The 57,671-nt window shown below is 56.9% G+C and carries 53 protein-coding genes and 1 pseudogene (1 of these 54 running past the window's edge); 24 read left to right on the plus strand and 30 right to left on the minus strand.

The window, feature by feature from the left end:
• From AB1287_RS17860 to AB1287_RS17870, 3 genes are all read right to left on the minus strand, one after another.
• Positions 1-200: transposase (locus AB1287_RS17860; protein WP_435618643.1), on the minus strand; the 200-nt coding region annotated here is incomplete at its 3' end.
• 60 nt (positions 201-260) lie between these two features.
• A complete protein-coding gene (locus AB1287_RS17865; RefSeq protein ID WP_435618644.1) occupies positions 261-1,136 on the minus strand; it encodes a hypothetical protein in 876 nt (291 codons plus the stop codon).
• On the minus strand, positions 1,133-1,783 hold the full coding sequence (locus AB1287_RS17870; protein ID WP_435618645.1) for a hypothetical protein: 651 nt from the start codon (positions 1,781-1,783) through the stop codon (positions 1,133-1,135). The genes AB1287_RS17865 and AB1287_RS17870 overlap by 4 nt, the downstream gene beginning before the upstream one ends.
• Positions 1,784-2,350: 567 nt before the next feature.
• On the opposite strand from AB1287_RS17870, the gene AB1287_RS17875 reads away from it, so the two are divergent.
• A complete protein-coding gene (locus AB1287_RS17875; RefSeq protein ID WP_435618646.1) occupies positions 2,351-2,890 on the plus strand; it encodes a DUF2058 domain-containing protein in 540 nt (179 codons plus the stop codon).
• A 93-nt stretch (positions 2,891-2,983) separates the two neighbouring features.
• On the opposite strand, the gene AB1287_RS17880 is transcribed toward AB1287_RS17875, so the two are convergent.
• Positions 2,984-3,667, minus strand: coding sequence for an RluA family pseudouridine synthase (locus tag AB1287_RS17880; RefSeq protein ID WP_435618647.1), 684 nt, complete (start codon positions 3,665-3,667; stop codon positions 2,984-2,986).
• 269 nt (positions 3,668-3,936) lie between these two features.
• On the opposite strand from AB1287_RS17880, the gene AB1287_RS17885 reads away from it, so the two are divergent.
• The 5 genes from AB1287_RS17885 (at position 3,937) to AB1287_RS17905 (ending at position 9,238) form a co-directional block, all read left to right on the plus strand.
• The gene (locus tag AB1287_RS17885) at positions 3,937-4,917 is read left to right on the plus strand and encodes a GlxA family transcriptional regulator (protein WP_435618648.1); all 981 of its coding nucleotides are present in this window, start codon (positions 3,937-3,939) and stop codon (positions 4,915-4,917) included.
• A 78-nt stretch (positions 4,918-4,995) separates the two neighbouring features.
• Positions 4,996-6,006, plus strand: coding sequence for a type I glyceraldehyde-3-phosphate dehydrogenase (gap, locus tag AB1287_RS17890; protein ID WP_435618649.1), 1,011 nt, complete (start codon positions 4,996-4,998; stop codon positions 6,004-6,006).
• 334 nt (positions 6,007-6,340) lie between these two features.
• Positions 6,341-6,838, plus strand: coding sequence for an SH3 domain-containing protein (locus AB1287_RS17895; protein WP_435618650.1), 498 nt, complete (start codon positions 6,341-6,343; stop codon positions 6,836-6,838).
• 44 nt (positions 6,839-6,882) lie between these two features.
• Complete coding sequence (locus AB1287_RS17900) at positions 6,883-7,833, plus strand: hypothetical protein (RefSeq protein ID WP_435618651.1); 951 nt, start codon at positions 6,883-6,885, stop codon at positions 7,831-7,833.
• Positions 7,834-7,864: 31 nt separating this feature from the next.
• Complete coding sequence (locus AB1287_RS17905) at positions 7,865-9,238, plus strand: serine/threonine protein kinase (protein ID WP_435618652.1); 1,374 nt, start codon at positions 7,865-7,867, stop codon at positions 9,236-9,238.
• 52 nt (positions 9,239-9,290) lie between these two features.
• Here the strand turns inward: AB1287_RS17905 and AB1287_RS17910 are convergent, their stop codons facing one another.
• The 6 genes from AB1287_RS17910 to AB1287_RS17935 form a co-directional block, all read right to left on the minus strand.
• Positions 9,291-10,664 (minus strand): cytosine permease, encoded by a 1,374-nt coding sequence (locus tag AB1287_RS17910; RefSeq protein ID WP_435618758.1) that lies wholly within the window; start codon positions 10,662-10,664, stop codon positions 9,291-9,293.
• A gap of 70 nt (positions 10,665-10,734) precedes the next feature.
• Entirely contained in the window at positions 10,735-12,231 is a 1,497-nt protein-coding gene (locus tag AB1287_RS17915) for an HAL/PAL/TAL family ammonia-lyase (RefSeq protein ID WP_312625867.1), read from the minus strand.
• Positions 12,228-13,022: an ABC transporter ATP-binding protein gene (locus AB1287_RS17920; RefSeq protein WP_312625869.1), complete on the minus strand. Its 795-nt coding sequence runs from the start codon at positions 13,020-13,022 to the stop codon at positions 12,228-12,230. Before AB1287_RS17920 ends, AB1287_RS17915 begins: the two co-directional genes overlap by 4 nt.
• A 1-nt stretch (position 13,023) precedes the next feature.
• Entirely contained in the window at positions 13,024-13,755 is a 732-nt protein-coding gene (locus tag AB1287_RS17925) for an ABC transporter permease (protein WP_435618653.1), read from the minus strand.
• 9 nt (positions 13,756-13,764) lie between these two features.
• Entirely contained in the window at positions 13,765-14,484 is a 720-nt protein-coding gene (locus AB1287_RS17930; protein WP_435618654.1) for an ABC transporter permease, read from the minus strand.
• 12 nt (positions 14,485-14,496) lie between these two features.
• The gene (locus AB1287_RS17935; RefSeq protein ID WP_312625873.1) at positions 14,497-15,342 is read right to left on the minus strand and encodes a transporter substrate-binding domain-containing protein; all 846 of its coding nucleotides are present in this window, start codon (positions 15,340-15,342) and stop codon (positions 14,497-14,499) included.
• Positions 15,343-15,551: 209 nt separating this feature from the next.
• On the opposite strand from AB1287_RS17935, the gene AB1287_RS17940 reads away from it, so the two are divergent.
• Positions 15,552-16,094 (plus strand): HutD family protein, encoded by a 543-nt coding sequence (locus AB1287_RS17940; protein WP_435618655.1) that lies wholly within the window; start codon positions 15,552-15,554, stop codon positions 16,092-16,094.
• Between the two features lie 162 nt (positions 16,095-16,256).
• Positions 16,257-17,942 carry a urocanate hydratase gene (gene hutU / locus AB1287_RS17945; protein ID WP_312625877.1) on the plus strand — a complete coding sequence of 562 codons (1,686 nt, stop codon included), beginning with the start codon at positions 16,257-16,259 and terminating at the stop codon, positions 17,940-17,942.
• A gap of 110 nt (positions 17,943-18,052) precedes the next feature.
• On the opposite strand, the gene dbpA is transcribed toward hutU, so the two are convergent.
• The 5 genes from dbpA to phnC form a co-directional block, all read right to left on the minus strand.
• Positions 18,053-19,426, minus strand: a complete 1,374-nt coding sequence (dbpA, locus tag AB1287_RS17950; protein WP_312625984.1) for an ATP-dependent RNA helicase DbpA — start codon at positions 19,424-19,426, stop codon at positions 18,053-18,055.
• A 115-nt stretch (positions 19,427-19,541) separates the two neighbouring features.
• Complete coding sequence (gene phnE / locus AB1287_RS17955; RefSeq protein WP_435618656.1) at positions 19,542-20,426, minus strand: phosphonate ABC transporter, permease protein PhnE; 885 nt, start codon at positions 20,424-20,426, stop codon at positions 19,542-19,544.
• The gene (gene phnE, locus AB1287_RS17960) at positions 20,423-21,289 is read right to left on the minus strand and encodes a phosphonate ABC transporter, permease protein PhnE (RefSeq protein ID WP_436799849.1); all 867 of its coding nucleotides are present in this window, start codon (positions 21,287-21,289) and stop codon (positions 20,423-20,425) included. The genes phnE (AB1287_RS17955) and phnE (AB1287_RS17960) overlap by 4 nt, the downstream gene beginning before the upstream one ends.
• A 59-nt stretch (positions 21,290-21,348) precedes the next feature.
• Entirely contained in the window at positions 21,349-22,275 is a 927-nt protein-coding gene (gene phnD, locus AB1287_RS17965) for a phosphonate ABC transporter substrate-binding protein (protein ID WP_436799850.1), read from the minus strand.
• A 48-nt stretch (positions 22,276-22,323) separates the two neighbouring features.
• Positions 22,324-23,166, minus strand: coding sequence for a phosphonate ABC transporter ATP-binding protein (phnC, locus tag AB1287_RS17970; protein ID WP_312625885.1), 843 nt, complete (start codon positions 23,164-23,166; stop codon positions 22,324-22,326).
• 320 nt (positions 23,167-23,486) lie between these two features.
• Here phnC and AB1287_RS17975 point away from each other — a divergent pair, with 320 nt between their 5' ends.
• Positions 23,487-25,169, plus strand: coding sequence for an alpha,alpha-trehalase (locus tag AB1287_RS17975; protein ID WP_435618659.1), 1,683 nt, complete (start codon positions 23,487-23,489; stop codon positions 25,167-25,169).
• Between the two features lie 271 nt (positions 25,170-25,440).
• Complete coding sequence (locus AB1287_RS17980) at positions 25,441-27,561, plus strand: TonB-dependent siderophore receptor (protein WP_435618660.1); 2,121 nt, start codon at positions 25,441-25,443, stop codon at positions 27,559-27,561.
• 93 nt (positions 27,562-27,654) lie between these two features.
• Here the strand turns inward: AB1287_RS17980 and AB1287_RS17985 are convergent, their stop codons facing one another.
• The gene (locus tag AB1287_RS17985; RefSeq protein WP_312625888.1) at positions 27,655-27,909 is read right to left on the minus strand and encodes a GlsB/YeaQ/YmgE family stress response membrane protein; all 255 of its coding nucleotides are present in this window, start codon (positions 27,907-27,909) and stop codon (positions 27,655-27,657) included.
• Positions 27,910-28,117: 208 nt separating this feature from the next.
• Here AB1287_RS17985 and ycgR point away from each other — a divergent pair, with 208 nt between their 5' ends.
• Positions 28,118-28,849 carry a flagellar brake protein YcgR gene (gene ycgR / locus AB1287_RS17990; protein WP_435618661.1) on the plus strand — a complete coding sequence of 244 codons (732 nt, stop codon included), beginning with the start codon at positions 28,118-28,120 and terminating at the stop codon, positions 28,847-28,849.
• A 1-nt stretch (position 28,850) separates the two neighbouring features.
• Here ycgR and emtA read toward each other — a convergent pair whose 3' ends face one another.
• Entirely contained in the window at positions 28,851-29,471 is a 621-nt protein-coding gene (emtA, locus tag AB1287_RS17995) for a membrane-bound lytic murein transglycosylase EmtA (protein ID WP_435618662.1), read from the minus strand.
• A 91-nt stretch (positions 29,472-29,562) separates the two neighbouring features.
• Here emtA and ldcA point away from each other — a divergent pair, with 91 nt between their 5' ends.
• Positions 29,563-30,474 (plus strand): muramoyltetrapeptide carboxypeptidase, encoded by a 912-nt coding sequence (gene ldcA, locus AB1287_RS18000; RefSeq protein WP_435618663.1) that lies wholly within the window; start codon positions 29,563-29,565, stop codon positions 30,472-30,474.
• A 96-nt stretch (positions 30,475-30,570) separates the two neighbouring features.
• Positions 30,571-32,304, plus strand: coding sequence for a potassium/proton antiporter (locus tag AB1287_RS18005; RefSeq protein WP_435618664.1), 1,734 nt, complete (start codon positions 30,571-30,573; stop codon positions 32,302-32,304).
• Here the strand turns inward: AB1287_RS18005 and AB1287_RS22480 are convergent.
• The 3 genes and pseudogenes from AB1287_RS22480 to AB1287_RS18015 all read right to left on the minus strand — a co-directional run.
• Positions 32,242-32,442, minus strand: a pseudogene (locus tag AB1287_RS22480) (hypothetical protein); the annotation flags it as partial. The gene AB1287_RS18005 and the pseudogene AB1287_RS22480 sit on opposite strands and share 63 nt — an antisense overlap.
• Positions 32,403-33,473, minus strand: coding sequence for a catabolic alanine racemase DadX (gene dadX / locus AB1287_RS18010; protein WP_435618665.1), 1,071 nt, complete (start codon positions 33,471-33,473; stop codon positions 32,403-32,405). The gene dadX and the pseudogene AB1287_RS22480, both read right to left, overlap by 40 nt.
• A gap of 9 nt (positions 33,474-33,482) precedes the next feature.
• On the minus strand, positions 33,483-34,781 hold the full coding sequence (locus AB1287_RS18015; protein ID WP_435618666.1) for a D-amino acid dehydrogenase: 1,299 nt from the start codon (positions 34,779-34,781) through the stop codon (positions 33,483-33,485).
• 319 nt (positions 34,782-35,100) lie between these two features.
• Between AB1287_RS18015 and AB1287_RS18020 the strand changes: the two genes are divergently transcribed.
• Positions 35,101-36,633, plus strand: coding sequence for a SpoVR family protein (locus AB1287_RS18020; RefSeq protein WP_435618667.1), 1,533 nt, complete (start codon positions 35,101-35,103; stop codon positions 36,631-36,633).
• A 112-nt stretch (positions 36,634-36,745) separates the two neighbouring features.
• On the opposite strand, the gene fadR is transcribed toward AB1287_RS18020, so the two are convergent.
• Positions 36,746-37,465 (minus strand): fatty acid metabolism transcriptional regulator FadR, encoded by a 720-nt coding sequence (gene fadR, locus AB1287_RS18025; RefSeq protein WP_312625898.1) that lies wholly within the window; start codon positions 37,463-37,465, stop codon positions 36,746-36,748.
• A 217-nt stretch (positions 37,466-37,682) separates the two neighbouring features.
• Between fadR and nhaB the strand changes: the two genes are divergently transcribed.
• On the plus strand, positions 37,683-39,239 hold the full coding sequence (gene nhaB / locus AB1287_RS18030) for a Na(+)/H(+) antiporter NhaB (protein ID WP_435618668.1): 1,557 nt from the start codon (positions 37,683-37,685) through the stop codon (positions 39,237-39,239).
• Between the two features lie 135 nt (positions 39,240-39,374).
• Positions 39,375-39,905 carry a disulfide bond formation protein DsbB gene (gene dsbB, locus AB1287_RS18035; RefSeq protein WP_435618669.1) on the plus strand — a complete coding sequence of 177 codons (531 nt, stop codon included), beginning with the start codon at positions 39,375-39,377 and terminating at the stop codon, positions 39,903-39,905.
• A gap of 130 nt (positions 39,906-40,035) precedes the next feature.
• Here dsbB and AB1287_RS18040 read toward each other — a convergent pair whose 3' ends face one another.
• Both AB1287_RS18040 and AB1287_RS18045 read right to left on the minus strand, forming a co-directional pair.
• Positions 40,036-40,905, minus strand: a complete 870-nt coding sequence (locus AB1287_RS18040) for a siderophore-interacting protein (protein WP_435618670.1) — start codon at positions 40,903-40,905, stop codon at positions 40,036-40,038.
• Between the two features lie 2 nt (positions 40,906-40,907).
• Entirely contained in the window at positions 40,908-42,113 is a 1,206-nt protein-coding gene (locus AB1287_RS18045; RefSeq protein ID WP_312625904.1) for an MFS transporter, read from the minus strand.
• A 137-nt stretch (positions 42,114-42,250) separates the two neighbouring features.
• On the opposite strand from AB1287_RS18045, the gene AB1287_RS18050 reads away from it, so the two are divergent.
• Genes AB1287_RS18050 through AB1287_RS18070 form a run of 5 tightly spaced genes read left to right on the plus strand, consistent with a single transcriptional unit; the run spans position 42,251 to position 50,217 of the window.
• On the plus strand, positions 42,251-43,993 hold the full coding sequence (locus AB1287_RS18050) for an IucA/IucC family siderophore biosynthesis protein (protein ID WP_435618671.1): 1,743 nt from the start codon (positions 42,251-42,253) through the stop codon (positions 43,991-43,993).
• On the plus strand, positions 43,993-44,940 hold the full coding sequence (locus tag AB1287_RS18055) for a GNAT family N-acetyltransferase (protein WP_435618672.1): 948 nt from the start codon (positions 43,993-43,995) through the stop codon (positions 44,938-44,940). Before AB1287_RS18050 ends, AB1287_RS18055 begins: the two co-directional genes overlap by 1 nt.
• On the plus strand, positions 44,937-46,682 hold the full coding sequence (gene iucC, locus AB1287_RS18060; RefSeq protein ID WP_435618673.1) for an aerobactin synthase IucC: 1,746 nt from the start codon (positions 44,937-44,939) through the stop codon (positions 46,680-46,682). The genes AB1287_RS18055 and iucC overlap by 4 nt, the downstream gene beginning before the upstream one ends.
• Positions 46,679-48,001, plus strand: coding sequence for a lysine N(6)-hydroxylase/L-ornithine N(5)-oxygenase family protein (locus AB1287_RS18065; protein ID WP_435618674.1), 1,323 nt, complete (start codon positions 46,679-46,681; stop codon positions 47,999-48,001). The genes iucC and AB1287_RS18065 overlap by 4 nt, the downstream gene beginning before the upstream one ends.
• A gap of 26 nt (positions 48,002-48,027) precedes the next feature.
• Positions 48,028-50,217, plus strand: coding sequence for a TonB-dependent siderophore receptor (locus AB1287_RS18070; protein WP_312625910.1), 2,190 nt, complete (start codon positions 48,028-48,030; stop codon positions 50,215-50,217).
• Positions 50,218-50,269: 52 nt separating this feature from the next.
• Here the strand turns inward: AB1287_RS18070 and AB1287_RS18075 are convergent, their stop codons facing one another.
• The 3 genes from AB1287_RS18075 to AB1287_RS18085 all read right to left on the minus strand — a co-directional run bounded on the left by AB1287_RS18075 (position 50,270) and on the right by AB1287_RS18085 (position 51,761).
• Positions 50,270-50,713: a YcgN family cysteine cluster protein gene (locus AB1287_RS18075; RefSeq protein ID WP_312625911.1), complete on the minus strand. Its 444-nt coding sequence runs from the start codon at positions 50,711-50,713 to the stop codon at positions 50,270-50,272.
• A 93-nt stretch (positions 50,714-50,806) separates the two neighbouring features.
• The gene (locus AB1287_RS18080) at positions 50,807-51,466 is read right to left on the minus strand and encodes a fumarylacetoacetate hydrolase family protein (RefSeq protein WP_312625913.1); all 660 of its coding nucleotides are present in this window, start codon (positions 51,464-51,466) and stop codon (positions 50,807-50,809) included.
• 19 nt (positions 51,467-51,485) lie between these two features.
• Positions 51,486-51,761 (minus strand): YcgL domain-containing protein, encoded by a 276-nt coding sequence (locus AB1287_RS18085; protein WP_312625914.1) that lies wholly within the window; start codon positions 51,759-51,761, stop codon positions 51,486-51,488.
• Between the two features lie 126 nt (positions 51,762-51,887).
• Here AB1287_RS18085 and minC point away from each other — a divergent pair, with 126 nt between their 5' ends.
• Genes minC through minE form a run of 3 tightly spaced genes read left to right on the plus strand, consistent with a single transcriptional unit; the run spans position 51,888 to position 53,694 of the window.
• Positions 51,888-52,586, plus strand: a complete 699-nt coding sequence (minC, locus tag AB1287_RS18090) for a septum site-determining protein MinC (protein ID WP_435618675.1) — start codon at positions 51,888-51,890, stop codon at positions 52,584-52,586.
• 22 nt (positions 52,587-52,608) lie between these two features.
• Positions 52,609-53,421, plus strand: coding sequence for a septum site-determining protein MinD (gene minD, locus AB1287_RS18095; protein WP_097163774.1), 813 nt, complete (start codon positions 52,609-52,611; stop codon positions 53,419-53,421).
• 3 nt (positions 53,422-53,424) lie between these two features.
• Positions 53,425-53,694, plus strand: a complete 270-nt coding sequence (minE, locus tag AB1287_RS18100) for a cell division topological specificity factor MinE (RefSeq protein WP_312625917.1) — start codon at positions 53,425-53,427, stop codon at positions 53,692-53,694.
• A gap of 227 nt (positions 53,695-53,921) precedes the next feature.
• Here minE and rnd read toward each other — a convergent pair whose 3' ends face one another.
• The 4 genes from rnd to tsaB form a co-directional block, all read right to left on the minus strand.
• Positions 53,922-55,049 carry a ribonuclease D gene (gene rnd, locus AB1287_RS18105; RefSeq protein ID WP_435618676.1) on the minus strand — a complete coding sequence of 376 codons (1,128 nt, stop codon included), beginning with the start codon at positions 55,047-55,049 and terminating at the stop codon, positions 53,922-53,924.
• Between the two features lie 73 nt (positions 55,050-55,122).
• Positions 55,123-56,808, minus strand: a complete 1,686-nt coding sequence (gene fadD / locus AB1287_RS18110) for a long-chain-fatty-acid--CoA ligase FadD (RefSeq protein WP_435618677.1) — start codon at positions 56,806-56,808, stop codon at positions 55,123-55,125.
• A gap of 215 nt (positions 56,809-57,023) precedes the next feature.
• Positions 57,024-57,614 (minus strand): Slp family lipoprotein, encoded by a 591-nt coding sequence (locus AB1287_RS18115; protein WP_435618678.1) that lies wholly within the window; start codon positions 57,612-57,614, stop codon positions 57,024-57,026.
• A 41-nt stretch (positions 57,615-57,655) separates the two neighbouring features.
• Positions 57,656-57,671 carry the end of a tRNA (adenosine(37)-N6)-threonylcarbamoyltransferase complex dimerization subunit type 1 TsaB gene (gene tsaB / locus AB1287_RS18120; RefSeq protein ID WP_435618679.1) on the minus strand. 680 nt of this gene lie beyond the right edge of the window, so 16 of the gene's 696 nt are visible here — the last part of the coding sequence; its start codon lies beyond the right edge, outside the window; its stop codon occupies positions 57,656-57,658.

The raw sequence follows: 57,671 nt of genomic DNA on the forward strand, positions 1-57,671 counted from the left end.
TGGAGTCGGCGGATCTCGGCCTGAGCATCTGACTGCTCTTTGTTGGTGGAAGAGTCCGGCCCGTATTTCTTTATCCAGGCATAAAGACTGTGGGTAGTGATATCGAGACGTGTTGCGACACTGGAAACAGAATGGCCACGATCAACAACCTGCTTGACGGCTTCAATTTTAAACTCTTCAGGATAACGCTTACTGCTCATATGCACCTCTCTTTAAGCCATTTTAAATGACTCTGAGGTGTCTGTTAAACCTGTGGCGATTCAGTCAGTGATTTTAACAAGAACACTACGAGCCTGTTCGAGATGAGTAGATACTCGCACTAATGCTTTCTCTTCTAGAGTCATTAGTGAAGTATGCTCACGAGCGAGGTATGCGGCTTGCTGATCTATTTCTTTCTTTGCTGTTACAGACTGTATTAGGGTACTAGCCCAAGGCATTCCAACGTACAATTGCAACATACGTCCCGGTAGTCCAGACATCAAAACATCACCGAGCAACGATTTATGTTCCCCGCCAAAATAGAGCGCGCCAGATAATGCTGACCATCCATGAATGACAGTACTGCCACCTACATCATTATTTTTACGTGAAGATATAGGCTGGAGATCAAAAACATTCATCATGAAACTAGACATGACTGCGGCAAAACCTTCGTCACTACTAAATCGAGCAATGGTTTCGCAATCTCCATTTGGCCTCGTAGTTTTCAGTTCTCCATTGGGTTGCTTATTATTGACTGCGAATTCGATGGTATGTGGACGTGCATCAAGTTGGAAAGTAAGTTGCACCCAAGAAAGCCAGCTACGGACATCCTCTTGAAGTCCCTTGACTTCACCTCGCAAGCACCAAAGAATGATTTCCAATACACTTGATTTGCCAACAAGATTGGATTTATTTGTGCCACCAAAACTTGTAACAGCCCATACCCCACTGCTTAAATCCTGCCAGTTAAAGCTAAACGCCCCTGTAACTTTACCAACTTTATAGCCTTTGAATTTAATACCGGTAATTGTTAATTTTGGGGTAGGCCTAATTGTTTTGTCAGAAAAGATCCCACGCTTTTGGAGACGCTCTTCCGCTTCGGCAACTGATATTCCTACTTTCTTAGCAACTGTTTCTAACCAACTCATTGTCATGCTGCATTTCCTTGCGATAGAACTTCCAAACGTAGGCGTACACGCTCAGTGATAGGGGAAATGATATGTTTTAGTGCAGTATCTGCGTATTCAACTTGAAGATACTGGCGATCCTTAAGAGCTTTTCCACCGGTACCTCCAGCTAAGCGCGCAACAACCTCAGCTCTGTGCTTGTACCATGCGATCTCTTCTGCCATTCCAGCTAACTCACACATGGCATTTCTTCCACTCTGAGTCAACAGGTAAATATGCTCTTGGACTTTACCAGGTGAACCCTGCCTTCTGATCCTAACAAAATCGGCGGCGCGCAATATTGATAAGGCATTGTCTAAAGGTTCAAATGCGCCGAACCGATAGCGGATCATAGGGATTCTACGCAAGTCAGGTTCTCGTGTATTGAGGATATTTCTGGCAAGCGTTAAGTTTGATGGATCACCGCTGTTCTCGAATTCAGTGAGTAATTCGTTAGCAAGATAGTCAGGATTTCTCATCCAAAAATCCAAGGCCTGTAGGCGTGATTGCGCTCGTAATACAGCAATAACGTCTGCTCCCCAATTGTCGTCAGTAACATCTGTAGAACCTGCGTTGATGCAAGCAAGAAGTCTTACAGCGCTTTGGCGGTCGCTACATACAGGAATTGAACTCAAGAGGTCATGCTCCCTAATTTAGTTATTGGTTTCATAGCGTTAATAAATTATGCACCAAATTCTCTGAGATAATTTATGACCGTTAACATCATATACAATCGCATACATGCCCTAGTACACCATAAGACATCCCGTTAACTCACTGTAAAGGCAATACTTCGATGAGGATTTTATGACGAAGGTCACGATGTGTCCAATGAGGTATGTCAAGCATTTGATCACTTTCACGTATGCGCCGTGAGCTTATAGGTAGGAGTTTGGAAGACCTTCGTAGAAAATCCTGCTGTAGGGTTAAATACGCATATCAGAAGTGAGTACATCAATGAGTATAATCAAGGTAACAAAAAAAACAATTACATACAAATCATTGCATTAAATTACAACTTACACTTTAACGTCTAAGCCTTACTTTTGCATAACAAACCACGCTTCGGCGTGGTTTGTTCATTGTGTTCCACCTGTATGCACCGTCAGGCAACCCATGCCCTCCTCCCTGACTTCACAACCCCACACCCGCTCAAATTAAAGGTATAATCCTCCCTATTCTCAACAAGCCCAGAAACGAACATGACAAAACTCACCCTACAGGAGCAGATGCTGAAAGCAGGTCTGGTCTCCAGCAAAAAAATGGCCAAGGTGCAGCGCACCGCCAAGAAGTCCCGCGTTCAGGCTCGCGAAGCCCGTGAAGCGGTGGAGGAAAACAAAAAAGCGCAGATCGAGCGTGACAAGCAGCTGAGCGAACAGCAGAAGCAGGCGGTGCAGTCAAAAGAACATAAAGCGCAGGTGAAGCAGCTTATCGAGATGAACCGCATCGTCGTGGCGAAAGGCAATATTGAGTTCAACTTCACCGACGGCAGCCTGATTAAAAAAATCACCGTCAACAAGGTCACTCAGGATCAGCTCATTAACGGCCGTCTTACCATTGCCCGTCTGGTCACGGATGCGAACGCCGAAGGGGAATACGCCATCATTCCGGCCACCGTAGCGGATAAAATTGCCCAGCGTGATGCCGCCAGTATTGTTCTGCACAACGTGCTGAGCCAGGAAGCGCAGGATGAAGACGATCCGTATGCCGACTTTAAAATCCCTGACGATTTGATGTGGTAATCAGGCAAGCTTCCACGCTGCTTTGCCGGATGACGGCATCAACAATTCCCGTAGGCCTGATAAGCAAAGCGCCATCAGGCCATTTTCAAAGACTCAAAACGGACTGGCGTTCACGGCGTAGATCGCCTCTCCGCTGACGGGATGGGCGAAATGCAGTTCGCTGGCGTGCAGCATCAGGCGCGGCGTCTTCTTCAGGCCAGGCAGATCGAGGCCACCATATAAGTCACAGCCCGCAATCGGGTGGCCGAGCTGCTGACAGTGAATGCGCAACTGATGCGTCCGTCCGGTTTCCGGCATCAGTTCAACGCGCGTTAAGGCCACTTCCCCCTGATAAAAGCGCTCTGACACCCGATAGCGGGAACGTGCAGGCTTGCCGTTAACCGGGCATATCGCCATTCGCGGGAACAGCGCCGGATCTTTCGCTATCGGCGCGTCGATAATGCCTTCGTCTTTCTCCACGTGCCCGCAAAGCAGCGCGGTATAACCTTTCGTGACTGAACGCGCACTGAACTGCTGGCAAAGTGCTGCATTAATCGCTTTATTGCGGGCCACGACCATCAGCCCGGAAGTGCCGAAATCCAGGCGATGCACCAGCGTGCAGCCGGGATAACGCTGCACCAGCCGATGATGCACCGAATCCAGATTAAGCGGATTTTTCCCCGACAGGCTCAGCAGTCCGCTGGGCTTGCCGATCAGCAGCAGATGATCGTCCTGATACAGGATCTCAATCGTGTCATAGCACGGCGGCGCAATAAAGGTATCGATAATCGGGGACATCGGGCGATCCGCAGAAAAAGAGGTGTGGATGATACCGCATTCCCTCCCGACTGACGACCTGCGCCGTGCCCGGCGGCGCTTCGCTTGCGCGGACATTGCCGGGTGGCGGCTTTACCTTACCCGACCTACGTGCAGACCAGGCACAGGCCGCCGCCGGGCATCACCTGTAGCCTCATGAACAGGCAACGGCCACAACTATTCTGCCTGCAGCACACCGTCATCGCTTTTCTACGGTTGACTTATTTCGTAGAAATTGTACTTTTCAGGACATGAAGAAAATCCTGATTATCGTCCCCGATGGCGGCATGCTGTTCGAATCCGCCGGTATTGCTGACATTCTGATGCAGGCCAATCGTCTGCATCCGGAAGGCCCGCTGCGTCCTTGCTACCAGGTGGCACTCGCCACCACCCAGCCGCACCAGGTTATTCACGGCCAGTCTGGTCTGAATCTGCTGGCGGACCATCGTCTGCATGAGCTCGATCCACGCGAGCCTTTCGATACCATCATGATTACCGGCAGAGGTCAGAGCGAGCTGGAAGCCATTGCCGTTATAGACTGGCTGCACCTTGCTGCACCTCACGCCCGGCGCATTGCCTCCGTGTGCGGCGGCGCTTTGCTGCTTGCGCAGGCGGGTTTGCTCAACGGCAAACAGGCCACCACGCACTGGCGGCTGCTGGACGAGCTGAAAAACGACTATCCGCAGGTGAGCGTCGAAGCCGGGCCGCTTTATGTGCAGGATGGCGATGTGTGGACGTCCGGCGGCGTCAGCTCCGGGTTTGATCTGACCCTGGCGCTGGTTGAGGAGGATTATGGCTTTACCCTCGCCAGGGACGTTGCCCAGGATATGGTGATGTACCTCAACCGCCCCGGCGGCCAGCTTCAGTTCAGCCGCTATAAGCTCCCACAAAGCAGCGGATCCGGCCCGCTCAGTGAGCTGCTGGCGTGGCTCCCTGACAACCTCAGCGCCGATCTTTGCGTCGAAAACCTCGCCGAAAGAGCAGCAATGAGTCCGCGAAACTTTACGCGCGTGTTCACTCGTGAAACCGGTGTTTCTCCCGCACGGTACGTAGCAGAAGCACGCCTGACCGCCGCCCGCCAGCGGCTGGAACAAACCCGGGAAACGCTGGAGACCATCGCCCAGCAAACCGGGTTCGGCACCAGCATTAACCTGCGTCGCCTGTTTGAAAAACAGCTGCACCTGACGCCCGGCGAATATCGCCAGCGTTTTCACTGCCGTAAAATGGCGTAATGTGATCCATTTTTGTCATTTACGCCAAATCCGCACCGACCTACAGTAACGCCATAGACAACAAAGAAGGAGTTGATCATGGTTAAGGTCGGTATTAACGGTTTCGGTCGTATCGGGCGCAACGTGCTGCGGGCAGCGCTGGGCAATCCCAACCTGGAGATTGTCGCTATCAACGATCTGACGGACAGCAAAACGCTGGCACATTTGCTGAAATACGATTCGCTGCTCGGCACGCTGCCGGTGAGCGTGGAAGCCGCCGAAGGCCAGCTTCACGTTGACGGTAAATCCATCACCGTCTTCAGCGAACGCGATCCGGCGAATATTCCATGGCGGGATGCAGGTGTCGATATTGTGATTGAAGCGACAGGCTTCTTCACCGACCGTGAAAAGGCGTCGGTGCACATTGAACACGGCGGCGCGAAACGCGTGATCATTTCGGCACCGGGTAAAAATGACGACCTGACCGTTGTGATGGGCGTGAATGACGGACTTTACGATCCTAAAAAACACTATGTCGTCAGCAACGGCAGCTGCACCACCAACGGTCTGGCCCCGGCGGCACAGGTGCTGCATCAGCAGTTCGGCATTAAGCACGGCCTGATGAATACCACCCATGCCTACACCAACAGCCAGGCGCTGCACGATCAGCCGGAGAAAGACTTGCGTGGTGCCCGGGCCGCGGCGCTCTCCATCGTGCCCTACTCCAGCGGCGCGGCAAAGGCCCTCGGCAAAGTCATCCCGGAGCTGGACGGACGCATGACGGGCTATTCCCTGCGCGTGCCGGTACCGGTCGTGTCGATTGTCGATCTGACGGTCACGCTTGAGCGCGACGTTACCGCCGAAGAGGTCAACAACGCCTTCCGACAGGCGGCCGCTTCCGGCCCGCTGAAAGGGATCCTCGGCTACAGCGACGAGCCGCTGGTTTCCAGCGATTATCAGGGCGACCCGCGCTCTTCAATTATTGATGGCCTTTCGACGCTGGTGATAGGCGGTAATATGGTGAAAATCCTCGCCTGGTACGACAACGAATGGGGCTTCTCAAATCGTCTGGTTGACCTCGCGCGACTGATGGCAAAACGCGAACAATAATTCATTCAATCAATGACTCCCGGATTCATCGGGGGTCATATCTATTATTCCCCTCTCTTTCCCTGCTCAGCACGTTCCGCTCATCGCTTTGCGGCTTCGCTTATAAATCAAACCGATGCGCTTAAATATCCGCTTGAACAGCATTGTATTGTTAATCAGGCTATGTAAAATCATCCTATCCGTGCTAAACACTTGTTAACTCTTTAGTGAAATCCCGGGTCAGATGTTTTTCGCTCGGTGACTGGCTTCCCTGTGCGTGTTCTACGCCTTAAGTCATCCCTCGTGGTAAGCGGCGCTCTGGCCAATGGGCATCATTCGATTTGCAGGGAACATAATGAAATTGCGAAATGTATTGCCTCTTCTGGTCGTGACCGTGCTGGTCGGCTGCAAAGCGCCTGCGCCGAAAATGACGGACGACACGCTGGTCACCAGTCAGGTTAACGGCGTCACGCTTACCCACCGCTATATTGTCTCTACCCCGACGGAGTTCACGCCGGTGAACGCCAGCTATCGGGCTCTGTACGCCGGTTCTCTGATGAGTACTCCAGACTTTGGCGGCAAGGTATTGGGTCAGCTTGAAAACGGCAAAACCTACACCGTGCTTGGCACCGTGGAGCACAGCTGGCTGGCGATTGCCGAAGAGGATAAGCCTGAACTTATCGGCTACGTACCGCCCCGCGCGCTGGTGAAAAGCGAGCTTTATGCGCAAACGCTGAAAAAAGATCGCCCTCGCGTCCGCCGGGCCGGTAGCAAAAAAACCACCTGCGTGAACGTCGACAGCAGCAGTAAAGCCTGTCAGAACGCAGACAGCGGCACCTGGATAATCAACTGATCGGTTTGCTCGTTCATCCGTTTTAAGAGGCAGGAAGGAAATCTATGAAACTCTGGCTTTCGGGTGTGGCCTTACTGCTGGCCTCTTCGGCCGTTTGCGCCGGGAACTACCGTTTTGTCCAGTCACCGTCGCAAAAGCTCGATATCTGGATCGATAATATCAAAAGCAATTCGCCGCAGAGCTGGTGTGCAAAAGAGCTGCCGCTGCGCATCGTCGCCAACGGCGATCAAAACCCGGCGATCCTCGACGGGTTTATGCCCCGGCTGGGTGCCCTGCTGGAAAGCCAGTGTTCAGCGCTTTCGCGCGTTCACTGGCGAATGGAAGATCCGCAGGGTGCCACCCTCGCCTTTGGCACCGCCGACCGCGCAAGCGACTGGGATGTGAAAGTCACCCCGGTGAATGCCGATGATGTGGCGTCCCCCCTGCCAGCCAGCGACAAATCAGTGCCTGCCGACCGAACGCCGTGGCAGGAATTCACTCTCCAGGACGGCTGCCGCCTGCGTACTTTCTGGTCTGCCGCCGCGGGCATATCTGCACTCTTTATTCCAGAGGGCAAATGTGAAAAAGGCGGCTGGCTGAGCGGGCGCAGCGAAATTATCCAGCGGGGGCGCAACGGCGAACAGCGCCTGCCAATGACCTTCGTCCATGGCTTCCCGGTGAGCGGCCTGCGTGACGGCGTCAACGCCGACAGCCTGCTTATCACCACCCTCAACAATGAACGTATGGTCGTCAGCAACGAACAGGCGCCGCAAAGCTGGATGATCCTGCCCTATAAACCCGCCCTGAACGCCTGGGCAGCCAGCGGAACCATAGCCGTGAAGGTACCGCGCGAAATGGCAATGGATGAAGCGAGTCTGCAAACCCAGCTCAATCAGGTGCGCAAAGCCTGGGCCAGCTGGATTACGCCGAATGCGCCAATGAACCTGCTGCTTATCGATTCGCTGCAGACCCAACTGCGCGATCCGGCAGTCGGCGCGTGGCGGACCCAGAATTAATGTTGTCATTTAACAAGCTGAGATCCAAAGCATGACAGACAACGATTTCACCCAGCGGCCCCCTGATGCTCTGCCACTGGGTTACCGTTTTGAAGAGTTTGAGATTCAGGATGTCCTCGACGCCGGCAATGACAACATCGTCTACCGGGCGCAGGATCATCAGCTGGAACGTCAGGTTGCCATTCGCGAATTTCTGCCGCGCACGCTGACGGTTCGCAGCGAAAGCCAGCGCCTGGTGCCGCGCAGCAAGCAGGATCAATCTGCTTTCCTCGCCGGGCTCGACGGTTTTATTCATGAGGCACGACAGCTGGCGCGGCTTAATCACCCGAATGTGGTGCAGATTCTGCGCTTCTGGACGTATAACGAAACCGCCTATGCGGCCACGCCCGTTTACAGTGGCATGACCCTGTCGGACCTGTTGCAGCACTATCCTGAACGCATCAACGAAGCCTGGATCCGCCGGATGCTTCCGATGCTTTGCGGTGCGCTCGCCGCGCTGCATGACAAAGGGTTTATTCACTGTCGCCTGTCGCTGAACAGTATCCAGATTCAGGATAACGGCCTGCCTCTGCTGCTGGAGTTTGGCGCGCTGCGCCAGACGGGTGAAAACGGTGAGGTGAACAAGACGCTGCTCCATCCGGGCTTCACGCCGCTGGAGCAATATTCTGACGATGCCGACAATCCGCCAGGCCCATGGACCGATATCTACTCGCTCGGCGCGATTCTTTACACGCTTATTACCGGCGCACGACCGCCCACCAGCGTCACACGAAGCATTCAGGACAACTGCATACCGCTGACGGAAAGCCAGCCGGAAGGGTATTCGCCTGAGCTGTTGCAGGCCATCGATCGCACGCTGGCGCTTCGGCCTGAAGAAAGACCGCAGAGCATCGAAGCATTCGCCCGCCTCGCCGGAATTGTCCTGAACGACACCGGGATGTCGCAGCCTGTCCATCAGACGGGATCGATGCTGATACCGGTCGAACAGAATGAACCCGAAGAGCCCGCCGCCCAGCCGTGGTGGAAAGCGCATCGTATCGCGCTGCAAACCGCAGCTGGCGTACTGGTTGGTCTGATTGCGGGTGCGCTGCTGTTCGGTCGAAGCACCTCGACGCCGGTAGCGCAAAGCGCGTCAACATCAGGCAAAACGGCAACGGTGACGTCCGCAACAAAACCGGCAGCCGCAGCATCTGCTCTTACCCGCGTCTATCTCCGCGTGAACGAAGGGGATGAGCTGGAGGTCAACGGCAAAGCGCAGAAATTGCCGACGCCGGTTAACGGCTACGCTACCGTACAGCTGACGCCAGGTCAGTATGAGATAATGCTTCGCAACGGCGAACAGTCCCGCAGCGCCACGATAACCGTCGATAAGCCGGGAACGTGGCTGCTGGATCCGCAGCCATAAGTTCAGCAGGATTCATGTAGGCCCGGCAAGCGCAACGCCGCCGGGCAATCCATCAAGGGAATACCGTCGCCATCGGCAGCACCCGACCATCGAAACGGTTAAGCGCGAGATACAGCCCCGCCGTGCCAAACCAGCCAATAATCCACGACACGTCATTTCCCGCAAACAGCCAGGTCAGCGCCCCATGGAACAATGGGTTTTCGATAAACGGCAGCTGAATCAGCACGCCCGTAATGTAAACGCCAATGCCCACTGTGTTCCAGTAACCGTAGCGGCCTTTCGGATCGAACAGCGCCGGAATATCCATCGCCTGGCGGGAAATCAGATAATAATCACACAGGCTGATGGCGCTCCATGGCACGAAGAAGGCCAGCAGGAACAGCAGGAAATGAGTGAAGTTTTTCAGGAATGCCGGTTCGCTCAGCAGCGCAATCACGCAGGAAATCGCGACCATCAGCACCACAAAAATCACGCGGTAAGTCTGGCTTAGCGTCACCTGCTGACGGAAGCCCGAGACGATGGTCGTGAGCGACATAAAGCTGCCGTAGGCGTTGAGCGTTGTGAAGGTAATTTTGCCAAAGCAGATGGCGAAATAGATAACCATCGCCATAGTCTCGTTTTTGCCAAGCCCGACGATATAGCTCACTTCGTGCCCCGGGAATGCGCTTCCGGCAATCGCGGCAGCGATCACCCCAAGCGTCATCGAGGCCTGAGTACCGAGCACCGTGCCGCTGAACACGGCAAAGAACGTTTTCTTGCCAGAGACGTTGCGCGGCAGATAGCGGGAGTAATCGGACACATAAGGGCAGAAAGCGATTTGCCACGATGACGACAGCGACACCGCCAGCAGGAAGTTCGGCAGCGTAAAGTGGTTGTTCTGTGCCAGAGACGTGAAATCTGCCGCCATCAACAGCGACGCAAACAGCCAGGCGAACGCCAGCACGCCGACGATACTCGCCACTTTGCCAAGCTTGTGGATGACCTTATAGCCCAGCACGGCAATGACGATAATGATCGCGCTGAATATAATCATCCCGGATTCGTTGCTGACCGACAGCAGCCTTGCCATCGCCTGCCCCGCCAGCACCGTACCGCTGGCAGAAAAGCCCACGTACATCACGCAGACCAGCGCCAGAGGGATAACCGCACCAAACACGCCAAACTGCGCGCGGCTGATGATCATCTGCGGCAGGCCCAGACGCGGCCCCTGCAATGCGTGCAGCGACATAACCGCCGCGCCGAGAATTTGCCCAACCAGCAGGCCAATCAGTGACCACACCACGTCGCCGCCGAGCACCACTGCCAGCGCGCCGGTGACGATGGCCGTTATCTGTAAATTGCCGCCAAACCAGAGCGTGAACTGGCTGAAGACGTGGCCGTGCCGCTCACTGTCCGGGATGTAATCAATAGAACGAGTCTCGGTGATGCGCCCTTTACTGCTGCCTGCCCGTTCGTCCGTCGTTGAGGTCGGTGTGAATGAAGACATAGATGCCTCGCTAAAATCCCGGTTGATGGTGTTTGAGAGTGGAGACGGCCTTGCCGATTTCCGGCGCCAGCCAGCGGTCGTCCTGCCAGGTAGCCACGGTTTCACGCAGCAGCGCCAGGCTCTTACGCGTGCCAGGTGCCAGCTTGTGTTCACCGTGGAAATCCAGCGCCTGGGCCGCCAGCAGGTATTCGATGCCGAGGATGTGATACAGATTCGCCAGCAGGCGTTGCAGCTTCAGCGCGCTGCCGGTGCCGAGGCTCAGGTGATCTTCCTGCAGGCCCGACGTCACGAAGTTGTCCAGCACCGCAGGCTGCGCCAGCTGCTTATTTTCACCGCACAGCGAAGCTGCCACGTACTGGGCAATCATCATTCCTGAGTTCACGCCGGGCTTCGCCACCAGAAACGCCGGCAGGCCGCTCACCAGCGGGTTTACCAGCCGATCCAGACGACGTTCGGCCATGCTGCCGATCTCCGCCATCGCAATCGCCAGCAGATCGCAGGCCATCGCCACCGATTCACCATGTGGGTTCGCCTGTGACACCACTCGCCAGTTTTCCGGCGTGCCGAGAACCAGAGGATTATCGGTACAGGCATTAAGCTCGGTTTCAACCTGCACGCGTGCATGGTCAAACTGATCGCGGCAGGCGCCATGCACCTGAGGCATGGAGCGCAGGCTGAGCGCATCCTGAGTACGTACGCCGACGCTTTCCGCCAGCAGTGGGCTGTCGGCGAGCAGATGACGTAACCTTGCGCCGCTGTGCTGAATGCCAGGGCTTGCCTTCAGCGCGAGGATCTCTTCATCGAAGGCCACAAGCTGCCCGCGCAGGGCTTCAAAACTCATCGCACCGGTAACGTCAGCCCAGTCCAGCAGACGCTGCGCGTCATCCAGCGCCAGACAGGCCATGCCGGTCATGCACGGCGTACCGTTGACCAGGCTTAACCCCTCTTTTGCGCCAGGATTAATCGGCTTCAGCCCGGCTTCTGCCAGCGCCCGTTGCGCCGGGATTTTTTCTCCACGCCAAAGCACCTCGCCCACGCCCATCAGCGCGAGGCCGATATGCGCCATGTGCGACAGGTAGCCGACAGAACCCTGCGAGGGCACCTGCGGGGTGATCTGCTGATTGAGGAACGCCAGCAGCTGGTCGACGATAGCCAGCGAAATCCCCGATTTGCCGTGGCTGTAGTTCGCCACCGCGGCGCACATAATGGCGCGGGTCTGCGCCTCATCGAGCAGCTCGCCCACGCCGCAGGCATGGCTCAGCAGCGTATTGCGGGAAAGCTGTCCAAGCTGGTCTTCCGGCAGGCTGATATTGCACAGTGCGCCCAGTCCGGTGTTGACGCCATAGGCCACGTGGCCTGAAGAGACAATCAAATCGACAATTCTACGGCCCTGCGCAATGCGCTCCCGGGCACGGTTGCTCAGCGTTAAAGTCGCTTTACCCCGCGCCACGCTCGCCACATCCTGCCAGCGTAACGGCCTATCGCCCCACTCTACCGTTGCGTTCACAGCGACTGTTCCTTCTGATAGTGGCTGGAGATAAACTGGCGGAAGCGCGGCGAGCCCTGCTCGCCAAACAGCTCATCCGGCGAACCTTCACAGTCGATATTGCCCTGATGCATGAACACCACGCGGTTAGAAACGTGACGGGCGAAGCCCAGTTCATGGGTTACGACCAACATCGTGCGGCCCTCTTCTGCCAGGCTGCGCATCACCTTAAGCACTTCGCCCACCAGTTCCGGATCCAACGCCGACGTTGGTTCATCAAACAGCATCACTTCCGGATCCATCGCCAGCGCACGGGCGATCGCTACGCGCTGCTGCTGCCCGCCGGAGAGCTGCGCAGGGTAATAATCTTTGCGGTTCAGCAGGCCAACGCGATCGAGCAGCTGTTCCGCCTGCTCAATACATTCACGCTTGTTACGTTTAAGGACGTAGTGCGGCCCTTCAATCACGTTCTGCAATACCGTCATGTGTGACCAGAGGTTGAAGCTCTGGAAGACCATGCCGAGGCGCGAACGCAGGTGCTCAATCTGCTTTGGATTTGCCGCCAGCCGGTGCCCGCGCGCATGCTGCTTCATTTCGATGGTTTCGCCGCCCACGCTCACCACGCCCGCGTCCGGCGTTTCGAGCAGGTTAATGCAGCGCAGTAGCGTACTTTTCCCCGAACCGCTGGCCCCGAGAATGGAGATCACATCGCCCTTGCGGGCCTCAATCGAGATGCCTTTCAGCACCTCCAACTGGTCAAAGGACTTCTGAATACCGCTGACCGACAGGGTGACGGGACGCAAATCTTGCATGTTATTCTCCTTTGGTCGCAGGCTTCAGCGCGAGGGTGCGCGAACTCTGGCGGGTATGCGGCGTAAGGCGGCGCTCAAGCCACGCGTAGATCTGAACGATAATAAAGTTGAGGATCAGATAGATGGCCGCAGCGCAGAGAAACACCTCCATGGTGCGGTAGGTGCGCTGAATAATCTGCTGCGCGACGCCGGTAACGTCCCAGACGGTGACAAGGCTTGCCAGCGCCGTCGACTTCACCAGCAGAATCGCTTCGGTGGAGTACGCCGGGAGCGCATAGCGCAGCATCACCGGAGCAATAATCCGTCGCAGCAGCAGCCAGCGCGACATTCCGCAAGCACGCCCGGCCTCAATTTGCCCGACGGGGATCGCCAGCAGGCCGCCGCGCAGAATCTCAGCGGTGTACGCCGCCGTGCAAAGCGAAAGCGCCAGCACTGCACAAATAAAGGGTTCTCGCAGCAGCGGCCACATAAAGCTGTGGCGGATCACGCCAAACTGCCCAAGGCCGTAATAGACCAGAAACAGCTGAATCATCAGCGGCGAGCCGCGAAACACCAGAATGTAGCCGCGGGCAAAGCCGTTCAGCGCACGCCATGAGCTCATCCGCATCGCCAGAATGCCCAGCGCCAGCAGGCCGCCCAGCAGAAAGGAGCAGATAAACAGCCCGAGCGTCACCGGCAGCGCGGCGCTCAGTTTCAGGAAGGTGTCGCTGAGAAAAGCCAGATCGATAGCCATATGCGCTCCTTAAGCCTGGGCCACGGTACGGCGCTGCCAGGCGCGGTTCAGCCGGGTTTCCGCTTTGATAAACGCCCGGTTCGACAGCAGGGTCAGCAGCAGATAGCAGCCGCCGCCAATCAGATAGAACAGGAAGTAGTCGCGGGTCGATCCTGCCGCAATCTGGCTCGCGCGCATCAGCTCGACGATACCGGTCACCGATACCAGCGCAGAATCCTTCAGGCTCATTTGCCAGACGTTCGACAGCCCCGGTAATGCGTAGCGGAAAATCTGCGGCAGCATCACGCGCTGGAGAATGCGCCAGCGCGGCATGCCAATGGCCTGCGCCGCCTCCACTTCGCCAGGAGACAACGCAAGGCGCGCTGCACGGTACACTTCAGCCTGGTAAGAGGCCGAAATCAAGCCAATAGCCAGCGCACCAATCAGAAACGGCGGCACTTCGATAAAGCCGTCGGCACCAAACATCTGGCCAATCAGCGACACCAGCCCGGAGCCGCCGAAATAGAACAGGTAGATAATCAGCAGTTCCGGAATACCGCGAAATACCACCGAATAAGCCGCGCCAAGCCAGCGGGCTGGCGCGTGCGATGACAGTTTGGCGGAGGCAATCACTCCACCGACTACCGCGCCCACCAGCAGCGCGGCAATGGAGAGCAACAGCGTGGTCAGCGTGGCGCTGAGGATAAGTCTTCCCCAGCCGTCGTCGCCCAGACCTAACAGATTCAGCATGAGAAACCTCGCTTATGGCGTGACGTCGGCTTTAAACCATTTTTCGCTCAGCTTTTTCACCGTGCCGTCGGCAAGCGCAGCCTTGATCGCAGCATCCAGTTTCGCTTTCAGATCAGCGTCCGCCGGGCGCAGGCCCATCGCTTCGCCTTCACCCCAGATGGGCCCCGCCAGCTGCGGGCCGCTGAAGGTCAGATTGCTGTTTTCCGGACGGGCGAGCGTGGAGTTGGCGAAGGTGATGTCGTCAAAGACCGCATCAATGCGTTCGGACTGCAAATCCAGAATCGCATCGGCGGAGCTGTTGTATTCGCGAATGTCCGCCACGTCTTTGAAGTACTTGTCGATAAACGGCGTGTAGACCGTTCCGGAGGCGATACCGATGGTTTTGCCCTTCAGCGCAGCCTTCAGTGGCGCAATGGCTGCCTGAATCTCTTTTTCGTCATCGTGCAGCTTGATGGCTGGCGCAGGCGGCAGCAGGTTGCCCTTCACGGTGATAAACGAAGCAGGCGTACTGGCGTAAGGCACGGTGAAGCTGACTACCTTTTTACGCTCAGGCGTGATCACAATCGCATCCATGATCACGTCATATTTGCCCGCATTCAGCCCGGCAATCATGCCATCCCAGTTCTGTACCACCAGCTTGCACTGGATGCCCATTCGCTTGCAGAGATTTTCCATCAGCTCTGGCTCAAAACCGCTCAGCTTGCCGCCCGGCAGCGTCAGGTTCCACGGCTCATACCCGCCTTCGGTGGCGATGGTTATCGAGCTCCACTCCTTCGCCTGTACGGCTGTGGCGCTCAGCAATAGCCCTGAAAGCAGAGTGGTCAGACAGATCCCGCGAAATGTGGTGCGCTGCTTCATGATGATTCTCCTGATTTCATTAGCGTGTTTGATGCTGTGCGGCACGGCGTGCAACAGATGACAGAACATGTATATACAACCATTGACTTTTCATCACACTCGCCGAATGATGGATTTGTGAGCCATGTTGTAAATAATTTGTAATCAAAATGAATATCAAATGTGGCATTAAAACAGCTTAATGCTCAGAAAACCAGGGAGTTAGCCTCATGATTTTCCCCTTCAGTTTTGACACGCTGCCGGTGAGTCGCTGGCAGAATGGCGGCGGAGAAACCCGCGAAATCATCAAAGTCCCCTCTCCCGATGCGCCGTTTCTCTGGCGGGCAAGCCTGGCAACTTTGAACGCGGACGGTCCTTTTTCGTTGTTCGAGGGTGTGGATCGGGTCATCACGCTGCTGGAAGGCGGGCCGCTGTGGCTACGCGGTAATGAGATCAATCATCAGCTTGAGCGCTGGCAGCCGTGGGCGTTTGCCGGAGAGTGGCCGTTAAGGTCGGAAGGGATCGCGGGCGCGGGGCTGGATTTCAACATCATGACCCGGCGCGGCCGGGCTTCTGCCTCCGTTCAGGTTGTCAGCTCGGCGCATTCCCCCGCTCAGGAAGGTGTGGCGTTTGTGCTTCAGGGAACATGGGAACTCGCCGGAAAACAGTGCCATACACGAAGCGGCATCGCATGGCAGGGCGACTGTCCAGGCATCGTTTTGCCGCGTTCCGACGATGCACTGCTGTTACTGGCTGAGATCAGCATCTTATAACCCTTTGTCTTTCCAGACGTTTATAAGGCCGAATGTGATCCCGTTTGCAATATGCATCAAGTTGTATAGACAAGCCTATACATCATCGCTTTTATTGTTACATATTCATAACAAACGTTCCGGCGTTTACCGATCACCGACACTGACTCAGGAAGGACTGCCATGACCACGCCTCAGACTACTGCTCTCTCCCGTACGGTTCGCGCCCCTCACGGCGACAAACTGCACTGCGCCAACTGGCTGATTGAAGCCGCTTACCGCATGATTCAGAACAACCTCGATCCGGACGTGGCCGAACGCCCGGAAGATCTGGTGGTGTACGGCGGGATTGGCAAGGCCGCACGCAACTGGGAATGCTTCGAGCAGATCCTGCGTTCGCTCGAAGCTCTGCACCCTGAAGAGACGCTGGTGGTTCAGTCCGGTAAGCCGGTCGCGGTGTTCCGCACCCACGCCGACGCCCCGCGCGTGCTGCTGGCGAACGCCAATATCGTGCCGCACTGGGCCAACTGGGATCACTTCCACGAACTCGATAAAGCCGGGCTGATGATGTACGGCCAGATGACCGCGGGCTCCTGGATATACATCGGCGCACAAGGCATCGTACAGGGCACCTACGAAACCTTCGCCGAGGCGGGACGTCAGCACTACAACGGCGATCTGAGCGGTAAATGGATCCTCACCGCCGGACTGGGCGGCATGGGCGGCGCGCAGCCGCTGGCGGGCGTTCTGGCGGGCGCATCGGTGCTGGCAATTGAGTGCCAGGAGTCGCGTATCGACTTCCGCATTCGGACCCGCTACGTCGACTACAAAGCAACGAATCTCGATCAGGCCCTGGCGTTGATTGCTGATGCGACGGCGAAGAAGAAAGCCATTTCCGTCGGCCTGCTCGGCAACGCCGCAGAAATCCTGCCGGAGCTGGTGAAGCGTGCGCAGGCAGGCGGTATGCGTCCGGACATCGTCACCGATCAGACCTCTGCCCATGACCCGATTAACGGTTATTTACCGGCAGGCTGGAGCGTGACGCGCTGGCTTGATGAGCGGGAAACGCAGCCGAAGGCCGTGGAAAAAGCCGCCCGCGCCTCGATGGCGGTACACGTTCAGGCGATGCTCGATTTCCATCATATGGGCGTGCCAACCGTCGATTACGGCAACAACATTCGCCAGGTGGCGCTTGAGGAAGGCGTGAAAAATGCCTTCGATTTCCCGGGCTTTGTGCCCGCCTACATTCGCCCGCTGTTCTGCGAGGGCAAAGGCCCGTTCCGCTGGGTGGCGCTTTCCGGCGATGAAGAAGATATTCGTAAAACCGACGCCAAACTGAAGGAGCTGTTCCCGGATAACGCCCACCTGCACCGCTGGCTGGATATGGCGCAGGAGCGCATCGCCTTCCAGGGCTTACCGGCGCGTATCTGCTGGCTTGGCCTCGGCGAACGCCATCTGGCCGGGCTGGCGTTTAACGAAATGGTGCGCAACGGCGAGCTGAAAGCGCCAATTGTGATTGGCCGCGATCACCTCGACTGCGGCTCCGTCGCCTCACCCAACCGCGAAACAGAATCGATGCGCGACGGGTCTGATGCCGTATCCGACTGGCCGCTGCTGAATGCCCTGCTCAACACCGCTGGCGGCGCAACCTGGGTCAGCCTGCATCACGGCGGCGGCGTTGGCATGGGCTTCTCACAGCACGCCGGGGTGGTGATTGTCTGTGATGGCACACCGGAAGCCGACAAGCGTCTGGCGCGCGTACTGTGGAACGACCCGGCAACGGGCGTGATGCGCCATGCCGATGCCGGATACGAGCAGGCCATTGAGTGCGCGAAAAAGCATGAGCTTAATCTGCCGATGATGCGTTAATCCCGTTGCCGGATGGCGCTACGCTTATCCGGCCTACAAACGGCAAACCCCGTAGGCCCGGTCAGGCGCAGCCGCCACCGGGCAATGCCCATGCAAACGGGCGGAAAGGATTACTTAAACAGACGCACCTTCACCGACTTGCCTTTGATTTTGCCCTGCTGGAGCTGCTTCCAGGCATGGCGGGCTACGCTTTGTTTCACCGCGACAAACGCGTGAATCGGGTGAATGTCGATTTTGCCGATGTCGGCCCCGTCTAAGCCCATATCACCGGTTAACGCCCCCAGAATATCGCCCGGACGCATTTTGGCTTTTTTACCGCCGTCGATGCACAGCGTCGCCATTGTGGCTTCCAGCGGCGCAACGGTGATGCCCGCAGGCGGCTGCTGCCATTCCACCTTCATATTCAGCATCTCTTCAAGGACAGCGGCGCGCTGGCCCTCTTCCGGCGAGCAGAAGCTGATGGCAAGGCCACTCTGCCCGGCGCGCGCGGTACGCCCGATACGGTGCACGTGCACTTCCGGATCCCACGCCAGCTCGAAGTTGATGACCATCTCCAGCGCTTTAATGTCCAGACCGCGCGCCGCGACGTCGGTTGCCACCAGCACGCGGCTGCTGCCGTTCGCAAAACGCACCAGCGTCTGGTCACGATCGCGCTGCTCCATGTCGCCGTGCAGGGCCAGCACGCTCTGATTGCTTTCGGTCAGCGCATCGCAGACGGCCTGACAATCTTTTTTGGTATTGCAGAACACCACGCAGGATGCGGGCTGGTGCTTGCTCAGCAGCTGCTGCAACAGGCGGATTTTGCCGTTGCGCGACACTTCGTAGAACTGCTGCTCCACCGCAGGAAGTTCGTCGACGGTATCGATTTCCACCGTCACCGGCTCGCGCTGAAAACGGGTGCTGATCGCCGCAATCGCCTTCGGCCAGGTGGCCGAGAACAGTAGCGTCTGGCGCTTCGCCGGGGCGTGGCTCAGTACTTCATCAATGGCATCGGCAAACCCCATATCCAGCATGCGATCGGCTTCGTCCAGCACCAGCGTCTGCAACGCGTCGAGGCTGACGGTCTCTTTTTTCAGGTGATCGAGCAGACGACCGGGCGTTGCCACAATGATATGCGGCGCATGAATTAACGAGTCGCGCTGCACGCTGAACGGCAGGCCACCGCACAGGGTCAACACTTTAATGTTAGCCATGTAGCGCGCCAGACGGCGCAGCTCTTTCGCCACCTGATCGGCCAGCTCGCGCGTCGGGCAGAGGATCAGCGACTGGGTAATAAACTGGCTGGCGTCAATGTGTTGCAGCAGGCCAAGGCCAAACGCGGCGGTTTTGCCGCTGCCGGTTTTCGCCTGCGCGCGGACGTCTTTCCCCGCAAGAATGGCCGGTAACGCCGCCGCCTGCACCGGGGTCATGGTGAGATAGCCCAGCTCGGTGAGGTTGTTCAGTTGTTCATCAGGCAGCGCGTTAAGTTCAGCAAAAGAGGTCACGGTCAGTATTCCGGTAAATGCATCGGTATCAGCCAGCGGCTGACGTTCAGGCCGCAATCATACCATTGCCCGCCCCGTCCCGAGGCGAGTTTTTTCGCGCCCACCCGCCCGATGATTACTCCCCTGCTTTATACAACGGCACCGTCGCCCCGGTAATGTAGCGACGGCGAAGCCACGACGACAGCGCATCCATCGTCATCACCACTGCCACCAGCAGCAGGGTAATGAACATCACCACATCCCAGTTCCACAGGCGCATGTTCTCGGCATAGATCAGCCCGATACCGCCCGCGCCAACGAAGCCCAGCACCGCCGCTGAGCGGGTGTTGGACTCCAGTTGATAGAGGCTCAGCGCCAGGAACGTCGGGAATGACTGGGTGAAAATACCGAAACGGTGCTTTTGCAGACCGTTAGCGCCAACCGCCGTCAGGCCACGACCCGGCGCACGCTCCACCGCTTCATGCCCTTCAGCATATAAGCGCCCGAGCAAACCGGTGTCCTGCATGATAATCGCCAGCACGCCCGCCAGCGGGCCAAGCCCCACGGCGCGCACGAATATCAGCCCCCAAATCGCCATGTCGATTCCGCGCAGCAGGTCGAACAGGCGGCGCACAAACATCGCCACAAACCGCGTTACCGGGCCGCGCATGATGTTGCGGGCCGCAAGAAACGAAAGCAGCAGCGCAATGACCGTCGCAGTGAGGGTGCCGGAAAAGACGATAGCCAGCGTGATGCCAATCTGGCGGAAATAGTAGCCAAACGGCCAGTTAAGGAAATCATGCCAGACGAACATGCGAAAGAAATAGCGCCCGAGCTGCGCCATGCCGCTGGTGAGCTGCTCGTAGCTGATGCCGAACTGGATGAAGAACCAGACGTAATAGAGCAAGGCCGCAAGCGCGAGCAGGCCGATATGGCGCAGATAGCGCCCCTGCACGCGAAACAGCGCCGCATGCGTTTCCCGGTATTGCGCGGTATCCGTCACCGCTTGCCACTGTTTCATTTGTTCCCCTCCAGCACCCGCTGGCGCAGGCGGCCAGAGAGCATATCGAGCAGCGAAACGACGATTACAATCAGCAGCAGCGTCATGCTCACCTGGTCGTATCTGTCGAGTTTAATGTTGATCATCAACTCCTGGCCGATGCCGCCCGCCCCCACTAACCCAAGAATGGTTGATGAGCGGAAATTTATTTCAAGCCGCATAAAGCCGTAGGAGAGAAAAATGGGCTTCACCTGCGGCCAGAGCGCGAAGCGCATCCGCTGAACGGGCGTGGCTCCGCAGGCCGTAAGCCCACGAACCGGCTTGTTCTGCGCGCTTTCGATAGCCTCGTAAAAGAGCTTGGTCAGGCTGCCAACGGTGTGCAGCATTAGCGCCAGAAAGCCCGGTATCGCACCAATGCCAAACGCCATAACGAAAATCACCGCCCACGCCAGCTCCGGCATGGTACGCAAAAACGCCACCAGCGCGCGGATAGCCATTCGCACGCCGAGCGGTGCCCAGGCGTTTCGCGCCGCAAGGAATGCAAGGATTGTCGCAATGGCCACCGCCACCAGCGTTGCCGCCAGCGCCAGCTGCAGCGTTTCCCAAATCAGCGGCAGCTGAATGGGTAAACGATAGCCCCAGTACGCCAGCGATCCTTTGGTGTGCGAATCGGCGAAAAGCAGGCCGCCGTGCAGCGTCGGCACCGTTTCCAGCATGTAATCGAAGAAGTTCGGCAGTGAGTGCAAGATGGTGAGGAGATTAAACTCGGCGGCCTGCCCGGCGGCAAACCAGAGAACCAGCAGCAGGGCCGACCAAGTGAAGGTATCGCGCGTCTGGCGGGCCTTTATCTGGTGGTAATAACGTTCGAATTCAGTATTCTGCATGTTCACTCGCGGGATGAACGCTCCCCCGCCAACCGCGCGAGGGAGGTGAAATGGCCTGATTAACGGGCGTTAACCAGTTCGCGCTTCATGTCGATAATCTGCTGGAAGTCCGCCACCGTCGACGGGCCGATATGCTGGGTGCCGCCCATCGCCTTGATAAAGCAGGCGTGATCTTCCTTATCCAGCTTCTTCACTGCATCCACCACTTTGGCCTTGAAGTCCGTCGGCAGGCTGTTGCTCACCAGAATCGGGCCATTCGGGATCAGCGGCGACTGCCAGATAATCCGGATGTTCTTCATCAGGTCCGGGTGATCCATGCGGATCAGGCGGTTGAACGCACCAGCCGTATAGCCGTCGTTGTAGTCACCCACCATGGATGCCCAGGTCACTGCGCCTGCGAACTGGCCGTTCAGCACGCCGAGAATGTCCTGCTCGTGGCCGCCGGAGAAGGTAACGCTGGAGAAGAAGTTGTTGTATTTGTTATCCGGCGTGCCGCCGAACTTTTTCTTGAACGCCTGATTCGGGATCAGGAAGCCAGAGGTGGAGTCCGGGTCGGCCATGCCGAAGGACTTGCCCTTCAGGTCGTCGATGGTTTTATACGGGCTGTCGGCTTTGACGATCACCACCGAGTGATAGCCGCGGGACTGATCTTTGTCATCCACTGCGATGCCAACGATATCCACCGCTTTCGGGTTATTGATGTACACCGAAGCGTAGGACGACGGCGACATGCTCAGCACCACGTCGACTTTGCCGCCGAGCAGACCCTGAATGACGCCGGAATAGTCAGAGGAGTTGCGCAGTTTAGTGTCGACGTTCAGCTCCTTGTCGAGAAAATCCTTCACGCACTGGTTATCGCCAATTTGCTGCGTGGCATTCTGCCCGCCGAGGATGCCCAGATTGAGCTCTTTCGGCTGTTCTGCCGCGGCATGCCCGGCCACCAGCAGCCCAGCCATCATCGCGGAAAGTGTTAATGTGCGCTTCATGTGCTTAGTCATTATCATTGCCCGTGTTGTCTTAAGAGAAGGTATGTTTCAGTGGATCTGGCTAATGTCATCGCCATAAAGCTGTTGCAGCACATCCGGGTTCAGATCGTCCGGATGGCCGTCAAAGACGATTTTCCCCTGCGCAATGCCAATTACGCGGGTGCAGTAAGTTTTAACCAGTTCAATCGAGTGCAGGTTGACCATCACGCTGATGCCCTGCTCGCTGACCTCACGCAGCACGTTCATGATGCGCTGAGTGTTTTTGGGATCGAGTGAAGCAACGGGTTCATCGGCCAGTAGCACAGAAGGGTTCTGGATCAGCGCCCGACAAATCGCCACGCGCTGCATCTGCCCTCCGGAGAGGTTTTCCGCCCGCTGAAGCGCGTGCGGCAGCATGTTCATCCATTCGAGCAGGGCAATTGCCCGGGCGCGGTCGTCGTCTGAGAAGACCTTAAACAGGGATTTGAGGGTGGAAGTCTGGCTCAGGCGGCCGAGTAGCACGTTGGTCAGCACGTCGAGGCGCGGCACCAGGCAGAAGTCCTGGAAAATCATCCCGCATTCGCTGCGCCACTGGTTCAGGGCGCGTCCGCTGAGATGGGAGACATCACGCGGCATGCCCACTTCCGGGTAGCTTAAGATTTCACCTTCGGTGGCGGTATGCGTGCCGTTCAGCACGTGCAGCAGCGTGGATTTCCCCGCCCCGCTTCGCCCGACAATGCCCACCATTTCTCCGGCATGCAGGTCGAAACTGATGTCGTTCAGCACCGTCTGCTGAGCGTTATAGGATTTGCAGAGATTTTTCACGCTCAGCACTTTACGCAGATTTGCCGGGAGCGGCTGCGGCTGGAGCGGGTAATCGTTCAGGGAAAAAAGGGCGCGAGCGTTGTTCATAAGAGTTCCACGTTGCTGGTTTTCGCCGTGGGTTATTAACAGCGCTGCGCGTGACGCTTTAATGACAGAAAAACGATAAACAGATGAAGATGACGCGCTGAATATTCCTGAACGGGGAGTACAGACGCGGGTTTTGCAAAAGCGATCCCGGAGATTCTGGCGGATGATTTGAGGGCATTTTTTGTTTTATCCCCCACGTTTCAGCGGTATAGGAAATTAGTCGAAAAAGCGAAAAGTGTTATCCCCGACACGCGACGTAAATGAGTTTCGTCTATGGTTACAGGCAGCGGAATGTGCGCTATTAAAAAGGAGAACCGACAATGAATAAACCCGCTTTGCGCCGCCCAGATACCCTCTACCTCGCCCTGCGGCTGGCACTTGGGGGGGCGCTGTTTTCGCTGGGCCTGGCTTATGCGCAGGCCGATGAGGCGCAACCTCAATCCCCGGATGTTTTATTAGGCCCGTTATTTAACGATGTGCAGAGCGCGAAGCTGTTTCCCGATCAAAAAACCTTTGCCGACGCCGTGCCCAAAAGCGATCCGCTGATGATCCTGGCCGATTACAGGATGCAGCGCGCCCAGAGCAGCTTTGACCTGCGCCACTTTGTTGAGGTCAACTTCACTCTCCCCGAGGAAAAAGACAAGTACGTGCCGCCGAAGGATCAAAGCCTGCGCGACCATATCGACGGACTTTGGCCCGTGCTGACGCGTACCACCGACAGCGCCGAAAAATGGGATTCCCTGCTGCCGTTGCCGAAGCCCTATGTGGTGCCCGGCGGGCGCTTTCGCGAAGTCTATTACTGGGACAGCTATTTCACCATGCTGGGGCTGGCGGAGAGCGGCCACTGGGACAAAATCGAGGATATGGTCGCTAACTTCGGCTATGAAATCGACACCTGGGGCCACATTCCCAACGGCAACCGCAGCTACTACCTGAGCCGCTCACAGCCGCCGTTCTTCTCGCTGATGGTGGAACTGCTTGCCACACACGACAGCGACGCACTGAAAACGTATTTGCCACAGATGGAAAAAGAGCACGCTTACTGGATGGACGGTGCAGACGCGCTGCAAAACGGTTCGGCGAATAAGCGCGTGGTGAAGCTGGAGGATGGCGTCCTGCTGAACCGCTACTGGGACGATAAGGACACGCCGCGCCCGGAATCCTGGCTGGATGACGTCAACACCGCCAAAAGCAATCCGAATCGTCCGGCCACCGAGATTTACCGCGATCTGCGCTCTGCTGCCGCCTCCGGCTGGGATTTCAGTTCGCGCTGGATGGACGACCCGCAAAAACTCAGCTCCATTCGCACCACCAGCATTGTGCCCGTCGATCTCAACTCGCTGATGTTCCGGATGGAAAAAATCATCGCTACCGCCAGCAAAGCTGCGGGGGACGATACCAAAGCCACCCGCTATGAAACGCTGGCAAACGAGCGCCAGAAAGCGATAGAGAAATATTTGTGGAACGACAAAGAGGGCTGGTACGCCGATTACGATCTGAAAACCAAAAAGACGCGTAATCAACTGACCGCCGCGGCGCTGTTCCCGCTTTACGTGCATGCGGCGTCTAATGACCGCGCGGCGAAAGTCGCTGCCGTAACGGAATCACGCCTGCTGAAACCTGGCGGTATCACCACCACCACGGTCAACAGCGGCCAGCAGTGGGACGCGCCGAACGGCTGGGCGCCGCTGCAATGGGTGGCAACCGAAGGCCTGCAGAATTACGGTAAAGAGACGCTGGCAATGGAGGTGAGCTGGCGTTTTCTCACCAACGTGCAGCACACTTACGACAGCCAGCAGAAGCTGGTCGAGAAGTATGACATCACCTCCACCGGCACCGGAGGCGGCGGTGGGGAATATCCGCTCCAGGACGGTTTTGGCTGGAGTAACGGCGTGACGCTGAAGATGCTCGATCTGATCTGTCCGAAAGAGAAACCGTGCGACGACGTGCCGAAAACGCGGCCAGCGCCAGCGGCTGCCGCTCCCACCACCAAAACGCAATAAACGGCGACATTGCCGGGCGGCGCAGGCTTGCCCGGCCTGTGAGCCAGATGCTATATCCGGCTGTTTTTGTAGGCCAGCCAGGGCTTCAGCCGCCACCTGGCAATTCCCCAGCGCTACTACCCAAAATGGTAGTCACCTCGTGACTTCTTCGCTTGATTCAATTAACGCAAACAATAATAATTCGCATTCTTTTTAACGAAAACTGACATTTTCGCACGATTTGACACGGCGGCGTACAGGAGTGCCAGACCGTGTTTCTCAGGATGATGTGATGACTAACACTTTGCCTCTTAAACGCTCGTCGGTGCTTTGCGCGCTGGCGCTGGCTTTCCCCTGCGCCGCCTTCTCTGAAGAAACGGTTGTGGTGACGGCACAGCCGGTAGAATCTGCCACTGCCCCGACTCAGGGATATAGCGCTAAAACGTCAACCGGCGCGACCAAAACCGATCAGCCCTTAATCACCACCGCGCAGTCGGTGTCCGTGGTGACGCGTCAGCAGATGGAAGATCAGGGCATCACTAACGTCAGCCAGGCGCTGAGCTATACGCCAGGCGTCTACAGCACCTTTGGCGGCGCGGCGACCCGCTTCGACGCTATTTCGCTACGGGGCTACCACGGCGGTGACGTCGATAATATTTTCCTCGACGGTATGCGTCTGATGAGCGATGGTGGCAGCCACAACATCGTGCAGATTGACCCATGGTTCCTCGATCGCATTGATGTGATTAAAGGCCCCTCCTCCGCGCTGTACGGCCAGAGCGTGCCGGGCGGGCTGGTAAATCTCACCTCTAAGCGCCCGCTGTTCACCTCCGAAGGCCACCTTCAGGCGTTTGGCGGCACCCAGAACACCAAAGGCGCAGCGTTTGATTACACCGACGCTATTAACGACCAGTGGGCGTATCGCCTGATGGGGATTACCCGTAATACCGACATGCAGTTCGACAACACCCGCGAGGAGCGCTACGCCATTTCCCCGTCGCTGCTCTGGCAGCCGGACTCCGACACCAGCCTGCTGCTGCGCGCCTATCTGCAAAAAGATCCGTCGGGCGGCTATCACGGATCGCTGCCGCTGGACGGCACACGCTACGAGCACAACGGACGCAGGCTCGGCAATCATACCAACGAGGGCGATCCGGGCGACGGCTACCAGCGCCGGGAACAGATTTACAGCTACGAGTTCGACCACCAGTTCAGCGACGTCTGGTCGGTACATTCAAGCGGCAGCTATACCCACTCCAACGTGAAGCTCGATCAGGTGTATCAGGTGGGCTGGGTCGGCGACAGCGACATGCTGGCCCGCGGCTACAGCGGCTCGGAAGGTTCGCTGGACGGCTGGTCAACCGACAACCGCTTGAAGGCCGATTTCACGACTGGCGAGGTGGCGCACACGCTGATTCTGGGCGGCGAATATCACCGTTTCCGCAATGACCTGTGGAGCGGCGCAGGCGGGGCTTCACCGCTGGATCCATGGACGTACTCCACGCCGCAGACCGGGCACACCGTAACCTACAGCGACGATAACAACCGTCGCTACTATCAGGCAGGTGTCTATTTGCAGGATGAAATGGTCTGGAACCGCTGGCATGCGAATCTCTCCACCCGCTACGACCGCATTGTCTCGCAGCAGGTCAGCGACACTTTTGGGACCTCCTCGCGGCGCTCGGATGACCACATCAGCAGCCGCGCCTCGCTGCTTTACGCCTTCGAAAATGGCCTCTCGCCCTACCTGAGCTACAGTCAGGCGATCACGCCTGCGATGCTCTCCGGTCCTGATGGCAATCTGCTGAAGCCCACCACGGCGGAGCAGTATGAAGCCGGTCTGAAGTTCCAGCCGCCGGGCAGCGCTGACCTCTACAGCATTGCAGTTTACGATCTGACGCAAAAGGACGTGGCGACCCGCGACCCAAACATCGGTACTGCCACCTTCCTGCCTGCCGGGAAAGTGCATTCGCAGGGCGTTGAGCTGGAAGCGCGTAATCAGCTGACGCCGCGCCTGAGCACCATTGCCGGGTATACCTGGAACCGCCTGCGCTTTGCCGATACCAAAGACGGCACCGATAACAACACGCCACAGCTGACGCCGGATCAGATGGCTTCCCTGTGGGCGCATTATCAGTTCGATTTCGGCATCAGCGCGGGGGCAGGCGTGCGCTACATCGGTAAACAGTGGGCAGACGATACCAACACTGAACGCCTGCCCTCGACCACGTTGATTGATGCGATGATCCGCGCCGACCTTGGGGCCTGGAGTTCTGCTCTCAAAGGTGCATATGTGCAGGTTAACGCCAACAACCTGACCGACCGTGAATATCTTTCTGGTTGCTATGGCACCAACAACTGCTACTGGGGTGCAGAGCGCTCGGTGATTGCCACCGTGGGGTATGATTTTTAAGCAATTTGCGGCCCATTGCCCGGCAGCGCTTCGCTTGCGTGTACGAAAAAGGGCAGCCATTCGGCTGCCCTTTTATTTATTACTCGTTATTGCTTATGCGTTGCGGCGCAGAAGTCGGAAGACAATCAGCACCACGATGGCACCCACAACCGCTACCAGGAAGCTGTGCATATTGAAACCGTTCACGCTGCCGATGCCGAACATGGTTGCCAGCCAGCCGCCGACGACGGCACCGACAATCCCCAGCACGCAGGTCAGAATAAAACCGCCGCCATCGCGGCCCGGCATGATCAGTTTCGCGATAATACCTGCAATCAGTCCAAATACAATCCAGGTCAGAATGCCCATTTTAACCACCCTCCAAAGAAATAAAATAACCACAAATAATGCGGGCGTATTGTGCGCTCCGGTTATCTTAAGTATAGGTAAACATTCTTAAAATGTAGCGATTCAATTTAATTTTTTATCTGTAAAAAAATATTCCCTCGTTTGTATTAAGTTCTGGTGCGCGCTGCCGATAGTGGATCGAATCTCTGTCAATAAGGAGCTACCGGGCGTGAGTCATTACAATGAGCAATTCCTTAAACAAAATTCGCTGGCAGTGTTAAACATTCTTCGCGATCTGCACCGCGACCGCATTCCTGTACGCGTCTCCTGGGGCACATCGCAATTTATAAGCCGCATTCTCGACGTCTCACCTCAGACTCTTATTATCGATTACGGCAGCCAGGAGTATGAAAATCGCGCGGTGCAGCGTGCGGAAAATATCACTCTCTCTGCCGAAACCCAGGGCGCAAAAATCGAATTTACCGTGCCAGCGCTCAGCCATGGCCAGTTTCTGGACCTGCCCGCCTTCACCATGCCCGTGCCACCTACGCTGTGGTTTATTCAGCGCCGGGAATTTTTCCGTATTTCTGCCCCGCTGCACCCGGTTTATTACTGCAAAGCGAAGCTTGCCGATAAAAGTGAAATCCGCTTTCGCCTGTGCGACCTCTCCCTTGGGGGCATGGGTGCACTGCTGGACGGAACGCCGCCGCCTCAGCTCAAGTCAGGCGTGATGATCCCGCAGCTGGAGCTTGATATGGGGGAATGGGGGAAATTTCACTTCGATGCCCAGCTGATTTCGCTGAGCGAACGCAAGGTGGTGGACGGCAAGAATGAAACCATCAGCACACCGCGCCTGAGCTTCCGTTTTCTTAACATCAGTCCGGCGGTTGAACGCACGCTCCAGCGCATTATTTTCTCCCTGGAGCGTGAGGCGCGCGAACGCGCGAATAAGGTTCGTTAAATCAGTCGATAGCGTCCATGGCCTTTTGCACCTTCCAGATATAGCGAGGGGCCTGCGGCGATGGATGATTTTTAACGATATGGTCGAAGAACGCCTCTTTGTCCATGCCGTTGATTTCAGCAATGGCTTTTTTGCGGTCTGACGAGAAGGTTCTCAGCAGCGCGCCTGCCCCGTTAACATAAGAGGTGACCAGCGCGTACTGCATCACTTCGGGATCCTTAATGCCCAGCAGCGGTCCGTTTTCCAGAATCCGGAAATAGGCCGTGCCCATTGAGATGTTGCGCTCCGGATTTTTCAGCTCGCTGACGGAAGGATCGCCGCTCCAGCCCATATAGCGATACACTTCGCGCCCGGCGGTGGACGGCTTAAGCTGCATCAGGCCCACTGCGCCCGATTTACTCACCACGCCAGGGTTCCCGCCTGATTCGACCGCGATAATCGCCGTGATAAATTTTGGATCGAGTCCCCAGGCCGCCCCAGCTTTTTGGCTTATCGGCATCCACTGCATAGCCCGTTGTACCGGCACCGTCGGGTTATAAGGTGGCTGAGTATAATCGTATTTGGGCTTAGAACTGCACCCGGCAAGCAGTACCGCTAAAACAGCAAACCATCTCAATTTCACGCTTCTATCCTTATCACTGAAGTGTGCGCGCTGATGACAACGCGAAGTTCAGGCGGCATCATAACCGTTTCATTCTCTGCAAGGAATTGCCATGACTCTGTTTCATCTGATTTCGCCATCGGGCTACTGCATCAACCAGCAGGCCGCCGCACGCGGGATTGAGCGCCTCGAAGCCGCCGGGTATCCGGTAGAGAATCAGTCGATTCTGACGCGCCGCCAGCAGCGTTTTGCCGGTACAGAAGCGGAACGGGCGGGTGATATCAGCGCGCTGGCAAACCTCAAAGGGCAAAACGTCATCGTCATGCCGGTGCGCGGTGGCTACGGCGCAAGCCGCCTGCTCGATATGATTGACTGGCAGGCCATTGCCGCCCGCCAGCAGCAGGAGCCCCTGCTCATCTGCGGCCACAGCGATTTCACCGCTATCCAGATGGCGCTGCTGTGCGAAGGCGTCGTGACATTTAGCGGGCCCATGATTGCCGGGAACTTCGGCGCAGAGACGCTGAACACGTTTACCGAAGAGCACTTCTGGCGCGCGCTGCGCAACCCGCAGTTTACCGTCGAATGGAATGGCAGCGGCCCGGCCTGTGAAGCAACCGGCATACTATGGGGCGGCAACCTGGCGATGCTGGCGTCCCTGGTCGGCACGCCCTGGCTGCCGGAAATGAATGACGGCATTCTGGTACTGGAAGACATTAACGAGCACCCGTTCCGCGTTGAGCGCATGCTGTTACAGCTGTTCCACGCGGGAATATTGGGTCGTCAGCAGGCGATTGTCCTCGGCAGCTTCAGCGGCGCAGAGCCGAATGATTACGATGCCGGATATGACTTACCGGTGATGACGGCATATCTGCAATCACGGCTGAGCATTCCTGTTATCAGCGGCCTGGATTTTGGTCATGAGCAGCGCACAGTGACTCTGCCGCTGGGCGCGCAGGCGCGTCTGGTTCACTCCGGCAAGCGCACCACGTTAACAATGTCCGGTCATCCGACCCTCATGGAATAAAAAAATCGCTCATAGCGCTGATTAATCCGTCGTTTCGCGTACTTCTGTGATAACGTTTTACACTCATTTTCACGCGATCAAGGGAGTACGTGAACGTTGGATGCCGGGGCAATAATCAGTCTGTTTATTCTGGGTTCGGTGCTGGTCACCTGCAGTATTTTATTGAGTTCTTTTTCTTCCCGTCTCGGGATCCCCATTCTGGTGATTTTCCTCGCCATTGGCATGCTTGCGGGCATCGATGGCGTCGGCGGCATTCCGTTTGATAATTACCCCTTCGCTTACATGATCAGTAACCTCGCGCTGGCGGTGATCCTGCTCGACGGCGGAATGCGTACTCAGGCAAGCTCCTTTCGCGTCGCCCTCGGCCCGGCGCTGTCGCTGGCGACCATTGGCGTGCTAATCACCTCCGGTCTGACCGGAATGATGGCCGCATGGCTGTTCCACCTGAATCTGATTGAAGGGCTGCTGATTGGCGCGATAGTCGGCTCAACCGATGCGGCGGCGGTATTTTCACTGCTCGGCGGCAAAGGCCTCAACGAACGCGTCGGCTCCACGCTGGAGATTGAATCTGGCAGCAACGATCCGATGGCGGTGTTTCTCACCATCACGCTAATTGAGATGATCCAGCGTCAGCAGACCGGTCTCGACTGGATGTTTGCCGTTCACATTTTCCAGCAGTTTGGCCTCGGCATCGTGATTGGCCTGGGCGGTGGCTACCTGCTGCTGCAGATGATCAACCGCATCTCACTTCCCGCCGGGCTTTATCCCCTGCTGGCGCTGAGCGGCGGCATTATGATTTTCGCTGTCACCACCTCGCTCGATGGCAGCGGTATTCTGGCGGTGTATCTTTGCGGTTTTCTGCTCGGCAACCGCCCCATTCGTAACCGCTACGCCATCCTGCAAAACTTCGATGGCCTGGCGTGGCTCGCACAAATCGGCATGTTCCTCGTGCTCGGCCTGCTGGTGACGCCGTCGGATCTGTTGCCGATAGCCATTCCTGCGCTGCTGCTTTCTGCCGGCATGATCTTCTTCGCACGCCCGTTATCCGTGTTCATCGGCCTGCTGCCGTTTCGCGGTTTCAACCTGCGCGAGCGTGTGTTTATCAGCTGGGTTGGCCTCAGGGGCGCGGTGCCGATCATCCTGGCCGTGTTCCCAATGATGGCAGGCCTTGAGAACGCACGGCTGTTCTTCAACGTCGCCTTCTTCGTGGTGCTGGTTTCGCTACTGTTGCAGGGCACCTCGCTCTCCTGGGCCGCCAAAAAAGCCAAAGTGGTGGTGCCCCCCGTCGGCTGGCCGGTTTCCCGCGTAGGGCTGGATATTCACCCGGAGAACCCGTGGGAGCAATTTGTGTACCAGCTCAGCGCCGACAAATGGTGCGTGGGTGCGGCACTGCGGGATTTGCATATGCCGCCGGACACGCGCATCGCCGCCCTGTTCCGCGACAACATGCTGCTCCACCCAACGGGAAGCACTCGCCTGCGTGAAGACGACGTGCTGTGCGTGATTGGCCGCGAGCGCGATCTGCCTGCGCTCGGCAAGATGTTCAGCCAGTCGCCACCAGTGGCGCTCGATCAGCGCTTCTTTGGTGACTTTATTCTGGAAGCCAGCGCGAAATTTGCCGACGTGGCCCTGATTTACGGCCTCGACGGTGGTGAAGAGTTCCGCGATAACCAGCAGTCGCTCGGCGATATCGTGCAGCTGCTGCTGGGTGCCGCGCCGGTCGTGGGTGACCAGGTTGAGTTCGCCGGAATGGTCTGGACGGTTGCGGAGAAAGCAGATAACGCTGTACTGAAGGTGGGTGTCCGCGTGGCAGAAGAGGATGTGGAGTAGTCTGATTGCTCTGCGGCCTGATGCCCTCACCCCAACCCTCTCCCACAGGGAGAGGGAGCAAACACTAAAAACCTTCTCCGAAGAGAAGGTTTTGCGGTTTACCTCGTCACAACAGGCACGCGCTGCGCCAGAGCGCACATCAGCTCATAGCCAACCGTGCCGCAGCGCTCCGCTACGTCATCAATCTTAATCTCTTTGCCCCACAGCTCAACGGGCGTGCCGATCCCGGCCTGCGGACACGGCGTTAAATCTACCGCCAGCATATCCATCGAGACCCGCCCGACCGTTCCGGTACGAATACCATCCACCAGCACCGGCGTGCCGTCCGGCGCGATGCGCGGATAGCCGTCGGCATAGCCACAGGCAACGATGCCGATACGCTGCTCCTGCTGCGCGGTATACAGCCGCCCGTAGCCTACGGTGTCACCCGACTTCAGGTTCTGCACTGCGATGATTTCGCTGCTCAGCGTCATTACCGGCTTGAGGCCGCTGTTGGCAATATCCTGCCATTTGCCGGATGGGGATGCGCCATACAGCACAATTCCCGGACGAACCCAGTCGTAATGCGCCTCCGGGTGCCAGAGCGTAGCGGCAGAGTTAGAGAGCGAGCGAGGGCAATTCAGCCCTTCTGCCGCCAGCTCAACCTTTTCTAACGCCTCAACGATGCCCTCGGGATTTTCTGCATCGGCAAAGTGCGACATCAGCGTCATGTCGCTGACGTTGCGCATAGCCCGCAGCTGCTGCCAGACGGTATAGACTTTATCCGGCGTGAAGCCCAGCCGGTTCATCCCGCTGTTGACTTTGACATACACATCCAGCGGCGCGTTGAGTTTTGCGTTCTGCAAAGCCTTCAACTGCCAGTTGCTGTGGACGGTAGTGGTCAGGCGATACTGGTCATACAGCGGTAAATCTTCGGCGTGGAAAAAGCCTTCCAGCATCAGGATCGGCCCTTTCCAGCCGCGTTCTCGCAGCAGCACCGCCTCTTCAAGATTGAGCATCGCGAAGCCATCGGTGTCGCTCAGCGCGCTCCAGATCCTGTCGATACCGTGCCCATAGGCATTGGCTTTCACCACCGACCAGACGCGGGAATCAGGGGCCGCAGTGCGTACCACCGCAAGGTTCTGCCGCAGCGCCTGGAGATCCAGGCTGGCGGTAATGGGACGTGACATAACGGTTCCTTAGTTGTGCGCGCCATGCAAATGCTGCGGGCGCGACGGCGTATAGCCTGACTGATAGCGGGCCACGCCCAAATCATCGTACGGAATGGCCGGCGTGCGGCCAGAAATCAAATCACTCAACAGCTGCCCGGAGCCGCAGGCCATGGTCCAGCCCAGCGTGCCGTGGCCCGTGTTAAGCCATAAATTCTTGTATGGCGTGCGCCCGACCACCGGTGTGCCGTCCGGCGTCATGGGACGCAGGCCGGTCCAGAAGTTCGCCTGTTCAACGTGACCACCGCGCGGGAAGAGGTCGCGCACCACCATTTCGAGCGTTTCACGCCGCGCCTTCAGCAGCGCCGTATTAAACCCGACAATTTCCGCCATGCCGCCCACGCGGATCCGGTTATCGAAGCGGGTTATCGCTATTTTATACGTTTCATCAAGGATAGTTGAAACAGGCGCGCCATCCTCTTCTTTAACCGGAATCGTGAGCGAATAGCCTTTGAGCGGATACACAGGAATATCGACAATGCCCTTCAGCATGGCGGTGGACCAGGAGCCAAAGGCCATCACGTACGCATCGGCTTTGACAATTTCTTCACCACACTTCACGCCGTAAATTTGCCCGCCTTCTGACAGCAGCTGATCCACAGGTGTATTAAAGCGGAAGACGACACCCGCCTCTTCCGCCATTTTCGCCAGCCTTTGGGTGAACAACTGGCAGTCGCCGGTTTCGTCATTAGGCAAACGCAGGCCGCCGGTGAGCTTGTGAGCAACCTCCGCCAGTGCAGGTTCAACTTCCGCCAGGCGATTTGCTTCCAGCAGCTGATAAGGGACACCGGCATCCTGCAGCACGGCAATATCGCGGGTGGCATTTTCATACTGTTGTTCGGTGCGGAATAGCTGCAAAGTGCCGCCCTGGCGCCCTTCGTACTGGATGCCGGTGCTGTCACGCAGCGCCATCAGGCAGTCACGACTGTATTCCGCAAGGCGCACCATGCGGCCTTTGTTTTCCATATAGTGGCGGGTGTCGCAGTTGCGCAGCATCTGCCACATCCACTTCAGCTGGAACGGCGTACCGTCGAGGCTTATCGCCAGCGGCGCGTGGCGCTGGAACATCCATTTGATGGCCTTCAGCGGCACGCCCGGCGCGGCCCACGGCGCGGCGTAGCCTGGTGAAATTTGTCCGGCGTTGGCGGCGCTGGTTTCCAGCGCCGGGCCCGGCTCCCTGTCGATGACCGTCACATCGTGTCCCGCCTGACGTAAATACCAGGCGCTGGCCACGCCAACGACCCCACTTCCGAGGATAACCACTCGCATAACGACTCCAGTACCGTAAAAGAACAATCTTCTGATTACAAACTGATAACCTAGTTTAAAATATTATTCAACATAGGCTTTTTTTATGGTGACTCATCTCACATATACCCGTATCACAAAGGTATGGATGGTTTTGAAATCTCCTGCTGCGGCCCAAATTTCGTCAGCACAAAATGCTGAGAATTCACCAAAGCGGCGTGATTGACGCAGGGAAATCGCGAAGAAAAATATTTGCTGTTCGCACGTTAGCGTGGGGGTGTTCTATTCTTGATAGGAGGCTCTCCAGACAGAGAGGGCCGCCAACAATGAGGGCGCGCTAATGGCTACGATTGACTCCATGAATAAGGACACCACACGTCTGAGCGATGGACCCGACTGGACCTTCGAGCTGCTGGATACCTATCTGGCGGAAATCGACCGGGTGGCGAAGCTCTACCGGCTTGATACCTATCCGCATCAAATCGAAGTCATTACTTCCGAGCAGATGATGGACGCTTACTCCAGCGTGGGGATGCCGATCAACTACACTCACTGGTCGTTTGGCAAAAAATTCATCGAAACTGAGCGACTCTATAAGCACGGCCAGCAAGGGCTGGCGTATGAAATCGTTATTAACTCCAACCCTTGTATCGCCTATCTGATGGAAGAGAACACCATGACCATGCAGGCGCTGGTCATGGCGCACGCCTGCTATGGGCACAACTCCTTCTTCAAAAATAACTATCTGTTCCGCAGCTGGACGGACGCGAGCTCTATCGTCGACTACCTGATTTTCGCCCGCAAATACATCACCGAATGCGAAGAGCGCTACGGCGTTGACGAGGTGGAAAAACTGCTGGACTCCTGCCATGCGCTGATGAACTACGGCGTGGATCGCTACAAACGTCCGCAGAAAATCTCCTTACAGGAGGAGAAAGCGCGGCAGAAAAGCCGGGAAGAATATCTGCAAAGCCAGGTGAACACGCTGTGGCGTACCCTGCCGAAGCGCGAAGAGGAAAAGGCGATCGAAACCGCCCGTCGCTACCCTTCCGAGCCGCAGGAAAACCTCCTCTACTTTATGGAGAAAAACGCCCCGCTGCTGGAATCCTGGCAGCGTGAGATCCTGCGCATCGTGCGCAAGGTCAGCCAGTATTTCTATCCGCAAAAACAGACGCAGGTCATGAACGAAGGCTGGGCGACGTTCTGGCACTACACCATCCTCAATCATCTGTATGACGAGGGGAAAGTGACCGAGCGCTTTATGCTGGAATTCCTGCACAACCATACCAACGTGGTGTTCCAGCCGCCGTACAACAGTCCGTGGTACAGCGGCATCAATCCGTATGCGCTGGGCTTTGCGATGTTCCAGGACATCAAGCGCATTTGCCAGTCGCCAACGGAAGAAGATAAATACTGGTTCCCGGACATCGCCGGATCGGACTGGCTCGAAACGCTGCACTTTGCGATGCGTGATTTTAAGGATGAGAGCTTTATCAGCCAGTTCCTGTCGCCGAAGGTGATGCGGGATTTCCGCCTGTTTACGGTGCTCGACGACGATCACAATAACTATCTGGAAATATCCGCCATTCACAACGAAGAGGGCTACCGGGAAATTCGCAACCGGCTGTCGGCACAGTACAACCTGAGTAACCTGGAGCCGAATATTCAGGTATGGAACGTTGATCTGCGCGGTGACCGTTCGCTGACGCTGCGCTACGTGCCGCATAACCGCGCACCGCTGGATATGGGACGTCGCGAAGTGCTGAAACACGTGCATCGTTTGTGGGGGTTTGACGTGCTGCTGGAGCAGCAGAATGCGGACGGCAGCGTGGAGCTGCTGGAGCGTTGCCCGCCGCGGCAAAATTTGCTGTAGGCATAAAAAAACCGGGCGGCGCTTTTGCCTGCCCGGCCTGGACTGTTGGTATTTCCGTGTTCGATTTTGTAGGCCGGATAAGCGTTAGCGCCATCCGGCATGTTCACGTCGGTTAACGACCGTGAATAGCCAGATCGCCCGGCAGCGTTTTCTGCATTTTATGCCAGATAAGCCCGGACTCATGGCCATAGCGACGCACGGTTTCATAAACCTGCTCGTGCAGCCCTTGCTCACAGACTTTCGCCAGCTGATGATAGAAGCCGAGCGCCAGACTGCGCGCTTCCGGATTCGCAAAGTAGTGACGGCCAATACGGGTGTAGAGGCCCTTCATGCCGTTAAGGATCAGACCGTAGATTGGGTTGCCGGAGGCAAACGCCAGGCCGCGGAAAATGCTGTAATCCAGTTCGGCGAAAGCATCGGCGTGATCTTCCACTTCGTTTGCGGTCGCCAGCACCTTCAGTGCGTCTTCAGGATGCTGACGGAAAGCGGTGCGGATAAAAATGGTGGCGATGTTGGTCCGCACGGAGAGCAGGTTATCAATCAGCTGCGGCACGCTGTCGTGATCGAGGCGCGCCAGCGTTTCCAGAATGTTTAAGCCGGATGTTTCCCAGAAGTTGTTCACTTTGGTCGGTTTGCCATGCTGAATGGTCAGCCAGCCATCCCGCGCCAGACGCTGCAATACTTCACGTAACGTAGTGCGCGTAACGCCGATCAGTTCAGAAAGCTCACGCTCTGCGGGCAGGATGGTTCCAGGTGCGAAGCGGTTATTCCAGATACTTTCAATGATGTACTCTTCCGCGAAACCCGCCGGGCTCTGCGCCTTAATGACCATAGTGAGATTTCCATTACACAGCGTTGCAAATTTGGAACTCATCATACCAGAGCGAACAGGGGCGCAGATAGCGCAACGCGGTAATTAAAAGGGGATCGCGGTTTTATTTTATAAAATTTCCTCACCTCAGCGGGACTTGCCTGTCCCGCTCTCACGAACGATACTTCGTCTTCACTTCCAGCAAACTGCTTACTTTTGACGGGATCGGAAATCTGTCGTGGAAATATCAACCTCACGCGCCCTATGGCGTAATTTTTTAGGTCAGTCACCGGACTGGTACAAACTGACGCTTATTCTCTTTCTGGCGATCAACCCTGTCGTCTTCTTCTTCAATCCGTTTGTTGCCGGATGGCTGCTGGTCGCCGAGTTCATCTTTACGCTGGCAATGGCGCTCAAGTGCTATCCTCTGCTGCCTGGCGGTCTGCTGGCGATTGAGGCGGTGATGATCGGTATGACCCGCGCGGAGCACGTGCGGGAAGAGATTGCCGGAAATCTTGAAGTGCTGTTGCTGCTGATATTTATGGTGGCAGGCATCTACTTTATGAAGCAGCTGCTGCTGTTTATCTTCACTCGTCTGCTGCTGACTATTCGCAGCAAAATGCTGCTCTCCCTTGCCTTCTGCATGGCCGCCGCATTCCTCTCCGCCTTCCTCGATGCGCTGACCGTGGTAGCGGTTATTATCAGCGTAGCGGTAGGATTTTATGGCATTTATCACCGCGTCGCGTCTTCGCGCCCCGGCGATAATGACCTGCTTGATGACAGCGACATCGACATTCACAGCAAAGCCGTGCTCGAACAATTCCGTGGATTCCTGCGCAGCCTGATGATGCATGCCGGGGTCGGTACGGCGCTCGGCGGCGTAATGACAATGGTTGGTGAGCCGCAAAATCTGATCATCGCCAAAGCCGCAGGCTGGCACTTTGGCGAATTTTTCCTGCGGATGCTGCCGGTCACGCTGCCGGTGTTTGTCTGCGGATTAATCACCTGCGTACTGGTCGAAAAGTTCAGGCTGTTTGGTTATGGCGAAACCTTGCCCCCTGCTGTGCGGGATGAGCTACAGGCGTTCGATGACAACAGCCGCGCACAGCGCACGCGCCAGGAAACGCTGAAGCTGGTGATTCAGGGGATCATCGGCGTGTGGCTGATTATCGCCCTCGCGCTACATCTGGCCGAGGTGGGACTGATTGGCCTGACGGTGATCGTTTTTGCCACGTCGTTTACGGGCGTTACCGATGAACACGCCATCGGCAAAGCCTTTACCGAGGCACTGCCGTTTACCGCACTGCTGACGATATTCTTTGCCGTGGTGGCGGTGATTATCGACCAGCAGCTGTTCGCCCCCATCATTAACTTTGTGCTACAGGCTTCGCCTCACGCGCAGCTCTCCCTGTTCTACTTGTTCAACGGCCTTCTCTCATCCATTTCTGATAACGTATTTGTCGGCACGGTGTACATCAACGAAGCCAAATCTGCGCTGGAACACGGCGCGATTTCCCTTGAGCAATTTGAAATGCTGGCGGTGGCAATTAATACCGGCACAAACCTGCCGTCAGTCGCGACGCCTAACGGCCAGGCAGCATTTTTGTTCCTGCTGACCTCTGCTCTCGCCCCGCTGATCCGTCTCTCCTACGGGCGCATGGTGTGGATGGCGCTGCCTTATACGCTGGTTCTCACGCTCGTCGGATTGCTGTGTGTGGAGTTCACGCTGATGCCTTACACGGAGTGGCTGACGACAAAGGGCTGGCTGATAAACGCCCCTCTGCCGCTGCATTAAACCTTCTCTGATTGACGCCCGCAGGTATTTGCGGGCGATTCATCTGCTTTTACGTAATAATTACGCTCCGCATAGTGGCGCGGTAAATGTTTTCGTTTACACTGCGGTGTCTTAGCATGTTCCAGGGAAATGATTATGTTGCGATTTTTAAACCAGTGCTCACGCGGTCGCGGAGCATGGTTATTGTTAGCGTTGGTCGCGTTTGCTTTAGAGATGGTTGCGCTCTGGTTTCAGCACGTGATGAAGCTGCAGCCGTGCGTGCTCTGCATCTACGAACGCTGCGCGCTGTTCGGCGTCATGGGTGCCGGGATTGTGGGGGCCATCGCGCCAAAAACGCCGCTGCGTTTTGCCGCCCTCGCCATCTGGATTTACAGCGCCGTTCGGGGTCTGCAGCTTTCATGGGAGCACACCATGATGCAGCTGCACCCGTCTCCGTTCCAGACCTGTGATTTTGCCGCGCGCTTCCCGACGTGGCTGCCGCTTAACAAATGGCTGCCGCAGGTGTTTGTCGCCAGCGGCGACTGCTCCGTGCGCCAGTGGTCATTCCTGTCGCTCGAAATGCCGCAGTGGCTGGTAGGGATTTTTGCCGCGTTTCTGATTGTGGCGCTGCTGGTGCTGATTGCCCAGCCGTTCAAACCGAAAAAGCGCGACCTGTTTGGGCGGTAATAAACAGCAAAAAGGCAACTTCGGTTGCCTTTTTTAATGTCTGCTCCCTCTCCCTGTGGGAGAGGGTCGGGGTGAGGGCATCAGGCCGCACACGTTAAAATGTGAAAACCTTCCTACGGGAAGGTTTTTTTTATGCCTTCCCCTGAGACCAGTAGGCCATAAAGCTCGCACAGTCGCGGTTTAACTTCTGCTTCTCAAGCAGCTCGCGGCGCAGTAACTTCACCACTCTGGATTCCGCTGCCACCCATGCCTGAAAGCCCGTCGCCGCCGTCGCCCTTTCCCACAAAAGCGTGTCACTCAGGCTCTGCTCATGCGTCGATTGTTCGCAGGTTTTCGCGTATTCCGGGATCTGCACTTGCTTTGCCACGGCGTGGAGTAAATCCTCATTTCGCTCCCGGGCGAGCCAGTGGATCTCCGCGAACGGAAACGCCTGGGTTTGTACATCTTCCGCCAGCGGCACCGAGAAAAAGGCCTGCACGCGCGGCGGTTCAGCCTTTTTGGCGAGTTGCTCGAGAATGCCAATCGCCGCAGGCAGCGCCGTCTCATCGGCAATCAGCAGCGCCTGGCGCACGCTGTCGCTGTCTAACCATTCATAGCCGCCGCTGTCTTCCGGCGATGCTGCATTCGGTGCCACCAGCTGTATAGCATCACCGGGACGGGCGTACGTGGCCCAGCGCGATGCCGGGCCGCCGTCGCCGTGCAACACAAACTCAACGTCAACCTCAAGCTCGGCGGCGCGCAAAGCTCGCAGCGTGTAGGTGCGCATTACCGGGCGCTGCTCCTTCGGCAGGGCAAGGTAATCCTGATACCAGCTATCGCTCATTGCCATTTTGGCCGCCTTCCCGCCCTGCCCGTCAAACAGCAGTTTGATACGCTGATCCGGCGATTCATGCTTCATTTGCGCCACTTCGGGTCCAGTAAAAACGCAGCGCAGCAGCGAGGGTGAGACAGGAATGCGACGGGCAAGAGTGACGTTAAAAATACGGTAGCCAGCGGCCATAATCAGAACTCCGGGTCATTACGGCGACGCCAGAGCACCCCGCAGAGAAGAAGGAACAGCAAGGACAGCATCATTGCTGCGCCCAGCAGCATTGGCTCACCCAAAAGCGCAGTGACAGCAGGAACCATCAGCGCGCTGAGCCCGTAGCCCAGCGTATGACTGGTGGCGATAGCGCCTGCGCCTTTGCCAGTAGTCAGACGATCGTTGAGCAGCAGCTGGTAGCCGGGCGTTGCCATGGCCGAGCCGAGTGAAGTCACGATAATGCCGGTGTAAAGCGTGAACAGGCCGGGCAGCACCATCAGCAGCAAGCCTCCGCTCATTAACAATGCCGCTGCGCATAGCAAGTGCAGAGGACGTAAACGTTGCGGACGAACCACCAGAAACTGGGCCGCCAGCGTGCTTGCCGCCGCGAGGCTCAGCAGCAAAGCCACATGATGGCTGACCTGCATCGCGGAACCCGGGAAGATCGGCTGCAGGCGGGCTGAGAGGCCAATTTGCATCAGGCTGACGCTGCCCGCCAGCAGTAGTGCCAGCAGGAGATACGGCAGCATTGCGCGGCTAAGGTGAGCAGATTGCTTCGCCACCGGAGGCAGCGGCGGGTCGTTATCCTCCCGCGCGATCAGCAACAGTGCCAGTAAAGGCGCTACCGCCATCAGCCACAGCGGAGCCTGCGGATGCAAACCTAACGCTGCGGCGGCCAGCGGTGGCCCCAGAAGACGGCCGCAGCTTAAGCCGGAGCTGATTGTAGCAAGCGCTGACATACGTTTTTCCATCCCCCCACGCTGGATAGCCCAGGTTTGCACGGCTGGCACCATGCCGGAAACCGTCAGGCCATACAGACAGCGGGAGAGAATCAATCCGCACAGCCCAGGCCACAGGCCCACCGCACCCAGCGCCATCCCCCAGATCGTCAATGCCATGAGGGTGAAACTCGCCAGATAGCCCGTCAGGGCCGCCACCACCACAAATTTACAGCCGCGGATCTCGGCCTGCCGCCCCCACCACGGCGAACCGGGTAAAAACAGCATCGAGCCAAACATCAGCAGTCCCGCCCAGACGGAGAGCGACAGCCCGGTCATCGACACCAGCTGCGGCATCATCACCAACAAGCCATTCTGGCCAATCCCCAGCAACCCCGCGCACAGCGCCAGCGGCCACGCGGGTTTCAGGGAAATCACATCAGGGGCAACGCCCGAATTTGTACTCATAGGAATGTAAAATAACGCCAAAAAATGTGAGGAAATTATGAACTTAATGAAAACAAATATTGCAAAAATAGTTGCTTATGTAAATAGAATGCATATCATAACGATAATTATTATCAATTATGGAGTGAGAGAGAACGATGCGTTCCCCGTCCCGTCATGCCGGCACCGACGTTGCGGCTCAGTGCTTCCTGAATGCCTTGTTGCGTGAAACTCGCGACTGGCAGAAGCTGCCAGCAGAGCAACCGGGCGAGTCAGCCCGACTCCATTTTCCCCTCAACGATCGTCAGGCGATTCAACTGCCACTCCGCTATTTTTCCCCGACTCAGCATCATCAGTACCAGTTTCCTGCGCTGCTGATTGACACCGCCCACGATGAAAAACAGACGCTCACTTTTGATGAGCTCGTTACCAACGTGCTGAATAAACCGGGCGTGCGGGGTGAACTGAGTCAGGAGACGCTTGCTCAGTTCAGCGAGCGCGTCCTCGAGAGCCATCGACACACCTGGCAGGCCATCGATCTGCGCCACGACTGGGCGACCCTGCGCAGCGGGCCGCTCAATTTTGCTCAGGCTGAACAGGCGCTGCTGGTGGGACATGCTTTTCATCCGGCCCCCAAATCCCATGAGCCTTTTAGCGAAACCGAAGCCCGCCGCTACCTGCCGGATTTCGCCTCACGTTTCCCGTTGCGCTGGTTTGCCGTGGATAAAAAGCAGGTTGCTGGCGAGAGCCTGAACCTCTCCTTGCGCGATCGCCTGCTGCGTTTCGCCGCAGAAAACGCACCTGCGCTACTGCCCCATTTCAGCGACGAGCGCTGGCTGCTGCCCATGCATCCATGGCAGGCAGACTATTTGCTGACACAGGCCTGGTGCCAGCAGTTAGCTGAAAACGGCAGCCTGCTCGATCTGGGCGAAGCGGGTGAGAGCTGGCTGCCCACCAGCTCCTCGCGCTCCCTGTACTGCGAAAGCAGCCGGGACATGATCAAGTTCTCCCTGAGCGTGCGGCTGACCAACTCCGTACGTACCCTGTCGGTGAAAGAAGTGAAACGCGGTATGCGACTCGCGCGTCTTGCAAAAACGTCGCGCTGGCAGGCGTTACAGGCCCGCTACCCGACAATGCGGGTGATGCAGGAAGATGGCTGGGCAGGATTGCGCGATGCAAACGGCAACATTCAGGAAGAGAGCCTGATGGCGCTGCGTGTGAACCTGCTGTTTGACCAGCCGCAAACCCAGACCAATGTGCTGGTAAGTCTGACCCAGGCTGCGCCCGATGGCGGTGACAGCCTGCTTGCTGCCACTGTTCGTCGCCTGAGCCAGCGCCTGAATCTCTCTCTGGAAACAGCGTCGGATTGCTGGGTAGAGGCTTACTGCGAACGTGTGTTGCTGCCGCTGTTCAGCGCTGAGGCTGATTATGGACTGGTGCTGCTGGCCCACCAGCAAAATATTCTGGTTGAGATGCAGGAGGATTTGCCCGTCGGCCTGCTGTACCGTGACTGCCAGGGAAGCGCCTTTACCGAAAGTGCGCGCGACTGGCTGGCGGAAGAGAATGAGCTGGAGGCGGAAAACCGCTTTAGCGAAGCCCAACTGCTGCGCTACTTCCCCTACTACCTGTTGGTGAATTCCACCCTTGCCGTCACAGCGGCGCTCGCTGCTGCGGGCTTTGCCACGGAAGAGGCGCTGATGGCGCGGGTACGCGATGCCCTGTTTCGTCTGCGCCAGAGCGCCATGAATACCCGCTGCCTGGATTACGTTCTCGACAGTCCGGTGTGGAACTGTAAGGGCAACTTCTTCTGCTATCTCCACGATCACAACGAAAACACCATTGCCGATCCGGCGGTGATCTACTTCAACTTCAGCAACCCGTTTTACAAGGAGCAACCCTGATGCCGCACGCTCATCTCGTTCATGACGGCTATGGATTCCGCTGTACTCAGCTTGATACCCCGCTGTCATTGCAGCTTGGACTCGACGGCAGCGCCGTGCTGCTGCCTCCCGAAAACATACCCGACGGCTGGCTGATTCAGGCTCTCGATCAGCTTTTTGTCGCTGCACCAAAGCTGAGCGGTGTCACCTTGCCGTGGGCTCAGTGGCAACACAATGCACAGGCAAAAGCGCTGCTGAGCCAGGTTCAGAGCGATTACCTCTCCCGGGAAGCTTTCTGGCAGCTGCCGCTGTGGCTATGCGGCGAGCGTCCCACCGCGCGCACGGGAATGCAGTTTGATGAATCACGTCAGCTTTGCTTCCCGCAGCGTCCACTGCGGCCTGAGGGTGAGGTTTATCGCCGTTACGATCCGCAAATCAAACGCACGCTGAGCTTCCGCGTTGCGGATGTGGCGCGGGATGCCGAACGCTTTACCGCCTGGATGAATTCACCGCGGGTGAACGCATTCTGGGAGATGGCAGGCCCGCAGGCTGAGCAGGAAAACTATCTGCGCAAGCAGCTGGATTCCAGCTATTGCTATCCGCTGATTGGCTGCTTTGACGACCAGCCGTTCGGCTATTTTGAAATTTACTGGGCGGCAGAGGACCGGATTGGCCGTCACTATCGCTGGCAGCCTTTCGATCGCGGCCTGCATATGCTGGTCGGTGAAGAGCAATGGCGCGGCGCGCAGTATATTCGCAGCTGGCTGCGCGGACTCAGCCATTATCTCTACCTTGATGAGCCCCGTACTACGCGCGTGGTAGCAGAACCTCGCTATGACAACCAGCGCCTGTTCCGTCATCTGCCCGTAGCAGGCTTCAGTACGCTGAAAGAGTTCGATTTCCCGCACAAGCGTTCGCGTCTGGTGATGAGCGAGCGTGAGGCGTTTTTCCGCGAGGTCGGGCTATGAATTTGTCTCGCTGGGAACAGGTTAACCGCGAGATGGTGGCAAAAATTCTCGCGGAGCTGGAGTATGAGCGCACCCTGAACGCCGAACAAATAAGTGATGGTCAGTGGCGCATCAGGCTCGGGGACGAGCGCTGGCAGTTCAGCGCAAAGCGTGGGATCTGGGGCTGGCTGCATATCGACCCGCAAACGCTCAGCAATATCAGCGGCGAACCCATCGAGGCCGAGCGTGCCCTCCGTCAGCTTGCGCAGGTGCTTGGGATGAGTGATGCGCAAACCGCTGAACATCTTGAAGATCTCTATGCCACCCTGCGCGGTGACGTGCAGCTGCTGGAGGCCCGTAAAGGGCTGGATGCCGATGCGCTGATCGACCTGCCTGCGGATACCCTGCAATGCCTGCTGAGCGGTCATCCTAAATTTATCTTCAATAAAGGTCGCCGGGGCTGGGGCCTGGATGCGCTGCAGGCTTACGCTCCTGAATACTGCGGGCGTTTTCAACTTGTCTGGGTAGCCGTTCGTCGGGACAAGCTGGTATGGAGCAGCGATGTGGACTGCGACATCAGCAGCTTACTCGCCAGCGCCATGAACGACGGCGAACGTCAACGCTTTAACGCCTGCTGGCAGACCTTGCCCGATCCCGACGCCTGGCTGCCCGTGCCGCTCCATCCGTGGCAGTGGCAGCAGAAAATCGCCCTGCACTTTTTCCCGCATCTGGCTCGCGGCGACATTATCGAACTTGGTGAGTTCGGCGATGAGTATCTGGCTCAGCAGTCGCTGCGCACGCTGACGAACGCAAGCCGCCGTTCGGCGTACGATATCAAGCTGCCGCTGACCATCTATAACACCTCCTGCTATCGCGGCATTCCCGGCAAATACATTGCGGCCGGGCCGTTGGCTTCCCGCTGGCTACAGCAGCAATTTGCCGCCGACACCACGCTGACCGCGCTTGGCGCGCAGATCCTTGGCGAACCCGCTGCGGGCTATCTGACGCATCAGGGTTACGCCGCCCTGCCAAAAGCGCCCTATCGCTATCAGGAAATGCTTGGCGTTATCTGGCGTGAGAACCCTTCCTGCTATTTGCAGGAGGGTGAACAGGGCGTGCTGATGGCAGCATTGATGGAGTGTGACGAAAGCGGTCGCCCACTGATTGATGCCTGGATTGCCCGTTCCGGCCTGAGCGCGGAAGCCTGGCTCACGCAGATGTTCCGCGCCGTGGTGCTGCCGTTTTATCACCTGCTTTGCCGCTATGGCGTTGCGCTGATCGCCCACGGCCAGAACGTCACGCTGGTGATGAAAGACCATCTGCCGCAGCGCATTCTGCTGAAAGATTTCCAGGGCGATATGCGGCTGGTGGATCAAGAGTTCCCGGAAATGGCCTCGTTACCTGATGAGGTGAAACAAGTCACCGCCCGCCTGAGCGCCGACTACATCATTCATGATTTACAGACGGGCCATTTCGTCACGGTGCTGCGCTTTATTTCGCGCCTGACCGAACGCTGTGGCGTCAGTGAAACCCGCTTTTATCAGCTGCTGGCTGAGGTGTTGCAGGAGTACATGAGCCGCCATCCTCAGATGCAGGCGCGCTTCGACCTGTTTGATCTGTTTAAGCCGCAGATCATTCGCGTGATCCTCAACCCGGTCAAACTCACTTTCTCCGAACACGACGGCGGTAGCCGCATGCTGCCGACCTATCTCACCGATCTCGATAACCCGCTTTATTTTGCTACCAGGGAGCCCGCACAGTGAAAACCTATGATTTCATCGGCATTGGTATTGGCCCGTTCAATCTCAGCATCGCCGCGCTGGCAGACGGTCTTGAGGGATTCAGCACGCTGTTTCTTGAGCGTAAACCGCATTTTTCCTGGCACCCCGGAATGATGGTGCCCGACTGCCATATGCAGACGAGCTTCCTCAAGGATCTGGTCAGCGCGGTGAAACCCACCAGCCGCCACAGCTTCCTGAACTACCTGGTGCAGCGCAAGAAGTTCTACCGCTTCCTGACGACAGAGCTGCGCACCGTATCGCGGGAAGAGTTTGCTGATTACCTGTGCTGGGCGGCGGAAAACCTCAGCAACCTGGCGTTCAGCCAGCAGGTACAGCAGGTGCGCTACGACGAGCAGCAGGGCCTGTTTGAAATTACCACCCAGCGGGATCGCTTCCTGGCGCGCCATGTCTGCCTTGGCATCGGCAAGCAAGTTAATCTCCCCGCCTGCGTCAATGAGCAGAGCGATCGCTGCTTCCACGCCAGCGAAATGATGCTCCGCACGCCGGACTTAAGCGGCAAGCGCGTGACGGTAGTTGGCGGTGGCCAGAGCGGTGCCGATCTGTTCCTCAATATCTTCAGCGGCGAATGGGGACAGCCCGCGATGCTGAACTGGGTGTCACGGCGCAATAACTACAACGCGCTGGATGAGGCCGCTTTCGCGAATGAATATTTCACGCCGGAGTATCTGGAAAGCTTTGCCACCCTCGGGGAAGGCACTCGCGAACGGCTGCTGGCGGAGCAAAAAATGACCTCCGACGGCATTACGACCGAATCGCTGCTGGCTATCTACCGCGCTATGTATCACCGCTTTGAAGTGCTGCGTGAAAAACCCTGGGCGCGGCTGCTGCCTTCCCGTTCCGTGAGCCACGTAGCCAGCAGCGGTTCTGCTCAGCGCCTGACGCTGCACCACCATCTGGATCAAGGCGAAGAGCAGCTTGATTGCGACGTGGTGATTTTCGCCACGGGCTATCGCCCGGCGAACCCGGCCTTCCTCGCGCCGCTCGCGAAACAGCTACGCCTGAACGGCGATGAGTCGCTGCGGGTGAATACCGATTTCTCCCTTGACTGGAGCGGCCCGGCGGGTAACCGCCTGTACGCCGTCAATGCCGGGATGTGCAGTCTCGGCATCGCAGAACCCCAGCTCAGCCTGATGGCCTGGCGGGCCGCGCGCATTCTCAACAGCGCGCACCCCGATACGCCGTTTGAGCTGTCTGGCACCCCTGGCGTGATCCACTGGCGAAGCGACGCCAGCCGCGATACACGCGAGGTTCCTCAGGCCCTAAAAACCACTGAATACTGACACACACAATTGGGAAAATACTAACAATGAAGCGCGCTTGCCTTTGGGTTTTAAATCCTTGTTTACTGGCTATATTGTCTGCCTCTGCGTGGGCGGAAGAAGGAAAAGAAGAAACGGTCGTCGTGTCTGCCAGCCGTGCCAATCATGCGGTGGCGGATATGGCGCAAACGACCTGGGTGATTGAACAGGCAGATATTGAACAGCAGGTTCAGGGCGGGAAAGAGCTAAAAGACGTGCTCGCGCAGCTGATTCCAGGTATGGACGTCAGCAGCCAGGGGCGTACTAACTATGGTATGAACATGCGTGGCCGCTCGATGATGGTGATGGTGGACGGCGTGCGCCTGAACTCCTCACGCAGCGACAGCCGACAGCTCGACTCCATCGATCCGTTTAATATTTCACGCATCGAGGTTATCTCCGGCGCCACGTCACTGTACGGCGGCGGCAGTACCGGCGGACTGATTAACATCGTCACCAAAAAAGGCCAGCCGGACACCGAAGTGGAGTTCCAGACCGGGGCCAAAAGCGGCTTCACCAGCCATAACGATCATGATGAAAACGTGGCGGCCTCCGTCAGCGGCGGCAACGATAAGGCTTCAGGGCGCCTCTCCGTGGCGTATCAGCGCTACGGCGGCTGGTATGACGGCAACGGCGATGAGGTCATCATCGACAACACTCAGACCGGGCTACAGTATTCCGACCGCATCGACGTAATGGGCACCGGTACGCTGGACATTGACGATCACCAGCAGCTCCAGCTGACCACGCAGTACTTCAAAAGCCAGTCCGATGGCAAACACGGCCTGTTCCTTGGCGAGAACTTTTCGGCGGTGACCGGCGATGGCCGGGCGTATAACAAAGACAATCTCGACTCCGATCGTCTGCCGGGGACGGAGCGTCATCTTATTAACCTGCAATACTCCAACACTGACGTCTGGGGCCAGGAACTGGTGGCGCAGGTTTATTATCGTGACGAGAGCCTGACCTTCTACCCGTTCCCGACGTTGAGCAAGGGTCAGGTCACCAGTATTGGCGCTTCCCAGCAGAAAACCGATTTTTACGGCGGCAAGTTAACCCTCAACAGCAAGCCACTGGAGGATCTCAATCTGACCTGGGGCGTCGACGCCGATCATGAAACCTTCAATGCTAACCAGCAGTTCTTCGATTTGAACACGGCCGCAGCCAGCGGCGGGATGACGCTCGACAATGCTTACAACATTGGCCGCTATCCGGATTACAGCATCACGAACCTCGCCCCGTTCCTGCAGGCGAGCTATGACATCAGCGCTATTACCCTGAGCGGCGGCGTGCGCTATCAGTACACGGAAAATAAGGTCGACGATTTTATCGGCTACGCGCAGCAGCAGGCCATCGCTACCGGGAAAGCAACCTCAGCCGACGCGGTGCCCGGCGGCAAAACGGACTACAACAATCTACTGTTCAACGCCGGTATTCTTGGCCATCTGACCGACCGCCAGCAGCTATGGTTTAACTTCTCTCAGGGCTTTGAGATCCCGGATCTGGCGAAATATTACGGCTCCGGTAACTACACCCTGGCAAACGGACATTATCAGCTCAACAACAGCGTCAACGTGAATGACTCGAAGCTCGACGGCATTAAGGTCGACGCCTACGAGCTGGGCTGGCGATTCACCGGCGACAACCTGCGCACCCAGGTTGCGGCTTATTACTCGCTGTCCGACAAAACCATCAACATCAATAAATCTGACATGACCATCACCATGGATGATGACAAACGTCGGATCTACGGTGTTGAGGGCCAGGTCGATTACTACTTCAACGCCAGCGACTGGAGCCTTGGCTCCAACTTTAACGCCATCAAGTCGGAAACCCGCGAGAACGGCAAATGGGAAAAGCTGACGGTTGACAGCGCCAGCCCATCGAAGGTCAGCGCGTGGGTTAACTGGGCTCCGGGCGACTGGGGTTTACGCGTGCAGAGCACCCAGACGTTTGACGTTTCCGATGCCGACGGCAACAAAATTGACGGCTACAACACGGTAGACTTCCTCGGTAGCTACACCCTGCCGGTGGGTAAAGTCAGCTTCAGCGTCGAAAACCTGCTGGATAAGGAATACACCACCGTCTGGGGCCAACGCGCGCCGGGGCTTTACAGCCCGACGTATGGCGCACCAGGTCTGTACACCTATAAGGGCCGTGGCAGAACGTTTGGCCTGAACTACTCGGTACTCTTCTGATACAAAAAAGCCACCGCTAACTGCGGTGGCTTCTTCTGCATCCTGGCGGAAATTACCCCCGGCCAGGATGATTCATGATGTGATCTTCCCAGTCCACCACCTCAGACTCTTTCACCGCGATGTGGCGCACGGAAATACGTTCGCCGTGCATCGCCGCTTTCGATCCCGTCAGCAACGGATGCCACGCTGGCAGCGGTTTACCTTCTGCAAGCAGACGATAGGCGCAGGTGTGCGGCAGCCATTCGAAAGTCGGGAGATTATCGCGGGTCAATTTGATGCAGTCCGGTTCGTATTCGAAGCGGCGCTCGTAGTTGCGGCACTGGCAGGTTTTAATATTCAGCTGGCGGCAGGCGACGTTGGTGAAATAAATTTCGTCGCTGTCTTCGTCCATTAGCTTATGCAGGCAGCACTGGCCGCAGCCATCGCACAACGACTCCCACTCGGCGTCGGTCATTTGCTCAAGCGTTTTGCTCTGCCAGAAGGGTGTGTCGCTCATAAGAAAATCCGCCATTAAAAACCAAGGGCACCTTATAACCAGTCTGGCATGTGGATGCAAGTTTTGCCGCCCGATGGTGGCGGCAAAAGATGCTTACAGTACGCGGGTGGTAAGCGAATGACCGTTGAAGTTGACCTCCAGCTCGTCGCCGCTGGCGAGCGGGCCGACGCCTTCCGGCGTGCCGGTGAGGATCACATCCCCGCTTTTGAGGGTAAAGAAACGACTCATGTAGGCAATCAGCGGCACAATTTTGTGGATCATGTCTGAGGTGGAGCCCTGCTGGCGCACCTGACCGTTAATCTTCAGGCTGAGCGGCGTGTTTTGCGGATCGCCCTGGAAATCGCCTGCCGGAATAAAGCCGGAGATCGGGCAGGCATTATCAAAGCCTTTGGCTTTTTCCCACGGCTGGCCCGCTTTCTTCATTTTGCCTTGCAGGTCACGCAGCGTGAGATCCAGCGCCACGCCGTAGCCAGCAATTGCTTTTTGCACGTGCTCCTCAGAGGCCTGACGCAGCGTGCCACCAATCAACACCGCCAGCTCAACTTCATGATGCACCGAGCCAAAGCCTTCCGGCAGCACTAACGGCTGGCGAATATCACACAGCGCCGTTTCAGGTTTAATAAACAGCACCGGCTCTTCCGGCGTGGCGCTGCCCATCTCCTGAATATGTTTCGCGTAATTACTCCCTACACAAACCACTTTACTGACCGGGTAATCCAGTAACGCGCCCTGCCAGTGATGATGTTGATACATGCCTGCTCCTGTCGTTGCGTTATTGTTTTCCGCTCGCCTGGAGATGCTGCTTAAGTAAATTGTCCGGCGGAGGCGGCAGTTGCAAATAATAGCCTTGTTCAGTTAAGGCTTTTTTTACTTTTTCCAGATCGGCATTGGCTAATGTCTTACGCCCGTCCAGGGGCAGAATCATGGCCAGCTGCGGCTGGCCAAATCCCTGCATTAATTCAGCCGGTACGCGGGAGAAATCGTCTTTTTTTTCGACATATAAGTAGGTCTGGTCGCGCTTATTACTTTTGTAGATCACACAAAACATCACTTTTACTCTGATTTAGACGGTGGCGACTTGCCACTCTATATTAGTGACTATAACATGCCCTGTAGTCTTCGGAATATCACCGCAGCCGTGCGGCTGATAAATTGAAAATTGAGTAAGGCCAGGATGTCAAACACGCCCATCGAACTTAAAGGCAGTAGCTTCACGTTATCAGTGGTTCATTTGCACGAGGCAAAACCCGAGGTTATTCGTCAGGCGTTAGAAGACAAAATCGCCCAGGCTCCCGCTTTTCTGAAACACGCACCGGTGGTGGTCAATATCAGCAGTCTGGATAATGTGACCCAATGGAAACCATTGCAGCAGGCCATTTCCGCTACGGGCTTGCGCATTATGGGCGTCAGCGGCTGTAAAAACCCCCAACTGAAGGCCGAAATCGAACTGGCCGGCATTCCCTTACTGACTGAAGGGAAAGAAAAAGCTGTTCGGGCAGCCCCTGTTGAGCTCCCTTCTCCGGCACCAATTGCTACTCCCGTCACAAAAACGCGATTGATTGATACACCGGTTCGTTCCGGTCAGCGCATTTATGCACCAAACTGTGATCTGATTGTCACAAGTCATGTGAGTGCGGGCGCGGAGCTTATCGCCGACGGGAACATTCACATTTACGGCATGATGCGTGGACGCGCACTGGCGGGTGCCAGCGGTGACCGGGAAGCACAAATATTTTGTACCCACCTCGCGGCAGAGCTGGTGTCTATCGCGGGTGTTTACTGGCTGAGTGAAAACATCACCGCCGACTATTATGGCAAAGCGGTTCGTCTGCGTCTGGACGAAGCGGCTTTGGCAATTGAACCGTTAAACTGATCCCTTTTAACAAGGAATTTTTATGGCACGCATTATTGTTGTGACTTCGGGTAAAGGGGGCGTTGGCAAGACCACCTCCAGCGCGGCCATCGCTACTGGTTTGGCCCAGAAGGGAAAGAAGACAGTCGTTATCGACTTTGACATCGGCCTGCGTAACCTCGACCTGATCATGGGCTGTGAACGCCGCGTGGTTTATGATTTCGTGAATGTGATTCAGGGCGATGCCACGCTGAACCAGGCGCTGATTAAAGATAAGCGTACCGAAAATCTCTATATTCTCCCGGCTTCTCAGACTCGTGACAAAGACGCATTGACCTACGAAGGTGTGGAAAAGGTGCTCGAAGAGCTGAAGAAGATGGAATTCGACTTCATCGTCTGTGACTCTCCGGCGGGCATTGAAACCGGCGCGCTGATGGCGCTTTACTTCGCCGATGAAGCCGTGATTACCACTAACCCGGAAGTCTCTTCCGTTCGTGACTCCGACCGTATTCTGGGCATTCTGGCGTCAAAATCTCGCCGCGCCGAGAAAGGCGAAGATCCGATTAAAGAACATCTTCTGCTCACCCGCTACAATCCGGGCCGCGTCAGCAAAGGCGACATGCTGAGCATGGAAGATGTGCTGGAAATTCTGCGCATTAAACTGGTTGGCGTGATCCCGGAAGATCAGTCAGTCCTTCGCGCCTCTAACCAGGGTGAGCCGGTTATTCTGGATGCCGAAGCCGACGCAGGCAAAGCCTACGCCGACACGGTTGATCGTCTGCTGGGAGAAGAACGTCCTTTCCGCTTCATCGAAGAAGAGAAGAAAGGTTTCCTCAAACGCCTGTTCGGAGGATAAGTTATGGCATTACTCGACTTTTTTCTCTCACGAAAAAAGAACACCGCCAACATCGCGAAAGAACGTTTACAGATTATCGTCGCGGAACGCCGCCGCAGTGATGCAGAGCCACACTATCTGCCGCAGCTGCGTAAAGACATCCTGGAAGTGATCTGCAAATACATTCAGATTGACCCGGAAATGGTGACCGTTCAGCTGGAGCAAAAAGACGGGGATATCTCGATTCTTGAGCTCAACGTGACGCTTCCTGAAACGGAAGAATCAAAGTCCTGATGTGAAAACCCGCTTCGGCGGGTTTTTTATTGGATTCTGTATCCGGATCATTCCCCGGTGGCGCTTTGCTTATCGGGGCTACAGTCTCGGCCATAAACCGCAGGGCGGGCAAACGCAGCCCCCCGGCAATTGGTACAACTCTGTGGCCTGATACCCTCTTCCCTGCCCTTTCCCACAGGGAGAAGGGGCAAACACGAAAGCGCTTTTCTGAAAAAAGCACTGACTGTTTACCTGGGATAATTCGCCAGCAGCGCATTCAGGCGATCGGCCATCATGTCCCCACGCCAGCCCGCCACCAGCTCCGGCAAACCGTTTTGCGGCTTTAGCTTCCAGTGCCAGTTCAGCAGCTGGTTAATCTGGCGACGGGAAGCCAGCAGCTCCGCGCTGACGCCCTTCTCTTTGCTGACATCCTGCACCAGCGCTTTGATCTCTTTAAACAGCGTGCGGTAGCCCGGCATATCCATCAGGTTTAGCAACGGCTCAGGGAGTGCCTCTTCCGGCAGCGCTTTAGCCTTCTCAACCAGGCTCAGCAGCGTTTTACCGTGGAAGCGAATTTCACTGCCTGAAAGCCCAAGGCTGTCGAGTTCGCCCATACTACCCGGCATGTAGCGAGCCACGCTCCAGAGATGCTCTTCACGTACCACGAAATTGACTGCCATATTACGCTCGCGGGCTTTACGCAGACGCCAGTCTGCCAGAAGCTGTAAACAAGCCAACTGGCGGGTACGCAGCTGCCAGGCGTTGGTGATATCGCGCCAGGCGTCCGCCGGATCAACCACTTCCTGACGGCGCTGCTGCATCAGGCGGCATTCGTCGAGCGCCGCCGGCAGCCAGCCGCTGGAGTCAGCTTCCGCCAGCAGTTTTTTAGCAATCGGCAACAGATACCAGACATCCGCCGCCGCATAGTCGCACTGGCGCTCGGTCAACGGACGCGCCAGCCAGTCGGTGCGGGACTCGCTTTTATCGAGCGCAATGCCGGTGTACTCCTCAACCATCGCCGCAAAACCCCACGACAGCGGGCGGCCGCTGAATGCCGCCAGAATCTGGGTATCAATAAGCGGTTCCGGTAATTCTCCAAAAGTATTCAGAAACACTTCAAGATCTTCACTGCCGGCATGCAAATATTTGGTGACCGTTTTCTCACGCATCAACGCTTTGAACGGTGCCCAGTCGGTGATGGTCAGCGGGTCGATCAGCACCACCGTCTTGCCGTCGAACATCTGAATCAGGCCCAGCTGCGGATAATAGGTACGGGTGCGGACAAATTCGGTGTCCAGCGCAATGGCGGGTACGTTGCGGGCCTCATCACAGGCGGTCCTGAGCGCAGCGTCCTCGGTGATCATCTGATAATTCAATCTGTATTCTCTATGGTTTGCGCCCATAAAAAACGCCGGCTTAACCGGCGTCTGAAGGCGACTCACGCGTAGTTCAGGCTTTATTGTCCACTTTAGCGCGCGCTTCGTCACGCAGTTCTCGTCGCAAAATTTTTCCAACGTTCGATTTTGGCAGCTCATCACGGAACTCAACCAGCTTCGGCACCTTGTATCCGGTCAGATGACGGCGGCAGAAGGTGATCAGTGCCTCATCGGTCAGCGACGAGTCTTTTTTCACCACGAAGATCTTCACCGCTTCACCACTGCTGCCGGACGGTACGCCAACGGCGGCCACTTCCTGCACGCCGGAATGCTGCATCACCACGTCTTCGATCTCATTTGGATAAACGTTGAAGCCGGACACCAGAATCATGTCTTTTTTACGATCGACAATCTTCAGGAAGCCCTCTTCGTCCATCACTGCGATGTCACCCGTATGCAGCCAGCCGTCTTTGATGATTTCATCGGTGGCATCCGGGCGCTGCCAGTAGCCCAGCATCACCTGCGGTCCTTTGACGCAAAGTTCACCCGGTTCGCCCGGTGGCACTTCGTTATTATCGTCGTCCACCAGCTTCACTTCCGTGGACGGCACCGGCAGGCCAATGCTGCCGCTGTGATAATCAATATCGTGCGGGTTAACGCTCACCAGCGGCGCGCACTCGGTCAGGCCATAGCCTTCCAGCAGATAGCGGCCGGTCAGTTTAACCCAACGTTCGGCCACCGCCTGCTGTACCGGCATCCCGCCGCCTGCGGAGAGACGCAGCGAGGAGAAATCGAGCTGCTGAAACTCTTTGTTATTCAGCAGCGCGTTAAACAGCGTATTCACACCGGTCATCGCGGTGAACGGGTATTTTGCCAGCTCTTTCACCAGACCCGGAATATCACGCGGGTTAGTAATAAGCAGGTTTTGTCCACCGAGTTCAATAAACAGCAGGCAGTTCATGGTCAGCGCAAAAATGTGGTACAGCGGCAACGCGGTGACTACCAGCTCTTTGCCCGGCTGGAACAGCGGACCGTAGGTAGCATGTACCTGCGCGAGGTTCGCCAGCATGTTGCGATGTGTCAGCATTGCGCCCTTCGCCACGCCGGTGGTGCCGCCCGTGTATTGCAGGAATGCCAGATCTTCCGTCACCACTTCCGGTTTGATGTACTGCATACGGTAGCCCTGCTGGAGGGCACGACGGAAGGAGATGGCGTCCGGCAGATGGTACTTCGGCACCAGGCGTTTAACGTATTTGACGACAAAGTTAACCAACGTGCCTTTTGCCGTGGAGAGCTGGTCGCCCATGCGCGTAAGAATAACGTGCCGAACCTGGGTTTTCCCGACCACTTTTTCCAGGGTATGGGCAAAGTTGGAGACGATCACAATCGCGCTGGCGCCGCTGTCGTTGAGCTGATGCTCCAGTTCGCGTGGCGTATACAGCGGGTTGACGTTCACCACGATCATGCCGGCGCGCAAAATACCGAACAGCGCAACGGGATATTGCAGCAGATTGGGCATCATCAGCGCGACGCGGTCGCCCTTTTTCAGCCCCAGGCCCTGCTGGAGATAAGCGGCGAAGGCGCGGCTGCGCTCCTCGAGCTTGCGGAAGGTCATCACTTCGCCCATGTTCACGAACGCGGGCTGATCGGCGAAACGGGTTGTCGCCTGTTCAAACAGATCTACCAGGGATTGATAGCGGTCAGGATCGATCTCCGCCGGGACATCGGCGGGATAACGGTTAAGCCAAACCTTTTTCAATGCATCACCTCTGAAATGAGAATTCGTCGTCATCACAACCCCTGTTAATAAACAAGTCATTAACAACATATTAACTTATCGTACCAGTTTATTAATTAATCGGATTTAAGGTTGCGAAGCGTGTCACTATTTATTTTTCTTATGAACGGGAGTCCTGCCCGACAAAAAGAAACAGCGGACAAGCCGCTGTCTCAAAACGATTTAAAAACAATGCATTATTCAGTCACGATGGTCTGCACCTGCGCCGGGCCCGGGTTATACCAGCCCCAGCCGCCGTAGCCGTAACCACAGCGATGGTGATAGCAGCCGCCGCCCCAGTAGGGGTCAATCGGCTGAGGAGGCATTACGACCTGCTGCGTCACGCGCCAGCGCTTGTAGCCGTTCGCCTGCATCACCATGTAAGTGTATTCGGTGTCGCCAATTTTCCCCTTCGCGGTGCCGGTAATCGGTCCGACGACGGTGACCAGCTGATTGCGGAAATCAACCGGGTCGAGGAAGCCGTTTACATCCGCATAAATACGGCCACGGGAAGGGGTTCCCAGGCCCGGGCGCGCGCCTTCATCGAGCGGCACGGTGGCAATTTCCAGACGGGTTTTACCGGTCTGGTTTTTAACATTCACCACTTTGCCACCGAAGCGGGCTTCCTGGCCGACATAAAGCTGCGGCGCAGCCATTACGCGAACCAAATCCTGCTGTGGCGTCGGGCTCGTGCCCTTGATTTCATCCGGTACCGACACGCATCCACTTAGCGCGGCAATGACCAGCCCAGCCAGTAACCCACGTACTACCTGTTTGCGACTCGCCATGATGAGACTCCTTTATTTCTCAGTGCTTATGTCACTAAGATTCATTCCCGACCGGGA

The organism is Scandinavium sp. UTDF21-P1B, from assembly GCF_040750395.1.
In the GTDB taxonomy this organism is placed as follows: domain Bacteria; phylum Pseudomonadota; class Gammaproteobacteria; order Enterobacterales; family Enterobacteriaceae; genus Scandinavium.

Bases quoted from the DNA above. Each gene is read 5' to 3' on its own strand.
- AB1287_RS17865 (WP_435618644.1), bottom strand. From the start codon at position 1,136: ATGACAATGAGTTGGTTAGAAACAGTTGCTAAGAAAGTAGGAATATCA.
- AB1287_RS17875 (WP_435618646.1), top strand. From the start codon at position 2,351: ATGACAAAACTCACCCTACAGGAGCAGATGCTGAAAGCAGGTCTGGTC.
- AB1287_RS17880 (WP_435618647.1), bottom strand. From the start codon at position 3,667: ATGTCCCCGATTATCGATACCTTTATTGCGCCGCCGTGCTATGACACG.
- AB1287_RS17885 (WP_435618648.1), top strand. From the start codon at position 3,937: ATGAAGAAAATCCTGATTATCGTCCCCGATGGCGGCATGCTGTTCGAA.
- gap (WP_435618649.1), top strand. From the start codon at position 4,996: ATGGTTAAGGTCGGTATTAACGGTTTCGGTCGTATCGGGCGCAACGTG.
- AB1287_RS17895 (WP_435618650.1), top strand. From the start codon at position 6,341: ATGAAATTGCGAAATGTATTGCCTCTTCTGGTCGTGACCGTGCTGGTC.
- AB1287_RS17900 (WP_435618651.1), top strand. From the start codon at position 6,883: ATGAAACTCTGGCTTTCGGGTGTGGCCTTACTGCTGGCCTCTTCGGCC.
- AB1287_RS17905 (WP_435618652.1), top strand. From the start codon at position 7,865: ATGACAGACAACGATTTCACCCAGCGGCCCCCTGATGCTCTGCCACTG.
- AB1287_RS17920 (WP_312625869.1), bottom strand. From the start codon at position 13,022: ATGCAAGATTTGCGTCCCGTCACCCTGTCGGTCAGCGGTATTCAGAAG.
- AB1287_RS17925 (WP_435618653.1), bottom strand. From the start codon at position 13,755: ATGGCTATCGATCTGGCTTTTCTCAGCGACACCTTCCTGAAACTGAGC.
- AB1287_RS17930 (WP_435618654.1), bottom strand. From the start codon at position 14,484: ATGCTGAATCTGTTAGGTCTGGGCGACGACGGCTGGGGAAGACTTATC.
- AB1287_RS17935 (WP_312625873.1), bottom strand. From the start codon at position 15,342: ATGAAGCAGCGCACCACATTTCGCGGGATCTGTCTGACCACTCTGCTT.
- AB1287_RS17940 (WP_435618655.1), top strand. From the start codon at position 15,552: ATGATTTTCCCCTTCAGTTTTGACACGCTGCCGGTGAGTCGCTGGCAG.
- hutU (WP_312625877.1), top strand. From the start codon at position 16,257: ATGACCACGCCTCAGACTACTGCTCTCTCCCGTACGGTTCGCGCCCCT.
- phnE (WP_435618656.1), bottom strand. From the start codon at position 20,426: ATGAAACAGTGGCAAGCGGTGACGGATACCGCGCAATACCGGGAAACG.
- phnE (WP_436799849.1), bottom strand. From the start codon at position 21,289: ATGCAGAATACTGAATTCGAACGTTATTACCACCAGATAAAGGCCCGC.
- phnD (WP_436799850.1), bottom strand. From the start codon at position 22,275: ATGAAGCGCACATTAACACTTTCCGCGATGATGGCTGGGCTGCTGGTG.
- phnC (WP_312625885.1), bottom strand. From the start codon at position 23,166: ATGAACAACGCTCGCGCCCTTTTTTCCCTGAACGATTACCCGCTCCAG.
- AB1287_RS17975 (WP_435618659.1), top strand. From the start codon at position 23,487: ATGAATAAACCCGCTTTGCGCCGCCCAGATACCCTCTACCTCGCCCTG.
- AB1287_RS17980 (WP_435618660.1), top strand. From the start codon at position 25,441: ATGACTAACACTTTGCCTCTTAAACGCTCGTCGGTGCTTTGCGCGCTG.
- AB1287_RS17985 (WP_312625888.1), bottom strand. From the start codon at position 27,909: ATGGGCATTCTGACCTGGATTGTATTTGGACTGATTGCAGGTATTATC.
- ldcA (WP_435618663.1), top strand. From the start codon at position 29,563: ATGACTCTGTTTCATCTGATTTCGCCATCGGGCTACTGCATCAACCAG.
- dadX (WP_435618665.1), bottom strand. From the start codon at position 33,473: ATGTCACGTCCCATTACCGCCAGCCTGGATCTCCAGGCGCTGCGGCAG.
- AB1287_RS18015 (WP_435618666.1), bottom strand. From the start codon at position 34,781: ATGCGAGTGGTTATCCTCGGAAGTGGGGTCGTTGGCGTGGCCAGCGCC.
- AB1287_RS18020 (WP_435618667.1), top strand. From the start codon at position 35,101: ATGGCTACGATTGACTCCATGAATAAGGACACCACACGTCTGAGCGAT.
- fadR (WP_312625898.1), bottom strand. From the start codon at position 37,465: ATGGTCATTAAGGCGCAGAGCCCGGCGGGTTTCGCGGAAGAGTACATC.
- dsbB (WP_435618669.1), top strand. From the start codon at position 39,375: ATGTTGCGATTTTTAAACCAGTGCTCACGCGGTCGCGGAGCATGGTTA.
- AB1287_RS18040 (WP_435618670.1), bottom strand. From the start codon at position 40,905: ATGGCCGCTGGCTACCGTATTTTTAACGTCACTCTTGCCCGTCGCATT.
- AB1287_RS18045 (WP_312625904.1), bottom strand. From the start codon at position 42,113: ATGAGTACAAATTCGGGCGTTGCCCCTGATGTGATTTCCCTGAAACCC.
- AB1287_RS18050 (WP_435618671.1), top strand. From the start codon at position 42,251: ATGCGTTCCCCGTCCCGTCATGCCGGCACCGACGTTGCGGCTCAGTGC.
- AB1287_RS18055 (WP_435618672.1), top strand. From the start codon at position 43,993: ATGCCGCACGCTCATCTCGTTCATGACGGCTATGGATTCCGCTGTACT.
- iucC (WP_435618673.1), top strand. From the start codon at position 44,937: ATGAATTTGTCTCGCTGGGAACAGGTTAACCGCGAGATGGTGGCAAAA.
- AB1287_RS18070 (WP_312625910.1), top strand. From the start codon at position 48,028: ATGAAGCGCGCTTGCCTTTGGGTTTTAAATCCTTGTTTACTGGCTATA.
- AB1287_RS18075 (WP_312625911.1), bottom strand. From the start codon at position 50,713: ATGAGCGACACACCCTTCTGGCAGAGCAAAACGCTTGAGCAAATGACC.
- AB1287_RS18080 (WP_312625913.1), bottom strand. From the start codon at position 51,466: ATGTATCAACATCATCACTGGCAGGGCGCGTTACTGGATTACCCGGTC.
- AB1287_RS18085 (WP_312625914.1), bottom strand. From the start codon at position 51,761: ATGTTTTGTGTGATCTACAAAAGTAATAAGCGCGACCAGACCTACTTA.
- minC (WP_435618675.1), top strand. From the start codon at position 51,888: ATGTCAAACACGCCCATCGAACTTAAAGGCAGTAGCTTCACGTTATCA.
- minD (WP_097163774.1), top strand. From the start codon at position 52,609: ATGGCACGCATTATTGTTGTGACTTCGGGTAAAGGGGGCGTTGGCAAG.
- minE (WP_312625917.1), top strand. From the start codon at position 53,425: ATGGCATTACTCGACTTTTTTCTCTCACGAAAAAAGAACACCGCCAAC.
- AB1287_RS18115 (WP_435618678.1), bottom strand. From the start codon at position 57,614: ATGGCGAGTCGCAAACAGGTAGTACGTGGGTTACTGGCTGGGCTGGTC.